The 57671-nt window shown below is 71.4% G+C and carries 48 protein-coding genes and 2 pseudogenes (2 of these 50 cut by a window edge); 21 read left to right on the top strand and 29 right to left on the bottom strand.

The window, feature by feature from the left end; genetic code table 11:
- On the top strand, positions 1–1168 hold the 3' portion of the coding sequence (locus HEP85_RS34565) for a pyridoxal-dependent decarboxylase (protein WP_168531449.1). It extends 233 nt beyond the left edge of the window; 1168 of the gene's 1401 nt are visible here — the last part of the coding sequence; the start codon falls outside the window, past its left edge; its stop codon occupies positions 1166–1168.
- 223 nt (positions 1169–1391) lie between these two features.
- Here HEP85_RS34565 and HEP85_RS34560 read toward each other — a convergent pair whose 3' ends face one another.
- The 12 genes from HEP85_RS34560 to HEP85_RS34505 all read right to left on the bottom strand — a co-directional run bounded on the left by HEP85_RS34560 (position 1392) and on the right by HEP85_RS34505 (position 14828).
- On the bottom strand, positions 1392–2414 hold the full coding sequence (locus HEP85_RS34560; RefSeq protein ID WP_168534339.1) for a sugar kinase: 1023 nt from the start codon (positions 2412–2414) through the stop codon (positions 1392–1394).
- Positions 2411–3307 (bottom strand): SMP-30/gluconolactonase/LRE family protein, encoded by an 897-nt coding sequence (locus HEP85_RS34555; protein ID WP_369657966.1) that lies wholly within the window; start codon positions 3305–3307, stop codon positions 2411–2413. The genes HEP85_RS34560 and HEP85_RS34555 overlap by 4 nt, the downstream gene beginning before the upstream one ends.
- On the bottom strand, positions 3304–3936 hold the full coding sequence (locus HEP85_RS34550; protein ID WP_168531448.1) for a bifunctional 4-hydroxy-2-oxoglutarate aldolase/2-dehydro-3-deoxy-phosphogluconate aldolase: 633 nt from the start codon (positions 3934–3936) through the stop codon (positions 3304–3306). The genes HEP85_RS34555 and HEP85_RS34550 overlap by 4 nt, the downstream gene beginning before the upstream one ends.
- A 31-nt stretch (positions 3937–3967) precedes the next feature.
- Positions 3968–4780: a hypothetical protein gene (locus tag HEP85_RS34545; RefSeq protein ID WP_365769806.1), complete on the bottom strand. Its 813-nt coding sequence runs from the start codon at positions 4778–4780 to the stop codon at positions 3968–3970.
- A gap of 2 nt (positions 4781–4782) precedes the next feature.
- Positions 4783–5928, bottom strand: a complete 1146-nt coding sequence (dgoD, locus tag HEP85_RS34540) for a galactonate dehydratase (RefSeq protein WP_168531446.1) — start codon at positions 5926–5928, stop codon at positions 4783–4785.
- Positions 5925–6662 (bottom strand): FadR/GntR family transcriptional regulator, encoded by a 738-nt coding sequence (locus HEP85_RS34535; protein WP_168531445.1) that lies wholly within the window; start codon positions 6660–6662, stop codon positions 5925–5927. Before HEP85_RS34535 ends, dgoD begins: the two co-directional genes overlap by 4 nt.
- A 31-nt stretch (positions 6663–6693) precedes the next feature.
- Positions 6694–7467, bottom strand: a complete 774-nt coding sequence (locus tag HEP85_RS34530; RefSeq protein ID WP_168531444.1) for an SDR family NAD(P)-dependent oxidoreductase — start codon at positions 7465–7467, stop codon at positions 6694–6696.
- Positions 7468–7531: 64 nt separating this feature from the next.
- Entirely contained in the window at positions 7532–9637 is a 2106-nt protein-coding gene (locus tag HEP85_RS34525; RefSeq protein WP_168531443.1) for an alpha-galactosidase, read from the bottom strand.
- Complete coding sequence (locus HEP85_RS34520) at positions 9634–10491, bottom strand: carbohydrate ABC transporter permease (protein ID WP_168531442.1); 858 nt, start codon at positions 10489–10491, stop codon at positions 9634–9636. Before HEP85_RS34520 ends, HEP85_RS34525 begins: the two co-directional genes overlap by 4 nt.
- On the bottom strand, positions 10491–11429 hold the full coding sequence (locus HEP85_RS34515) for a carbohydrate ABC transporter permease (protein WP_168531441.1): 939 nt from the start codon (positions 11427–11429) through the stop codon (positions 10491–10493). The genes HEP85_RS34520 and HEP85_RS34515 overlap by 1 nt, the downstream gene beginning before the upstream one ends.
- 1 nt (position 11430) lies before the next feature.
- Positions 11431–12714, bottom strand: a complete 1284-nt coding sequence (locus tag HEP85_RS34510) for an ABC transporter substrate-binding protein (RefSeq protein WP_168531440.1) — start codon at positions 12712–12714, stop codon at positions 11431–11433.
- Between the two features lie 35 nt (positions 12715–12749).
- The gene (locus HEP85_RS34505; protein WP_365769831.1) at positions 12750–14828 is read right to left on the bottom strand and encodes a glycoside hydrolase family 27 protein; all 2079 of its coding nucleotides are present in this window, start codon (positions 14826–14828) and stop codon (positions 12750–12752) included.
- 352 nt (positions 14829–15180) lie between these two features.
- On the opposite strand from HEP85_RS34505, the gene HEP85_RS34500 reads away from it, so the two are divergent.
- Together HEP85_RS34500 and HEP85_RS34495 are read left to right on the top strand one after the other, a co-directional pair.
- Positions 15181–19263 (top strand): discoidin domain-containing protein, encoded by a 4083-nt coding sequence (locus HEP85_RS34500; protein WP_168531439.1) that lies wholly within the window; start codon positions 15181–15183, stop codon positions 19261–19263.
- A gap of 157 nt (positions 19264–19420) precedes the next feature.
- Complete coding sequence (locus tag HEP85_RS34495) at positions 19421–19906, top strand: MarR family winged helix-turn-helix transcriptional regulator (protein WP_168531438.1); 486 nt, start codon at positions 19421–19423, stop codon at positions 19904–19906.
- 78 nt (positions 19907–19984) lie between these two features.
- On the opposite strand, the gene HEP85_RS34490 is transcribed toward HEP85_RS34495, so the two are convergent.
- Entirely contained in the window at positions 19985–20224 is a 240-nt protein-coding gene (locus HEP85_RS34490) for a hypothetical protein (RefSeq protein WP_168531437.1), read from the bottom strand.
- 161 nt (positions 20225–20385) lie between these two features.
- Here HEP85_RS34490 and HEP85_RS34485 point away from each other — a divergent pair, with 161 nt between their 5' ends.
- The 3 genes from HEP85_RS34485 (at position 20386) to HEP85_RS34475 (ending at position 25409) form a co-directional block, all read left to right on the top strand.
- Positions 20386–21222, top strand: a complete 837-nt coding sequence (locus HEP85_RS34485; RefSeq protein ID WP_168531436.1) for an SAM-dependent methyltransferase — start codon at positions 20386–20388, stop codon at positions 21220–21222.
- Positions 21223–21585: 363 nt separating this feature from the next.
- A complete protein-coding gene (locus HEP85_RS34480; protein WP_168531435.1) occupies positions 21586–22758 on the top strand; it encodes an alanine--tRNA ligase-related protein in 1173 nt (390 codons plus the stop codon).
- A gap of 563 nt (positions 22759–23321) precedes the next feature.
- Positions 23322–25409, top strand: coding sequence for a SpoIIE family protein phosphatase (locus HEP85_RS34475; RefSeq protein ID WP_168531434.1), 2088 nt, complete (start codon positions 23322–23324; stop codon positions 25407–25409).
- Between the two features lie 148 nt (positions 25410–25557).
- Here the strand turns inward: HEP85_RS34475 and HEP85_RS34470 are convergent, their stop codons facing one another.
- Positions 25558–26472, bottom strand: a complete 915-nt coding sequence (locus tag HEP85_RS34470) for an NmrA family NAD(P)-binding protein (protein WP_168531433.1) — start codon at positions 26470–26472, stop codon at positions 25558–25560.
- Positions 26473–26587: 115 nt separating this feature from the next.
- Between HEP85_RS34470 and HEP85_RS34465 the strand changes: the two genes are divergently transcribed.
- Entirely contained in the window at positions 26588–27220 is a 633-nt protein-coding gene (locus tag HEP85_RS34465; RefSeq protein WP_168531432.1) for a TetR/AcrR family transcriptional regulator, read from the top strand.
- Between the two features lie 566 nt (positions 27221–27786).
- Here HEP85_RS34465 and HEP85_RS34460 read toward each other — a convergent pair.
- Positions 27787–28770: a GlxA family transcriptional regulator gene (locus HEP85_RS34460; RefSeq protein ID WP_248002189.1), complete on the bottom strand. Its 984-nt coding sequence runs from the start codon at positions 28768–28770 to the stop codon at positions 27787–27789.
- A gap of 70 nt (positions 28771–28840) precedes the next feature.
- Between HEP85_RS34460 and HEP85_RS34455 the strand changes: the two genes are divergently transcribed.
- On the top strand, positions 28841–29431 hold the full coding sequence (locus HEP85_RS34455; RefSeq protein ID WP_168531431.1) for an NAD(P)H-dependent oxidoreductase: 591 nt from the start codon (positions 28841–28843) through the stop codon (positions 29429–29431).
- Here the strand turns inward: HEP85_RS34455 and HEP85_RS34450 are convergent.
- The 3 genes from HEP85_RS34450 to HEP85_RS34440 all read right to left on the bottom strand — a co-directional run bounded on the left by HEP85_RS34450 (position 29409) and on the right by HEP85_RS34440 (position 32332).
- Complete coding sequence (locus HEP85_RS34450) at positions 29409–29894, bottom strand: hypothetical protein (protein WP_168531430.1); 486 nt, start codon at positions 29892–29894, stop codon at positions 29409–29411. The two genes, HEP85_RS34455 and HEP85_RS34450, sit on opposite strands and share 23 nt — an antisense overlap.
- Before the next feature lie 159 nt (positions 29895–30053).
- A complete protein-coding gene (locus HEP85_RS34445; protein WP_329292252.1) occupies positions 30054–30767 on the bottom strand; it encodes a hypothetical protein in 714 nt (237 codons plus the stop codon).
- 977 nt (positions 30768–31744) lie between these two features.
- Complete coding sequence (locus tag HEP85_RS34440) at positions 31745–32332, bottom strand: CGNR zinc finger domain-containing protein (RefSeq protein ID WP_248002187.1); 588 nt, start codon at positions 32330–32332, stop codon at positions 31745–31747.
- A gap of 68 nt (positions 32333–32400) precedes the next feature.
- Between HEP85_RS34440 and HEP85_RS34435 the strand changes: the two genes are divergently transcribed.
- Together HEP85_RS34435 and HEP85_RS34430 are read left to right on the top strand one after the other, a co-directional pair.
- Positions 32401–33639, top strand: a complete 1239-nt coding sequence (locus tag HEP85_RS34435; protein WP_369657965.1) for an MFS transporter — start codon at positions 32401–32403, stop codon at positions 33637–33639.
- A gap of 290 nt (positions 33640–33929) precedes the next feature.
- Positions 33930–34979, top strand: coding sequence for a PP2C family protein-serine/threonine phosphatase (locus tag HEP85_RS34430; protein WP_168531428.1), 1050 nt, complete (start codon positions 33930–33932; stop codon positions 34977–34979).
- A 104-nt stretch (positions 34980–35083) separates the two neighbouring features.
- Here HEP85_RS34430 and HEP85_RS34425 read toward each other — a convergent pair whose 3' ends face one another.
- The 3 genes from HEP85_RS34425 to HEP85_RS34415 form a co-directional block, all read right to left on the bottom strand.
- Positions 35084–35725, bottom strand: a complete 642-nt coding sequence (locus tag HEP85_RS34425; protein ID WP_168531427.1) for a hypothetical protein — start codon at positions 35723–35725, stop codon at positions 35084–35086.
- A 1194-nt stretch (positions 35726–36919) separates the two neighbouring features.
- Positions 36920–38497 carry an aldehyde dehydrogenase (NADP(+)) gene (locus tag HEP85_RS34420; RefSeq protein WP_168531426.1) on the bottom strand — a complete coding sequence of 526 codons (1578 nt, stop codon included), beginning with the start codon at positions 38495–38497 and terminating at the stop codon, positions 36920–36922.
- A gap of 1 nt (position 38498) precedes the next feature.
- Positions 38499–39128, bottom strand: coding sequence for an isochorismatase family cysteine hydrolase (locus tag HEP85_RS34415; protein WP_168531425.1), 630 nt, complete (start codon positions 39126–39128; stop codon positions 38499–38501).
- A 217-nt stretch (positions 39129–39345) separates the two neighbouring features.
- On the opposite strand from HEP85_RS34415, the gene HEP85_RS34410 reads away from it, so the two are divergent.
- Both HEP85_RS34410 and HEP85_RS34405 read left to right on the top strand, forming a co-directional pair.
- Positions 39346–39795, top strand: coding sequence for a lipocalin-like domain-containing protein (locus tag HEP85_RS34410; RefSeq protein WP_168531424.1), 450 nt, complete (start codon positions 39346–39348; stop codon positions 39793–39795).
- Positions 39796–39912: 117 nt separating this feature from the next.
- Entirely contained in the window at positions 39913–40494 is a 582-nt protein-coding gene (locus HEP85_RS34405; protein ID WP_168531423.1) for a TetR/AcrR family transcriptional regulator, read from the top strand.
- A gap of 249 nt (positions 40495–40743) precedes the next feature.
- Here HEP85_RS34405 and HEP85_RS34400 read toward each other — a convergent pair whose 3' ends face one another.
- Positions 40744–41568 carry an NPP1 family protein gene (locus tag HEP85_RS34400; protein WP_168531422.1) on the bottom strand — a complete coding sequence of 275 codons (825 nt, stop codon included), beginning with the start codon at positions 41566–41568 and terminating at the stop codon, positions 40744–40746.
- A 440-nt stretch (positions 41569–42008) separates the two neighbouring features.
- Complete coding sequence (locus tag HEP85_RS34395; protein WP_168531421.1) at positions 42009–43166, bottom strand: RNA-guided endonuclease TnpB family protein; 1158 nt, start codon at positions 43164–43166, stop codon at positions 42009–42011.
- 22 nt (positions 43167–43188) lie between these two features.
- On the opposite strand from HEP85_RS34395, the gene tnpA reads away from it, so the two are divergent.
- Entirely contained in the window at positions 43189–43617 is a 429-nt protein-coding gene (gene tnpA, locus HEP85_RS34390; RefSeq protein ID WP_168531420.1) for an IS200/IS605 family transposase, read from the top strand.
- Positions 43618–43877: 260 nt separating this feature from the next.
- Here the strand turns inward: tnpA and HEP85_RS34385 are convergent, their stop codons facing one another.
- Entirely contained in the window at positions 43878–45233 is a 1356-nt protein-coding gene (locus tag HEP85_RS34385; protein ID WP_168531419.1) for an MFS transporter, read from the bottom strand.
- Between the two features lie 79 nt (positions 45234–45312).
- Here HEP85_RS34385 and HEP85_RS34380 point away from each other — a divergent pair, with 79 nt between their 5' ends.
- Positions 45313–45906 (top strand): TetR/AcrR family transcriptional regulator, encoded by a 594-nt coding sequence (locus tag HEP85_RS34380; RefSeq protein ID WP_168531418.1) that lies wholly within the window; start codon positions 45313–45315, stop codon positions 45904–45906.
- 87 nt (positions 45907–45993) lie between these two features.
- Here the strand turns inward: HEP85_RS34380 and HEP85_RS34375 are convergent, their stop codons facing one another.
- Positions 45994–46947 carry an ornithine cyclodeaminase family protein gene (locus tag HEP85_RS34375; RefSeq protein WP_369657964.1) on the bottom strand — a complete coding sequence of 318 codons (954 nt, stop codon included), beginning with the start codon at positions 46945–46947 and terminating at the stop codon, positions 45994–45996.
- Entirely contained in the window at positions 46944–47720 is a 777-nt protein-coding gene (locus tag HEP85_RS34370) for an IclR family transcriptional regulator (protein ID WP_168531416.1), read from the bottom strand. Before HEP85_RS34370 ends, HEP85_RS34375 begins: the two co-directional genes overlap by 4 nt.
- A 160-nt stretch (positions 47721–47880) precedes the next feature.
- Between HEP85_RS34370 and HEP85_RS34365 the strand changes: the two genes are divergently transcribed.
- Together HEP85_RS34365 and HEP85_RS34360 are read left to right on the top strand one after the other, a co-directional pair.
- Positions 47881–49206: an amidohydrolase family protein gene (locus tag HEP85_RS34365; RefSeq protein WP_168531415.1), complete on the top strand. Its 1326-nt coding sequence runs from the start codon at positions 47881–47883 to the stop codon at positions 49204–49206.
- Entirely contained in the window at positions 49203–50279 is a 1077-nt protein-coding gene (locus HEP85_RS34360) for a dipeptidase (protein WP_168531414.1), read from the top strand. The genes HEP85_RS34365 and HEP85_RS34360 overlap by 4 nt, the downstream gene beginning before the upstream one ends.
- A gap of 39 nt (positions 50280–50318) precedes the next feature.
- On the opposite strand, the pseudogene HEP85_RS34355 reads toward HEP85_RS34360, so the two are convergent.
- A pseudogene (locus HEP85_RS34355) lies at positions 50319–50603 on the bottom strand (UTRA domain-containing protein); the annotation flags it as partial.
- Between HEP85_RS34355 and HEP85_RS34350 the strand changes: the two are divergent.
- Positions 50604–51893, top strand: a pseudogene (locus HEP85_RS34350) (cellulose binding domain-containing protein); the annotation flags it as partial.
- Positions 51894–52010: 117 nt separating this feature from the next.
- A complete protein-coding gene (locus HEP85_RS34345; protein ID WP_168531413.1) occupies positions 52011–52751 on the top strand; it encodes a VOC family protein in 741 nt (246 codons plus the stop codon).
- Positions 52752–52908: 157 nt separating this feature from the next.
- Here HEP85_RS34345 and HEP85_RS34340 read toward each other — a convergent pair whose 3' ends face one another.
- Positions 52909–53808 carry a LysR substrate-binding domain-containing protein gene (locus HEP85_RS34340; RefSeq protein ID WP_168531412.1) on the bottom strand — a complete coding sequence of 300 codons (900 nt, stop codon included), beginning with the start codon at positions 53806–53808 and terminating at the stop codon, positions 52909–52911.
- Positions 53809–53949: 141 nt separating this feature from the next.
- On the opposite strand from HEP85_RS34340, the gene HEP85_RS34335 reads away from it, so the two are divergent.
- A complete protein-coding gene (locus HEP85_RS34335; RefSeq protein ID WP_168531411.1) occupies positions 53950–54963 on the top strand; it encodes an aldo/keto reductase in 1014 nt (337 codons plus the stop codon).
- A 67-nt stretch (positions 54964–55030) separates the two neighbouring features.
- Positions 55031–55456 carry an SRPBCC family protein gene (locus HEP85_RS34330; protein WP_168531410.1) on the top strand — a complete coding sequence of 142 codons (426 nt, stop codon included), beginning with the start codon at positions 55031–55033 and terminating at the stop codon, positions 55454–55456.
- A gap of 286 nt (positions 55457–55742) precedes the next feature.
- On the opposite strand, the gene HEP85_RS34325 is transcribed toward HEP85_RS34330, so the two are convergent.
- Complete coding sequence (locus tag HEP85_RS34325; RefSeq protein WP_037652668.1) at positions 55743–55913, bottom strand: hypothetical protein; 171 nt, start codon at positions 55911–55913, stop codon at positions 55743–55745.
- A gap of 400 nt (positions 55914–56313) precedes the next feature.
- Here HEP85_RS34325 and HEP85_RS34320 point away from each other — a divergent pair, with 400 nt between their 5' ends.
- Positions 56314–57671, top strand: partial view of a diacylglycerol kinase family protein gene (locus HEP85_RS34320; RefSeq protein ID WP_248002185.1) — the 5' portion only. It continues 307 nt past the right edge of the window; only the first 1358 of its 1665 coding nucleotides appear in the window; its start codon is at positions 56314–56316; the stop codon falls past the right edge of the window.

Raw genomic sequence — 57671 nt, 5'->3', positions numbered from 1 at the left:
CGGTTTCGTGACCGGTGGCGCGACGCCTGCCGCCCTCACCGCCGACTGGCTCACCGCCGTGTACGACCAGAACGTCGGCAGCGGCATCGGATCGTCCGCCGCCGCACTCGAACGGGAGACGTTGGCCTGGCTGCGCGAGCTGTTCGGGCTGAGCGAGGCGCACAGCGGGGCGTTCGTCACCGGCGCGACCATGTCGAACACGGTGGGCCTGGCCATCGGGCGCGAGTGGCTGGGGGAACAGCGGAACGTGTCCGTCTCCGACGACGGTGTGGCCGCGCTCGGCCCGGTCACGGTGCTGTCCGGGGCACCGCACTCCAGTATCGGGAAGGCCACGTCCGTCCTGGGCCTCGGCCGCGCGAGCCTACGGCGGGTCCCGCTCCTGCCCGGGAACCGTGAGGCAGTCGACGTCGCGGCTCTGGCGGACGCGCTGGAGAGGATGGACGGCCGGCCCGCCATCGTCGTCGCCAACGCCGGAACCGTCGACACGGTCGACTTCGACGACCTGCGCGCCATCGCGGCACTCAAGGAACGGCACAGCTTCTGGCTGCATGTCGACGGCGCCTTCGGGGCCTTCGCCGCGCTGCTCCCCTCCCACTCCCACCTGACCGACGGCCTGGACGCCGCGGACTCCGTCTGCCTGGACCTCCACAAGTGGTTCAACGTCCCCTATGACAGCGCGGTGGTGTTCACCCGGCGACAGGACCTTCAGGTCCGGGTCTTCCACAACTCCTCGCCCTACCTGGGCCCGCCCTCCCTGCCCGACCCCGACTTCCTGCACCTCACTCCGGAGAACTCCCGGCGGCTGCGCGCCCTGACCGCCTGGTTCTCCCTGGTCGCCTACGGCCGGGACGGCCATCGCGAGATCGTCGCCCGCAACACCGGCCTCGCCCGGCGTCTCGGCGATGCCCTGATCGGCGTCCCGCACCTGCGGCTGCTGGCGCCCGTACGGCTCAACACCGTCTGCTTCACCCTCGCCGACGATCCGACACCCGACCGTGTCCAGGCCGCCGCCCATGCCATCGCCGCCACGGGCGACGTCTTCGTCACCCCGACCGTCTACGGTCACGTGCCCGCCCTGCGCGCGGCGTTCAGCAACTGGCGCACGACACAGCCGGACATGGAACGCGCCCTCATGGCGATCACCGACGCGACGGCACCTGTCTCGTAGCCGGCGTCCCGGGGGCCCGGCGTGGATCCTCACGAAGCTGGTGGCTCCGGGTCACTGCGCCGGCCGGCGCGCACAGCTCGCTCTCGCCGCGGCCCTCCGGGACGCCTGGGTACCCAGCGGCAGCGGTACCACGCACCGTCCCGCCGCCGACCGGGCCCGCCGCACCGCACCTCGCCTTCCCCGTCGGCAAGCGGTACTCGGCGCGGGGAGACCCTTCTTCGCCTCACCGGCCCGGCGATCGCTCCTCGCGGTGGGCGTCCTGCGCGCGCGCCACCCGCGCCCACTCCTCGGCGGACAGTGCGAGAAGCCGTCGTACGGCCTCCGGGCCGGGCAGCGGCCCGTGGTCGCCGGTCACCCTGAGGGCGGAGACGGCCGTGATGTGGCCGAGGCGCAGGGCGCGGGTCAGGGTCTCGCCGCGGAGCAGTCCGGCCAGGAATCCCGCCGCGAAGGCGTCGCCCGCGCCGACGGGTTCGACCACCAGCGTGCGCAGCGCCGGGACCGCGACGACGTCTCCGTCCCGTACGGCGGCGGTGGCGGAGTCGGCGCCGTCCTTGACGACGACGATCCGCGGGTGCGGCAGCAACTCCCGTACACCGGCGGCCGTGAGGCCGGCACCCCACAGGTTCTGGGCCTCGTCCAGGCCGACGAAGACGACGTCCGCGCGGTCGGCCAGGTCCCGCAGGACGGTGGCCGCCCTGTCGTCGTGCCACAGGGCGGGGCGGTGGTTGACGTCGAAGCTGACGGCGTACGGCCGTTCGTCGGGCGCGGCGGCGAGCGCGCGGCTCACCAGGTCCCGGCAGGACGGGGACAGCGCCGGGGTGATCCCGCTGACGTGCAGGAGGGAGGCGGCGCGTACGGGCCGGGTGTCCAGCAGGGCGGGCCCGAGGGCGGAGGCGGCCGACCCCGAACGGTAGTAGTGGACGTGGGTTCCGTCCCGGTGGGGGGACTTGAGGAGCAGGCCGGTGGGGCGGTCGGGGTCGGTGCGGACGTGGGTGACGTCGACGCCGGCGGCGGCCACGGCGGCCCGGACACGCCGGCCGGGCGCGTCGTCGCCGAGGGCGGAGAGCCAGGCCACCGGTACGCCGTGGTCGGCCAGGTACATCGCGACGTTGGACTCGGCCCCTGCCACCGTCAGGCGCAGGTGCTCGGCCTCCTCCAGCGGGCCGACCGGGTCGGGGGCCAGGGCCGCCATCGTCTCCCCGACGCACACGACGGGTCCGGGGGCGGGCCGCCACGACGCGGTCACGCGGGCCCCCCGGCCGGGAACGGCGGTACGGGCGCGGTGTCGTGGAGGCGGAACGCGGGCGTCGGCCGGCCGGGCACGTCCACGCGGACGGAGAACACGGCGCCGTCCTCGGGACGCGGATCGGCGAGGCCCAGCCGGGCGGTGGTGATGTGCAGGACGTCGTGCTCCAGGCACACTCCCGCGGGCAGGCTCGCGGGCAGCGGCACGACGCGGTCGGGGGTCCCGTCCGCGAGGAAGCGGCGTACGGTGCCGGTCCCCCACACGGCGACCCACAGGGCGCCCTCGGCGTCGACGGTCATGCCGTCCGGGCTGCCGTCGTCCACCGTGGCGAAGACCTCGGGTGTGCCGAGGGCGCCGGTGTCCGGGTCGACCGGGTGGCGCCGGATCACTCCCCGGGCGCTGTCGGCGAGGTACATGGCCTTGCCGTCGGGGGTGAAGGCGGGCCCGTTCGGGACGGTGACGCCGTCCAGGACCCGGACCACGGTGCCGTCGTGGTCGACCCGGTACAGCGAACCGGCGTTCTCGTCGGCGTCGTAGCCCATGCTGCCCGCCCAGAAGCGGCCGGAGGGGTCGGCGACCGCGTCGTTCATGCGCGTACGGACTGCCGCGCCGTCCTCGGGCCGGGCCAGCCAGGTGGTCGCGCCGTCGGGCGTCAGCAGACAGACGCCGGTGTCCGCGGCGGCGATCCAGGTGCCGGGACGCCCGGCCACCGGGGCCACCGCGCCGATCGGGAAAGGAAGTCGGGCCAGCGGTTCCAGGGGGCCGGCCGGGTCCGCCGGAGCCTTGAGGAGACGGCCGGCGAGGAGGTCGACGAGGACGACCTCCTCGCCCGTCCAGCGGATGCCCTCGCCGAGTTCCAGGCGGTCGGGGCGGGTGACGCGCGCGGTGCTCATCGTCCGGACTCCTCCGCGATGGCACGAAAGGCGCGGGCCCGGTCGCGGAGCGCGGCGAGGCTGCCTCCGTCGGCGGCGTCGCCGACCAGGGGTGAGCCGACTCCGACCGCTGTCGCGCCGGCTGTGAGGCAGGCGTGGGCGGCGGCCTCGTCGATCCCGCCGACGGGGACGAACGGCACGTCGGGGAAGGGGCCGCGCAGGGCCTTGAGGTAGTCCGCTCCACCGAAGGGTGCGGCGGGGAAGAGTTTCAGGGCCTCGGCTCCGAGCGCGCGGGCGGCTATGACGTCGGTCGGGGTCAGCACCCCCGCGAGGACCGGCAGGCCCAGGTCGCGGGCCGCGCGGACGCCGTCGCCGAGTCCGGGTGTCACCACGAAGGTGGCTCCCGCACGGTGTGCGGCGTGGGCGTCGTCGGCGCTCAGCACCGTCCCGGCGCCCAGGAGCGCGTCGGGCCCGAGCGCGTGCCGGGCCCGCTCGATGACGGTGAGGGCGTCCGTTCCGCTCAGGGAGACCTCGACGAGGTCGACGCCCTCCTCGGCGAGGGCCAGCACCGTGCGCAGCGCGGCGTCCGCGTCGCCTCCGCGCACGATGGCCAGCAACCGGCGCGCGGCCAGGGCGGCTTGCAGATCCACGGTAGGGAACTCCTTGTCTCGACTGCGGTGTTCAGGGGCAGGCGCAGGCGGTGCTGAGGGTGAGGCGCCAGCGCACCTCGCCGGAGGCGGGGACGCGGGCGGCGTCGTCGGGTCCCGCCTCGGCGAGGTCGAAGACCCGGCCGAGCATGGGTTCGACGCCGGTGCTGCGGTAGGGGGCGTGCCGGGGGAAGCCGCCGAGGTTGCGCCACAGGGCGACCGACACCGGCTGTTCCTCGGCGGTCAGGGCCAGGTGGAGACGGTCGGGCCCGTCGTGGACGCAGACCTGCCGGGCGTCGACGACGGCTCCCACGGCGGTGCCGTCGTCGGGGCCGAGCCGGTCCAGCGGCACTCCGTGCGGGGCCGGCCAGGCGCCGGTGATCCAGGGGGCGCCGTCCGGCCAGGGGCCGTCGACGAGCGCGGCGGCCTCCGGGAACAACCGGGTGGGCGCCCCGTGGGGCAGGTGCAGGGTGGCCGCGGCCGACAGGTCGAGGAGGGCGTGCGCGGCCCAGACGAAGCGGTAGCCCGGCTCGGCGGTGAGGACGTAGTCGGCCTCGGCTCCCCCGGCCGTGGCACGGAACGTACGGCGGAGGGTGAAGTCCGCGCAGCGTACGGACTCGGCGGCGCCGTCCCGGGTCCAGGGCCGGGACCAGACGTCCCCGTGGTCCGGGGTGCCGCGAACGGTGGGCACGCACTCCTCCAGGCCGCCCGCGTCCACGAACGCCGAGCCGGGAACGGCCTGTTGGCGCCCGGGGTCGGGGCGATGCCAGAGCCACTCGCGGCCGGGTGCCGCGAGTGAGGTCCACCGGCCGCCGTGCGGAGGGTCGGTGACGATGTCCAGCGGCATGCTCACCACTCCGCGAAGGAACCGTCGGGGTGCCGCCACACGGGGTTGCGCCAGGCGTGGCCCGCGCGGTCGGCGGCGCGGACGGCGGCCTCGTCGACGGTGACGCCGAGGCCCGGCGCGGTACCGCGTGGCGCGTGCCCGTCGACGAAACGGAAGGGCTCGGGGTCGACGACGTACGAGAGCAGGTCGGCGTCCTTGTTGTAGTGGATGCCCCTGCTCTGTTCCTGGATGAGGAAGTTGGGTGTGGCGAAGGCGACTTGGAGGCTGGCGGCGAGGGCGATCGGGCCGAGGGGGCAGTGCGGGGCGAGGTGGGCGCCGTAGGTCTCGGCGAGGGAGGCGATGCGGTGGACCTCGGAGATGCCCCCGGCGTGGGAGAGGTCGGGCTGGGCGACGGCGATGCCGGCGGTGAGCGGGGCGAGGAACTCGGCGCGGGAGTAGAGGCGTTCGCCGGTGGCCAGCGGCACCGGGCTCGCGCCGACGAGTCCGGCCAGCAGGTGGTTCTGCTCGGGGAGGACCGGTTCCTCGACGAACAGCGGGTGCAGGGGGGCGAGTTCGTTCAGGACGCGGCGGGCGTTGGCGGCGCTGAAACGGCCGTGGAAGTCGACGGCGACGTCCCGGTCGGGTCCGAGGATGTCGCGGGCCGCCGCCACGCGGGCGACGACCGCCGCGGTCTCGGCCATCGTGGCGGCCGGCCCGACGCGTCCGGCACCGTTCATCTTCACGGCGGTGAATCCGGCCTCCACCTGCGCGCTGATCTGCTCGGTGAGTTCGGCGGGTTCGTCACCGCCGACCCAGGCGTAGACCCGGACCCGGTCGCGCACGGGGCCGCCGAGCAGGGCGTGCACGGGGGCGCCGTAGGTCTTGCCCGCGATGTCCCACAGCGCCTGGTCGAGTCCGGCGACGGCGCTGGACAGGACCGGGCCGCCCCGGTAGAAGCCGCCCTTGGTGAGGACCTGCCAGTGGTCCTGGATACGGAGCGGGTCCTGGCCCAGGAGGTATTCGGAGAGGACCTCGACGGCGGTCCGCACCAGTTCGGCGCGGCCCTCGACGACGGGTTCACCCCAGCCGGTCACGCCCTCGTCGGTCTCCACGCGGCAGAACAGCCAGCGCGGCGGTACAAGAAAGGTTTCGACGCGTGTGATCTTCACCGGCCACCGGTGCCTTTCGGGTCGTCGGGTCCGCCGATCCGGTCCAGGTCGCGTCCGGCCTGGTCGAGCAGGGCGCGCATGGCCGCCTCGGCGGCCCGCGGGTCCCGGTCGCGTACGGCGTCCAGGACGGCGCGGTGGGCGGGTACGGGGTCCTCGCTGTGCGGGGCGCTGTGCACGATGCGGTCGCGGTGGGCGAGTCCCGACTCGATCACCACCTCCATGCGTTCCAGGAGTTCGTTGTGGGTCGCGGCGAGCAGGGCGCGGTGGAAGGCGAGGTCGGACTCGACGGCGTGGGCGGCACCGGTGCCGTCCTCCCCCATCGCCGTCAGGGCGTCCTCCAGGGCCGCGAGGTCGGCGTCGCTGCGGCGCTCGGCGGCCAGCCGGACCGCGGCCGGTTCGACGATGGCGCGTACTTCGGCGAGGTTGCGCAGCAGGTCGAGGTCGGCCTCGGCGGAACCGGCGCCCTGGATCTGCCAGCGCAGCACGTCGGCGTCGAGCAGGTTCCAGTCGGAGCGGGAGCGCACGAACGTGCCGCGTTTCTGCCGGGCGTCGACCATGCCCTTGGCGGCGAGGACCTTGAGGGACTCGCGCAGGGCGGTGAGGCTGACGTCCAGCTCGCGCTGCAACGCCACGAGGTCGAGCGTGGCCCCCTCGGGGATCTCGCCGCCGAGGATGCGGCGTGCGAGGAACTCCACGGTCTGACCGTGCACGCCGCGGCGGGCGTAGGGCGTCATGTAGTACAGCCTTTCAGTGGTCGGGGCTCGGTCATGCGGAGGCCTTCAGGACGCTCCAGCCGCCGTCGACGAGCAGGTGCGACCCGGTGATGTAGGAGGCCTCGTCGGAGCCGAGGAACGCGATGGCCGCGGCCACTTCCGCGGGGGTGCCGAAGCGGCGGGCCGCCGTCTCGGCGACGCTGCGTTCCCGGTCCTCGGGCGGTACGCGGTCCCAGGCGGCCGTGAGGATCGGTCCCGGCAGGACGGCGTTGACGCGGACCTCGGGCCCGTACTCCACGGCGAGCTGGCCGCACAGGGACAGCAGGGCGCCCTTGGACGCGGCGTAGGCGGGATGTCCGGGGATGCCCTTGTGGGCGTGGACGGACGAGGTGAGGACGATCGCGCCGCCCCGGTCGCGCAGGTCGGGAAGGACGGCGCGGACCCCGAGGAAGCCCGCGGTGAGGTTGACGTCGAGCTGGCGCCGCCAGGAGGCGAGGGTGAGTTCATGGGCGGGGTGGACGTCGACGGTGTAGGCGTTGCTGACCAGGACGTCGACCGGTCCGAAGGAGTGGGCGGCGGTGATGACGCGGTGCCAGTCGTCCTCGGCGGCGACGTCCGCGGTGACGAAGCGGGCCCGGCCGCCGTCCTCGGTGATCCGTTCCGCCTCGCCACGGCCCCGGTCCTCGTCGATGTCGACGAGGACGACGGCGGCTCCCTCCTGGGCGAGGCGTGCGGCGGTGGCGGCTCCGATGCCGGAGGCGGCCCCGGTGACCACGGCCGTGCGGCCGGTGAAACGGGCACCGCCGCCTCGTACGGGCTGGTCCATCGTGGGTTACGGCTCCTTCGGGTCGGGCACGGAGTACGTGCCCATGGGGCGGGGTGGGTCGAACCTACGCCGGTCGCCGGCCCGGATGGCGGGTCAGCACGACCAGTTCGGCGTCGTGATCGGCGGTCCAGGCGAACGGCAGCCCGTAGTGCAGGAGGTGGGCGCCGCCGTAGGTGGCGCCGGAGGCCTCGTCGCGGTAGCGGGCGTCCGGATCGAGGCCGCGCGGGCGCAGCCGGGCGGGACGGCCGGGCACCAGGGGGGCGCCGTCCAGACGGCCGGTGTTCAGGGCGGCGACGACGGTCCGGCCGTCCGGGCCGTCGTACTGGACTCCGCAGGTGGCGTCGTCCGGGCTGCCGAGAAGGTGGGTCTCGCCGTGGTGGATCACGTCGCGTACCTCCTTGTAGCGGGCGATCCACCCGGCGGCCTCGGCACGTTGCCGCGGGGACCAGGTGCGCAGGTCGGCGCCGATGCCGAGGACGCCGCACATCGCGGTGACGAAGCGGAAGGCGAGGCTGCGCGGGCGGGGGTCGAAGACTCCGGGGGCGTCGGTGACCCAGGAGCTCATCACGTGCGGGGCGTGGGCGTGCAGGAAGCCGTACTGGATGGCGAGCCGGTCCAGGGGCGCGGTGTTGTCGCTGGGCCAGACGACGTCGGTGCGGGCGAGGGTCGTGTGGTCGATCCGGCCTCCGCCGCCCGCGCAGCCCTCGACGGTCACATGGGGGTGGGCGGTGCGCAGGTGGTCGAGGACACGCAGGTATCCGTGGACGTGGGCGGCGTCCAGGTCGAGGCGTTCCGCGGGGGTGGCGCCGGGCCGGCCGCGTTCGGTGGGCGGCCGGTTCATGTCCCACTTGAGGTAGTCGATCCGGTGCTCGCCGAGCAGTCGGTCCAGGGTGGCGACGACGAAGTCCTGCACGTCCGCGCGGCCGAGGTCCAGGAGCAGTTGGTTGCGGACCAGGCGGGCGGGACGGCCGTCGATCCGGTAGGCCCAGTCGGGGTGTTCGGCCAGCAGCCGGCTGCCGGGGCTGACGGCCTCGGGTTCGATCCACAGGCCGAAGTCCATGCCGAGCGCGCGGACGTCCTCGACGAACCGGTCGAAGCCTCCCGGGAAGGCGGTGGGATCGGGATACCAGTCGCCGAGGCCGGCCGTGTCGTCCGCGCGGCCGGTGAACCAGCCGTCGTCCACGACGAACAGTTCCACGCCCATGTCGGCCGCGGACTTGGCGAGTTCGAGCTGTCCGGCCGCCTCGACGTCGAAGCCGGTCGCCTCCCACGAGTTGTAGAGGACCTTGCGGGGGCGGTGCAGCCGCTCTCCGCCGAGGTGGCGCTCGTAGCGGTGCCAGACGCGGGAGAGGCCGTCGAGTCCGTCCGCGCTGAACGCGCAGGCGAGGCGAGGCGTGGTGAGGGTCGCGCCGGGGGCGAGGAGTACGGCGCCCTCGTGCGGCACGCGTCCGGCGCGGACCCGGACGGCGCCGCCGGGTTCGGCCTCCGCGGTGATGTGCCAGTTGCCGGCCCACTCCAGGGCGAGGCCGTAGGCCGGCGCGTCGTCCGTGGCGAGGTCCTGGACGGCGAGCCAGGGCGCGTAGGCGTGCCCGGGGGTGCCCTGGGTGCTGCCCATGGTGAAGGTGCCCCGGGTGAGGGCGAGTTCGGTGTGCTGGAACTCCTGCGACCACTGTCCGGTGAGGTAGGTGAGCCGGGCGCCGGAGGTCACCGGCACGTTGACGGCGCCGGAGTCGAAGCGCTCAAGGCGCAGCTCCTCCGCGCCGGTGCAGGTGAGTTCGGTCCAGCGGTGCAGGACGTCGGTGCCCGGCACGACGGCGTAGCACAGCGTGGTGCGCAGGCCGAGGAGATCGTCGGTGAAGGTCAGCCGGAGGGTGCCGGTGTCCTCCTCCGCTCCGGTGAACTCCCACCAGACGCCGCGTTCCCGTCCGGGGCGGCCGGCGATCAGGTCGGCACCGGTGAAGGGCCTTTGTCCGTACGGCAGGTACTCGGCGGGGGCGGCGTCGGCCGGGGTGATGAAGTGGGTGCGGTGCGACCAGTCGAGGGCCGAGGGCCCGTCCTCGGCCCCGTGCGGGCCCCAGGCGTCCAGTTCGGCCCAGGGTCCGTCGGGCGACAGCCGCACGGTGTAACTGGTGTTCTCGGTGCGCAGGGTCCAGCGCTCGTACGGCGTCACTTCACTGCTCCGAGGTTGAGTCCGGCCACGAAGTGGCGCTGGAAACGGAGGAAGACGGCCACCGTCGGTGCGGCGGCGATGACGGAGCCGGCAGCGATCACGTTCCACATGGACACGTACTGCCCCTGGAGTCCGATGAGGGCCGCGGTGATGGGCATCCGGGTGTCGGTGCGCAGGACGGTGATCGCCCACAGCAGGTCGTTGAAGATCCAGGTGAAGGACAGGGCACTGAGCGCGGCGAGGGCGGGGCGGGTGAGGGGGAGGATGATCCGCCAGAAGATCTGCCAGGGGCTTGCGCCGTCGACGACCGCCGCCTGCTGGATCTCGGCGGGGATGGACCGCATGAAGCCGTGCAGCACGAAGACGTAGAAGCCGACGCCGAAGCCGATCTGCACGCCGATCAGCGCGGGCAGGGTGTCGTACAGGCCCATGAGTTCGCTGAGTTTGGAGACCGGGATCAGCAGGATCTGCGGGGGCAGCAGGTTGCCGCCGAGCATGAGCAGGAGCAGCGAGCGGCGGAAGGGCATCTCGTAGCGGCTGAGTCCGAACGCGGCCATCGCGGCCAGCGCGAGGGTCACCAGGACACAGGGGACCGTCACGAGCAGGCTGTTGATGAGGGCACGCTGCTGGCCGCCGTCGACCCAGGCCTGCCGGAAGTTGCCGAGGGTGAAGGACTGGGGCCAACTGCCCAGCCCGTGCGCGGCGATGTCGTCGAAGGACCGCAGACTGGTGACCAGGACCAGGGCGATCGGCAGCAGCCACAGCAGGGACAGGGCCCCGGCGCCGGCGTGGAATCCGGCGGTGGACAGGCGGCGTCGGCGCAGGGCGGCGTCGGAGGTGTGCGAGGTCGTCATCAGTCCGCCTCCCGGAAGGCGCGCACGAGGTAGGAGGCGATCACTCCGAAGGCCAGCACGAAGATGACGACGGCCAGGGCGGAGCCGTAGCCGAGCCGCAGGGACTGGAAGGCGGTGGAGTACATGTAGGTGCTCAGCAGTTCCGAGGAGTGGTACGGGCCGCCGCGGGTGAGGGACCACACCACGTCGAAGGAGCGCAGCGAGTCGATGACGATGACGGACAGGACGACCGCGTTGACGCTGCGGAGCTGAGGGAGCGTCACATGGCGGAAGGCCTGCCAGCGTCCGGCGCCGTCGACCTTGGCCGCTTCGTACAGGGCGGGGTCGATGCCCTTGAGGCCGGCCAGGTAGAGCACCATGACGTAGCCGATCTGGCGCCACAGGGCGGGCACGATGACGGCGTACAGGGCCGTGTCCTGGTCGGCGAGCCAGGCGTGGCGCAGGCTGCCGAGACCGACGGCCTGGAGGAGCTGGTTGAGGACGCCGTCGGGCTGGTAGATCGCCTGCCAGACGAGGGCGGTGGCGACCAGGGAGAACACCACGGGCAGGAACAGGGCGGCGCGGTAGAAGCCCACGCCGCGGCGCTCCTGCTGGAGCAGCAGGGCGGTGCCGAGGCCGAGCAGCGCGGACAGACCGCCGAAGAGCAGCAGCCACAGCACGGTGTCGAGGGCCGCGGTGCGGAAGACGTCGTCGTGCAGCATCTCCCGGAAGTTGGCGAGGCCCACGAATCGCGGTGCGGAGACCCCGTCCCAGCTGGTGAGCGCCAGGTAGAAGCCCTGCAGGGCCGGCCAGAAGACCCAGACCGCCTCGGCGAGCAGCGGGACGAGGACGAACGCGAGGACCATCGGAGGGGTGCGGCGCGGGCCCCCGGCCCTTCGGCCGCGGGGCGGCGTCGGGACCGGGGTCGTCTTGCGGGCGGCCGTGGTGAGGACGGCCACGTCACGCTCCCCAGATCTTCTGGGCGTCGCGCTGCCAGTCCGTCAGGATGCTGTTGATCTCCTTCGGCTTGGCGATGAACTTGGTCAGGGCGGTGTCGGCGGTGGGCTGGAGGGCGTCGCTGGAGTCGCGGTTGAAGAACTGGGTGATCTCGGCGGCCTCGGCGACGTGCTTGCGGCCCTTGGTCACCAGCGGGGTGCCGGTGTCCTTGGCGTCGGGGTGGCACGGCAGCGCGGTGCCGGAGGAGCCCTTGAGGTAGATCTCCTGGGCCTCGGCGCCGGCCAGGAAGCGCAGCAGGTCGAAGACCTGGTCGCGGTGGCCGGAGCGGGCGCTGGCGAAGTACCCGTCGGTGGGCGCCTCTTCGGCGAGCGGGACCTTGGGGTCGATGACGGGGAAGCGGAAGAAGTCGATGTCGTCCAGCGCGTCCTTCGGTGCCGCGTCGGCGAAGAACGTGCCGATCAGCATCATTCCCGAACGGCCGTTGAGCAGTGCGGTGGTGGCGTCCTGGAAGGCGACGGCGGTGCCGCTGGGGTCGAAGTACGGGAGGACCTCCTTCCAGCGGTCGAAGACCTTGTGGACCTCGGGGTCGTCGAAGCGGTGCTTGCCCGCCAGGAGTTCGCGGTGGTACTGGGCACCGTTGATACGGATGTCGAGGTAGTCGAACCAGGCGGAGGCGACCCAGGCGGTGTTGCCGCCCGCGCCGAGGCCGATCGGGGCGACGCCCTTGGACTTGAGCTTGTCGCACAGGTCGAGGAAGCCGTCCCAGTCGGTGGGCGGACTCACGCCCCACTTCGCGAAGTTGGACTTGCGGTAGAACATGCCCCACCAGTAGTAGGTGGTCGGCACGAAGACCTTCTTGCCGCTGCTGGAGGTGCACAGCGTGTGCAGGGCCTTGGAGTAGCGCTGCAGGTCGGGCGAGGTCCACACCTCGTCGAGACCGAGCAGGAGGTTCTTGCGGGCGTAGGCGTCCGCGACCGAGCCGGGGTACCAGGTGTAGACGTCCGGCGGGTTGGCGGAGGTGAGGTACGTCGGCAGCTGGGTCCGGAACGTCTCGGCGGCGACGGTGTTGAGGTCGACGCCGCCCTTCTTCTTGTAGGCGGCGACCAGGTCCTGCATCGCGGCCTTGGCCTGCGGTGCGGAGAGGTTGGACTGCAGGGAGACTGGACCCTTGGACGAGGTCTTGGACGAGGACGAGGTGGAGGTCACGCAACCGCTGAGCAACGCGGCGGTTCCGGCCGCGCCGGCTCCGGCGAGGAAGCGCCGGCGGCTGGTCTGTGAGTGGGTCATGGAAGACTCCTGCGAGGTCAGGACGGTTGGCTGATCTACTTGAACGCGGTGCGGTGCACGGTGCCGTCGACTCCGCGGTAGACCGCGTCGACCGTCCCGTTCGCACCCGCGACGGCTCCGAGCGCTCCGTCGAACGCGGCGCTGGGGAACTCCTGCCGCTTCGACCAGCCCTGCCAGGAGCCGGCCTCGTACCGCTGCTGCCAGAGGGTGTAGTCACCGGCCCGCGCGTACAGGAGCACCTGGCCGCCGACGGTGACGAGGGTGGGGCTGCCGCTGACGGTGCCGCCGAGTGCGCTCCAGTCCGACCACTGGCCCGAGGCGTCCCGGGAGAGGGTCCAGATGTCGTCCGACGCGGTCCGTACGGCGACGTGCACCCGGCCGGTGGAGTCGACCGCCGCGGACGGCCTGCCGTACGTCACACGGCCGTCGGGGGTGCCGAGCGAGGTCCAGCCGGTGGACGGGCCGCGCTGGACGATCCGGCCTTCGCCGTCACGGGCGACGAGCGTCCAGTGGCCGGGGTCGGTGAACGCCACCGAGGGCGCGTCGCCGAGCCGTCCGCCGAGGCTCTGCCAGTCGCCCCAGTGACCGCCCGCGTAGATCCGCCGGTAGGCGCGGGAGTCGGCGCCGCGCACGAAGACGTCGACACGGCCGTCCGCGGAGGCGTGCACGGCGGGCTGGCCGAGGATGCCGCCCTTCACCGGACCGCCGAGGTCCCGGGTGCGCGGTGCGCCGCGGCCGGTGTCCGTGTGCTGGACCAGCGTGCCGTGGGGGCCGCGCAGGAAGGTGTGCACGGTGTCGCCGGAGCGCGCGATCGCGGGGTCGGAGGTGGTCCGCTCCCCCAGGCCGGCGCCGGGCAGCGCGTCCGCGCCGGTGAGCTTGAGGAACGCGGTTCCGTGGGCGGGGACTTCGACCGTGTAGGAGTCGGTGTGGACGCCGCGGTCGGCGCGGGCGCGCAGGTCGCGCACGGCGACGGGTCCGCCGAGGGCGGTGTCGGCGAAGCGCACGGTGCGCTGGGCCGGGTTGTCGGACCGGTTGAGCAGGACGACCGCCCGCTCGCCACGGCCCGAGAGGACCTTGCTGTACACGTCGCCGGTGTCGTCGGAGGCGACCCGGACGCCCTGGACGCCGAGGCGGTCCTGGTCGACGGCGATGATCTCCGGATTGCGGAGGGTGGCCAGCATCGAGGTGTTCAGGGTGCGTGGGTCGGAGCCGAGGACGAGCGGGGAGGCCATCTCGGCCCACATCACGAACTGGGTGGTGGACTCCTCCTCGGTCAGCTCCGGTGTGCCGTCGGACATCGGGCGCATGGGGATGAGGTAGTCGGGGTCGTTCCAGTGGCCGGGGCCCTGGGCTTCCGGGTGCCAGGCGTTGGCGTCCATGTTGCGCAGGATGTTGGGCCACTCGCCCGGGGTCGGCGTGCCCCAGGCGATGTCGGTGCCGGTGCGCCAGGAGTCGGCGATGGCCGGGGCGTAGACGAACGTGTTGTGGGCGTCCTGCTCGGGGGTGTGCGGCAGTCCCCAGTCGTCCGTGAGCGGGTTGCACAGGTTCAGCAGCATACGGCGGCCGGACTTGGCGACCGCGTCGCTGAGTTCCTTGTACGCGGGGCCCGGGTCGAGCTTCGCGCCGATGCCGCAGAGGAAGTCGACCTTGATGGCGTCGATCTTCCAGCCGGCGAACTGCCGTGCGTCGTCGTCGTAGTGGCCGCGGCTGCCCAGTCCGCAGCTCTTCCCGCCGTCGTAGGTGCCGGCGTCGGTGTAGATGCCCGCGCGCAGGCCGCGCTGGTGCAGGTACGAGACGAGGGCGGGTATGCCGGAGGGGAAACGCTCGGGGTTGGCCACCAACCGGCCCCGCTCGTCACGCGGGTTGTCGGCCTGCCAGCCGCCGTCGAGCCAGACGATGTCGTAGCCGCTGTCGCGCAGACCGCTGCTGACCAGCTTGTCGGCGACGGAGCGGACCTCCTTCTCGGTGGGCGCGCCCAGACCGTAGTAGGTGTTCCAGCCCATGTAGGGGGTCGGGGCGAGTCCGCTGTCGTACGAGGCGGGCGCGCCCACGTCCCGCGGGGCGGAGGAGGTCGCGGAGGCGGTGGAGGCCGTGGTCGCCGCGGCGACCACCATGGCGGCGGTGGCGACACTACGGCGGGTGAGGCGCCGGAGTCCGGGCCTCGGTGCGGGTGCTTGCGAAGTCACGTGCCACTCCCGGGGGTTGGGAAGCAGTAGGGGCGAGACGCGGGCCGCACTGGGCGTGGGCCTCGGCGTCACGGCGACGACTCTGGCCCGCGGCCGAAACCTTGTCAATATTAATTCCTAATTTACTAGAAGCCGTGGTCCGTCATCTACCGGAAACCTTGACAGGGCGTGGGCGTCGGGGCAGTGTTCGGCAACGTTGTCATGGGCGTTGGCAACGTTGTCATCCTTCATCGAGTCGAGCGCCCGGTTTTTTCGACATCCCTGATCGGAGTCAAGGTTCATGTCGAATCAGTCCTCCCCTCCCTCCCGGCGTGCCGTTCTCTCGGCCGGTTCCACCCTGCTCGCCGGATTCGGCGCCGGCATGGCCCTGCCCGCGGCAGCCGCGGCGGCCGCCACCGGCCGGCCGGGCACTGTTTCCAGCCGGGGTGAACTCGCCGCGAACCGGCCGGTGCTGGTGTCCTCCACCGACTACGCCCCCACTCCGGCCGAGTTCGCCGTCGACGGCCTGACCGGTGTCGGTGTGAGGAACTCGGGCTGGCGTGCCGCGGTCGGCGACCCGCAGTGGATCTCCGTCGACCTTCAGGCGCTGTGCGAGGTGGAGTCCTTGCGGCTCACCTTCGAGGCCACGCTCGACGATCCCCCGTACGTGGACTCGTCCAGTGGCAACCCCCGGCTGGACACCACCGGCCAGGAGATCCTGTCCAGTTGCGCGACCGACTTCGTCGTCGAGACCTCCCGTGACAACCACACCTGGGCCACCGCGTTCCGCACCGACGCGGGCAAGGGCGGGGTGATGGAGATCCCGTTCCAGAAGGCGGCCACCGCCCGCTGGGTACGCATGACCGTCAACAAGCGGTCCAACGCGAACCCTGTCGGGCTCAACGGCCTTCAGGTGTACGGGACCTGCCGCAGCGTACGGCCGTCGGTGACCGGCTGGACCGACTGGGGCACCCACCACCGCACGCCCCCGGCGCTGCGGGCCGGCGCGGACGGCACCGTGCCGCTGGAGTCCGGCTGGGACCTGACGATGGACGACTGGGCGGGCAAGGGCGGCGCCGAACTGTCCAAGCCCTCAGTGGACACCAGCGGTTGGCTGCCCGCGACGGTCCCCGGCACGGTCCTGACCTCCCTCGTGGACCGCGGTCACCTCCCCGACCCGGTCGCCGGGATGAACAACCTGCACATCCCCGAGGCCCTCTCCCGCCACTCCTGGTGGTACCGCCGCGCGTTCAAGCTGCCCAAGGGCCTGCGCACGGGGACCGGCCGGCACGTCTGGCTGGAGTTCGACGGCGTCAACCACGAGGCCGAGGTGTGGCTCAACGGCTCCCGCGTGGGTACGGTCACGAGCCCGTTCGCCCGGGGCGCCTTCGACGTGACGAAGCTGCTCGGGGACGGCGAGCACGCCGTCGCCGTGAAGATCAGCCCGATGCCGGTTCCCGGCAGCCCGGGTGACAAGGGCCCGCAGGGTCTCGCCTTCGTCGACGCCGGCGCGAACACCATGAACCGCAACTCGCCTACCTATCTGGCCTCTTCCGGCTGGGACTGGATGCCCGCGGTGCGCGACCGGGCGGCCGGTATCTGGAACCACGTGCGCCTGCGCTCCACCGGCGCGGCCGTCATCGGCGACCCGCGCGTGGACTCGCGGCTGCCGGACCTTCCGGACACGCGGACGGCCGAGCTGACGATCACCGTGCCGGTGCGCAACGCCGACACGGTCGGCAGACGCGTCACCGTCTCGGCCGCCTTCGACGACGTACGCGTGACACGGACGGTCACCGTCCCCGGCGGCCAGAGCACCGACGTCGTCTTCAGCCCGGCGGACTTCTCCCGGCTCCGGCTGCGCGACCCGAAGCTGTGGTGGCCCAACGGCTACGGCGAGGCCGCGCTGCACAGGCTGACGCTGGCCGCCTCGGTCGACGGGCAGGAGAGCGACCGGCGCACCACACGGTTCGGCATCCGCCAGTTCGGCTACGAATACCAGGTGCCGCTGGTCTTCCAGACCGGCAGCGACTCGTACGCGCAGACGGTGGACCTCGCCCGGCAGAAGGCCCGGTACGTGCGTATCGCGTGCCACACCCGGGCCACGGACTGGGGTTCGTCCCTGTGGAGTCTGAGCGTCGCCGACAGCGCGGCGCCCGACACCGACCTCGCGCTGCGCAGACCGGCCACCGCCTCCACGGTCGACACCGACTCCAACGGCGCCGACAACGTCACGGACGGTGACCCCGGCACCCGTTGGTCCTCCGCGTTCCAGGACGAGCAGTGGGTGCAGGTCGACCTCGGTTCCTCCCTCTCGTTCGACCGTGTGGTCCTCACCTGGGAGCAGGCGTACGCGAAGACGTACACGGTCCAGGTGTCCGACGACGGCGACAAGTGGACCGACGCGAAGGCCGTGGACAACACGGCGGTTCCGCTGCCGTTCCACACTTCCGGTTCGGCGAGCCTGCAGAACGTGGACTTCGCGGCGCGGACCGCGCGCTACCTGCGGGTCCTCTGCCATACCCGGGCCAGTAGTTGGGGTTCGTCGATCTGGGGCCTGTCGGTCGTGGACAGCACCGCCGCCGGCACCGACCTCGCGCTGCGCAAGACGGCCACCGCGTCGTCCGTGGAGCAGGACTCCAACGGGCCCTCGAACGCCGTGGACGGCAACCCCGACACCCGCTGGGCCTCGGCGTACGAGGACGAGCAGTGGATCCAGGTCGACCTCGGTTCAGCTGTCCGGTTCGACCGGGTCGCGATCACCTGGGAGCAGGCGTACGCGAAGACGTACACCATCCAGGTGTCGGACGACGGCGACAAGTGGACGGACGTCACCTCCGTCGACAACTCCATCGACCCGCTCAAGATCAGCGTCAACGGCGTCCGGGTCTTCTGCCGCGGCGGCAACTGGGGCTGGGACGAACTGCTGCGCCGGATGCCCGCCGAGCGGATGGACGCGGCCGTCCGGATGCACCGTGACATGAACTTCACCATGATCCGCAACTGGGTCGGGTGCAGCAACCGCGAGGAGTTCTTCGCCAGTTGCGACGAACACGGGCTGCTCGTGTGGAACGACTTCCCCAACGCGTGGGGCATGGACCCGCCGAACCACCAGCTGTTCCTCGACGCCGCGCAGGACACCGTGCGGCGCTACCGCGTACACCCCTGTGTCGTGGTGTGGTGCGGCGCCAACGAGGGCAATCCTCCGGGGGCGGTCGACGACGGCATGCGCAAGGCGGTGCTGGCGGAGGCGCCGGACGTGCTGTACCAGAACAACTCGGCCGGCGGCATCGTGACGGGCGGCGGCCCCTACGGCTGGGTGGAGCCCGAGCGTTACTACACGCCGACGACCTACGGCAGTGGCAACTTCGGCTTCCACACCGAGATCGGCATGCCCGTACTGCCGACGGCGGAGACCATGCGCCGGCTCGTCGGCGACGAGCCCGAGTGGCCGGTGGGCGGCGCCTGGTACCTCCACGACTGGAGCACACGGGGCAACCAGGCCCCGCAGAACTACATGGCGGCCGTCGAGGAACGGCTCGGCACGGCCAAGGACCTCGACGACTTCTGCCGCAAGGCGCAGTTCGTCAACTACGAGAACTTCCGGGCCATGTTCGAGGCCTGGAACGCGAAGTTGTGGGACGACGCGACCGGTCTGATGCTGTGGATGTCGCACCCCGCCTGGTACAGCACCGTCTGGCAGACCTACGACTACGACTTCGATGTCAACGGCGCCTACTACGGCGCCCGCAAGGCCAACGAGGCCCTGCACGTGCAGGCCGATCCGCGGGACGGCCGGGTGATCGCGGTCAACCACACCCCGGACTCGGTCCGTCGCGCCACGGTCACCGCCAGGTTCCTCGACCTGTCGGGGCGCGAAGTGGCCGCCCAGCGGCGGAAGTCCGTCGACATCGCTCCGTCGGCCACGGCGGACGCGTTCACCGCCGGCTGGACGGACGACCTGCCCGATCTCCATCTGCTGCGGCTGCGTCTGGAGGACTCGAGCGGCCGGCTGCTGGCCGAGAACACCTACTGGCGCCACCGCACCGCCCAGGCCATGCAGGCGCTGAACCGTGCCGACCGGACCAGGCTGTCCGCCGAGGTCACCGGCACGGACCGCTCGGGCGACCGCGGCGAACTCACCGCGCGGCTGCGCAACAAGGGCGGTTCGGTCGCGGCGATGGTCCGTGTCTCGCTCGTCGACTCCGCGACCGGTGAGCGGGTACTGCCGACCCTGTACAGCGACAACTATCTGTGGCTGCTGCCCGGCGAGTCCCGCACCCTCACCCTGTCCTGGCCGGCCGGGGCGCTCCGCTCGGGCAGGCCGAAACTGCGGGTGGAGGCGTACAACGCGCCGGCGGTGACGGCGCTCGCACCGCACTGATCCAGTCGGCCCGCCCGCGGCCCTGCGGGGCCGTGGACGAGCCGGGTATGCCGGCGGTTGCGGCCCTCGTGAGTTTCTCGCGAGCCCCTCGTGGCAGGCTATTTGATTTCAAACGATACGGTATCGATTGATTCGACTGTCTGGTAATGTCCGTCTCATGACCGTCGACACCCCGTCCGAGAAGACGTCCGCGCGAGCCACGGACCGCCCCGGGGACGCCTCGCCGTTCGCACTCGGGCTGCTGCTGCGCCGGGCGCACCGGCGGGCGGCCTCGGTGATGACGGAGGCGCTGCGGCCGCTCGGGATCGAGCTGCGGCACTTCGGGGTGCTGATCGTGCTGGCCGACCGCGGCCCGACCGTGCAGCGGGATCTGGTCCAGGCGGCGGGGTCGGACAAGGCGGGGATCATGCGCGTCGTGGACGACCTGGAGGGCAAGGGGCTGGCCGTGCGCAAGGCGGTCCCAGGGGACCGTCGGGTACGGGTGGTGGAGATCACGCAGAAGGGCCTGGAGCTCTTCGACCAGGCCCATGCCGCGGCCGAGCCGCTGGCCGAGCGCCTGGTCACGCATCTGGGGGCAGGCGAGGCCGAGCAGCTGAAGGACCTGCTCAACCGGTTCACCCACCCGGACGACGGCGAGGAGTGAGCCCGTCCGCACGGTCTGTCGACCGAGCGGACAGGCGCCGTACGAACAGGCGTCGTCCCACTCTTCCACTTCGCTGTTTCACTTCGCTTTTGCGGCGAAGCCGGCCTTCAGCGCGGCCGCCGTCTCCGCCACACGCCGGCCCTGGGCGCGGGCGGCGGTCAGGGATTCCTCGCCGACGGCGATGGAGCCGTCCTCGCCGGTGACATGGCCGGTCCCGTACGGGTTGCCGAGGCCGTCGATCACGTGATTCTTGTAGCCGGGCGGGACGATGACGCCGCCGAAGTGATAGGCGGAGTTGTACAGCGCCGGTCCCGGCATGAGTCTCACCTTCCCGGCAGTGCGCGGGGCGCGTCAGCAGTAGGCGTATCTAGCGAGACGGTATTGAATGATACCGTCTCTAGCGTAACAGAAGGTTGGCGCTGCGGAACGGGGCGGCCACGCCGTGCTCCCGCCGCGCCTCGGATCCCGAGGTGGTTCACATGGAACGGGACGTCTCCGGCATCGACGCGATCGGCCGTACCGCGTTCGCGGTCGCCACTCTGCGCGCTGCCGAACACCGCATCCCGGAGGGCCTGTTCACCGATCCGTACGCCGAGCGCTTCCTGCGGGCGGCCGGGGACGTCCTGGGTCCGCGGCATCGGGCCCAGGCCTTCGTCACGCTCATGCGGACGCAGGCCGTCGTAAGGACCCGATTCTTCGACGACCATCTCCGCGCGGCGGCCGAACGGGGATGCCGTCAGGTCGTCCTGGTGGCGTCCGGCATGGACAGCCGCCCCTGGCGGCTGGAATGGCCCGCGGGCACCACCGTCTTCGACGTCGACCAGGAACCGGTGCTGCGGTTCAAGAGCGCGGTGATGGAGGACCACGCCGGGCTGGACACAGCCACCCGCCGCGCAGTACCCGCCGATCTGCGCGAGGACTGGGCCGCCCGCTTACGCTCCGAGGGGTTTCGCGACGACCTGCCCACGGCCTGGCTCATCGAGGGCCTCCTGTACTCGCTCGACGAGCAGGCCTCCGACCGACTGCTGGCCACCGTGAGCGGGCTGAGCTCGCCAGGCAGCACCCTCGCCTTCGACCACTTCGAGGTCGGACCGTCCCTGCGCGCCGCCACCGACCGCATCAGCCCCGGCCTGACCCGGTTGTGGCAGACCGGCCCCACCGATCCCGCGGCCTGGCTGCACCGCCACGGATGGCAGCCCGACCTGCACGAACTCGCCGATGTGGCCGCCCGCTTCGGTCGCACACCCCATCCCGCCTACAACCCCGGCCCGCAGACCGAGGGCCGCTCCTGGCTGGCCGCGGCAACGCTCGCGTGACACCGGCACCGGCTGAACCGGCGGCCGGAGCAAACCCCCAAGGGCTCGTTCTCCTTCGACGGACACGGTCCGGGGCCGCAGCCCCCGCGCGAGGCCAGGACGTTCCGGCGGAAAATTCGTGTGCCTCAAAGGACTGGGCGCGTTATTGTCGCCCGCATGAACGTCACCGGCCGAAGCATCATCGCGACCGCGCGAGCGACCAGCTCGCCGGTTGCCGCCGTCTGACCTTTCCCTTTTCCCACCGGCGACCGGAAACGGCCCGTCGGTGGTCCCGTGGCGTTCTTGGCTTCTTGCCTCGGTGCGATGACCAGGTGGTCCCGTTATCCGGTGCCTTCCCCGCTGTGACGCGAAGGAGCCACCCTCATGAACACGGAGAAACTGGTCCGCACGTTCGTCGAGTACTTCGAGGAGCGTGATCACCGCCGGATCACCGGCTCGACGCTGCTGCCACCCCCTGGCGACTCGGTGCTGTTCACCACCTCCGGCATGCATCCGCTCACCCCGTACCTGGAGGGGCGCCCCCATCCGCTGGGCCGGCGACTGGTCAATGTGCAGCGCTGTCTGCGCACCACGGATCTGGAGGAGGTCGGCGATGCCACCCATCTGACCGTCTTCGAGATGCTCGGCACCTGGTCGCTCGGCGACTACGAGGGTTCGCTGAGCCTCGACTGGGGATACGGGCTGCTCACCGATGGACTGGGTGTCGATCCGGGCTTGCTGCATGCCACCGTCCACGGCGGCGGCGGCGACGACCGGACCGGGCCAGACACCGCTTCCCTGCAGTTGTGGCAGGACCGCGGCGTTCCCGTCGAGCTCACGGTGGAGGACAACTGGTGGTCCAACGGACCGGTCGGCCCGTGCGGCCCCGACTCGGAGATCTTCCTGTGGAGCGGTGACACCCCACCCCAGTCGACACCCACACGCGACGACCGCTGGGTAGAGGTCTGGAACCACGTGATGATGCGCCATCGTCGGCTCGAGGACGGTTCCCTCGTACCGCTCCCCCAACGCAACGTCGACACTGGGCTCGGCCTGGAGCGGCTGGCCTCTCTGCTGGGGGGCAAGTCGTCAGTGTTCGAGTGTGACGTCTTCGACCCCTGGCGCCGTATCGTGCCGGTTCTGTGGCCACTTGACGAACCGTCGCTGCGCCTGGTCTACGACCACCTGCGCTCAGCCATCGTGGTACTCGGCGACGGAGTGCGCCCGGCCAACAGTGAACGGGGCTATGTGCTCCGCCGCCTGCTGCGACGCGTACTCACCGTTCTGTGGCGGGACGATCCGTCGCGCGGTCTCGGAGACCTGCCGGACGAGTTGGTCTCCCACACCCTGGACCACTTCCGCCAGGAAGTGGATCCCGGCGACGTGCGCCGACTGCTGCTCGAGGAGGAGAGCCGGTTCAGTCGGCTCCTTGAACGAGGTCGGCTGGTGCTTGCCCGATCCCGGTTCCGAGGCTCGCTGAACGATGAGGACTACCAGTACCTCCACGACACCCACGGTCTACCTCGCGAACTGGTCACAAGCCTGCGGCAAGAGTGACGGCGGCAATGAGAGCGGGTGCGGACCGAAATGAAGGAACCGGCCTTACGGCGCGACCTCATGGACTGCGACGCGCTTCCTGAGCTGAGCGCTCCACCTCGATCCCGTGGACGTGGCGGACGGCGCCGCCGCGCTCGGGTACCGGATCGCGGAGCGTGCCGCGGGTCAGGGTCCGGCCACCCGGACCGTGCGGGAGCTGTGCGACCCCGCCGCCCGCGGCTACCCGCGGCTACGGGCTGACCGTCCTGCGTGCCGCGGCCACGCTCGACAACGCGGCGTCACGGACCGTGCCGGCCCGCTCGGGGTTCGCCGTCGTCGGCGGGACACGTATCTGCGCACCTTCGCGACCTGCGCGTGAGGGGGCGGGGGCTTCGGGTCCGCATCACCGTTCTCCCCCGGGATCTGCGCCGCGACAGAGGCCGTGACCTGGCCCGGGTGTCCTGACGTCGCGCCGTGCGGTGCCGGCCGGAGCGCGCCGCAGCCCGAGACGAGCGGCGTTCTCGGTGGCGGCGCCGGCGCAGACATGGGTTTACTGGGCTTGTCGGTGAGAGATGAGGTTGATCATGTCTCGTGGACAACGACACGATCACGCGAAGGCCGACACCGCCGCGTCGAACGGAGCGAGAGGCTTCGAGAAGGCCTTGTTCGAGCAGGCCAGGGCCGGGCTGGAGGTCTACGACACGGACCTTCGCGTTCTCCGGGCCAACCCGGCGGTTCTGGCCATGCGAGGCCTGCCCGCGAGCCAGGTGATCGGGGTCGGCCTTCAGGACCTGGACCCCCAGCTCCCGCTGTCGCCGATCATCCGCGAGGTGATGGCGGAAGCCTCCCCGGTGTTCGACCGCCCGGTGTCGACGTACCCGGCGGCCGATCCGGGCAATCGGCACGACTATGCCGTCACCGGCTACCCGTTGCGGGAGCACGGCCGGTCCATCGGGGCCGCCTCCATGATCCACGAAGTCACGGACCAGGTCCGCCGGCAGGAGGAACTGGATCTGCTGAGCATCGCGCGCGCCAGGATCGGATCGTCCCTGGACGCGGCGCGCACCGCGCAGGAACTCACCGAGATCGGGGTGCCCGACTTCGCCGACGCCATCGCCGTCGATCTGCTGGAGTCGGTGTTCGCGGGCGACGCGCCCGTGGGCCCGGTCACCGACCAGCCGCCGATGAAGCGCGCCGGATTCAAGGCCCGCGAAGGGCAGTACGGCGCCTACCCGATCGGCAGCACCAGCCACTTCGCGATCCCCACGCCGTACACCCAGGCGCTGGCCGATCTCCGCCCGCGGCTGGTCGAATCGGTCGTCTCGGCCCGCCGGTGGCTGGCCAACGACCGGCTGCGCGCCGAGTTCATCCGCCGGACCGGCGTGCACTCACTCATCGTGACCCCGCTGACGGTGCACGGGCTCGTGCTCGGGCTGGCCAGTTTCTACCGGGCCGGTTCGCACCCCGAACCCTTCGACGAGGAGGATCTGTCGCTGGCGACACAGCTCGCCGCCCGCACCGCCCTCTGTATCGACAACGCCCGCCGCTTCACCCGTGAGCACACGGTCGCGACCACGCTTCAGCGCAGCCTGCTGCCGCGGACGGCGCCGATGACGGCGGCGGTGGAGTCGTCGCACTGCTACATGCCGGGGCGGTACGGCGCGCACTGGTTCGACGTCCTCCGCCTCTCCAGCTGCCGGATCGGCCTGGTCATCGGATACGTGCCGGGAGAGGATCTGCTGGCCTCCGTCGTGATGGGACGCCTGCGCACCGCGGTCTCCACGCTGGCCGCCATGGATCTGCCGCCCGACGAGCTGCTGGTCCATCTCGACGACGTCGCCCAGCGGCTCGCCCGCGAACAGGACTCCGACCCGCTGACCCTGCTGCACGCGCGGCCGCCCTTCACCGCCTCGTGCGTGTATCTCACGTACGACCCGGTCACCCGCCGGTGCACGGCGGCCTCGGCGGGCCATGAGAGCCCCCTGGTCACCAGCCCCCAGGGCGTGGTCAGCGAACTCGACGTACCGCGCGGCGAGCCACTCGGCCGTGGTGTGCCCTACGAACTCCGCACCACGCAGCTGACGGCCGGAAGCCTGCTGTCCCTCTTCTCGGACGGCAGCGCGGACCGCTATCCGGCCGATGCCGACGAGCGGGTCAGCCGGCTGCGCGAGACGGTCGCCGACGCCTCGGCGGACCCCGCGGAGATCTGCGACGCGGCAGCGTACAAGGTGCTGCGGGGAACGGCACCGGAGGACGGGGCCGCGCTGCTGGTGGCCCGGACCCGGTCCCTCGCGCCGGACCACGTCGCGACCTGGACCTTCCCGTCCGAGCCGGTCTCGGTCCGCGAGGCCCGGCGGGCGACACGCGACCGACTGGCGCAGTGGGGTCTTGAGGACCATGTGTTCGTCACCGACCTGGTCGTGAGCGAACTCGCCACCAACGTGATCCGCCACGCGGAAGGAGCCATCCGGCTGCGTCTGATCCTCGACCGCACACTGACCGTGGAGGTCAGCGACGACGCCGACACCGCGCCGCACCTGCGCCACGCCCGCCTCCAGGACGAGGGAGGGCGGGGTCTGTTCCTGGTCGCCTCCATGACCCGGCACTGGGGCACCCGGTACGAGGACGGCGGCAAGACCATCTGGGCCGAACAGTCGCTGACGGCCGCCTGACGACCCCGCGGCGATGCCCTGGCCGGGGACCGCTTCTCCGCTTCCGGACCGACCGGCGGCCAGTGCGACGTCAGGCCGGCGCGACGTCGGTCGGCACGAAGTCAGGTCGGCGCGACGTCGGTCGGCGCAAGGGACCGGAACGCGGCTGTCAGCGCAGCTGGTCGAGGAGTTCCTGACGGTGGGCGGCGACCCACGAGCCGAAGTGGACGGGTTCGCGGCCGAGCAGGTCCTGGACCGTGCCGGTGGTGTGCGCGGAGTAGTCCATACGTCCCTCGAAGGTCTGCCGCAGCCAGACCAGCGTGCTGGCCGCGTACGCGGCGTCCATGCCGGCGGGCGTGGTGTCCAGACCCGCGTCGATCATGCGCTGCAGATCGTCCGGGGTCAGCACCAGCGCGGGGATCTCCCGCCCGAGGGCGGCGGAGAGGATCTCGGCCACCTCGGCGCCGTTGAGCAGGTCGGCGGACAGGTAGTAGTCCTTGCCCGCGTGGCTTTCGGGGCCTTCGGCCAGCACCTTGGCCACGACCGCCGCAATGTCCTCACCGGCGACCCAGCCGACCCGCTTGTCGCCCATCGGCCACACCATCCGGCCGTCGCGCAGCCGGTTGATGCCCAACAGGTTCTCCATGAAGACATGCGGGTGCACATGCGCCCAGGCCAGCCGGGAGCCCGCGATGTAGCGCTCCACCAGTTCGTGCCATGCGAAGTGCGGGTCGGTGGAGCGTCCGTCGCCGAAGACGCCCAGGTGCACCACGAAGCCGACGCCGGCGTCCTCGGCGGCGTCCACCAGGGACTTGGTCTGGTGGTTCATCGCCGAGGTGTAGCCGGTCATGAGGAAGGCCCGGTCGATGCCCTCCAGCGCGCGGGGAAAGGTGCCGGGGTCATCGAGATCGATGCGGACCGCCTCCTTTCCCTCCTTGATCCACTGCTCGACGGTCGCCTTGCTGCGCGAAGCGCGCACCGGGACCACTTGGCCGGGCGTCGCCTCCAGCGTCCTGACGACCGCCGTTCCGATGCGGCCGGTGGCCCCGAGGACCAGTACGCGCGGGGCGCCTGTGGTGGGCATATGTCTCTCCTTGACCTCATGCGTCGCGTCATACGAAAGCAATCACTTTCGCATGACGCGATAGTGAGTGCTGTCGTATGCTCTGTCAAGTCGTCATGAGACCGGAGGAGGAGCCGTGCGCACCTGGGCGGAGAACGACCCCAAGGCACGTCTGATGGCGCGCAAGCGCGAGGCGATCATCAGTGCCGCCCTCGCCGCCTTCCTGGACGAGGGGTACGGCGGAAGTTCGGTCAACCGCATCGCCGCGAGCGCGGGTGTGTCCATCACGACCCTGTACCGACACTTCGACAGCAAGGGCGATCTCTTCGTCGCCGTCATCCAGGAGGCCTGTGACACCGCCGCGCAGACCGCGGACCCGTCCTGGATGGAGCTGGCGCCTTCGGAAGGCCTCGCGGAGGCGGGTCGCGAACTCCTCGAACACATCCTGTCCGAGCAGCAGTTGGCGCTGTTCAGGGTGGTGGCCCGGGACGCGGGACGCTTCCCCGAGCTCGGCCTCCGCTACCAGCAGGAGATCGTCGGAAACCGCGTCGGCCTGTTCACGCGGTACCTGTCCCAGTGGCCGGCGGAGCTGCGCTCAAGGGTCGGCGACCCCGTACGGGCCGCGCACGTCTTCTCGGCCCTGCTCCAGGCGGAGATCGTGGACGCGGCCCTGCTCGGCGGCCCGGTCCCCGACGCGGACGCCATCCGCGGCCGCGCTCTGGAGGCCGGCGGTGACCTGCTGGCCCTCGTCGAGGCCGGACGGCTGTGAGGGCGCTCGCGCCGGGCGCGGGCGGCGGGAGCGCGGTCGGTTCCCGCCCGTCGGGGTGAAGCGACGCGGGTAGCCGACGGGCACGGTGGTGATCCGACCGTCCGTCAGACCGGCCTGCCACGGGGCGGGCGGAACCGCCTCGTCGACGTACGGGTGATGCCGGTTCGGCACGATCTGCCCAGCGCACACCCGGGGGACCGGAACCAGGCGCGCCATGTGTGAGCGGCACATTCCTTTCCACCCAGAGTGCCGGGCTACCGGGCTGCCGGGACCGGGGAACGACGGCGCCCCGGGCCGAATGTGTGGTGCTCCTGGCAGAAAGATCCATTCACCCGGGGGCGGGCGGCGGGCAGGCTCGGATGTGTCGCCGGATCACGCGGATCGAGACGGATCTGGTGCATCCGGTTGATCCGACGGATCCGACGGATCCGACGGATCAGGACAGCGGGCCAGGGAGATGTGTCATGCCGTACGTCACCGAGAACCTCGTCGCCGAGGGCCTCGCCGAGGGAGAAGCGGCGGGAACCGCGCCCTGGCGGCCGGCGCGCCGGTGGCCCCGGCGCCGGTCAGGGCACGCCGAGGTGATCGCGGTAGGCGGCGGGGGAAATGCCGAGGCGGCTGGTGAACACCCGGCGGAGGGTCTCGGCACTGCCGAATCCGCTCCGGGCCGCGGCCACCGCGACGGTGTGGCCGGCCTGGAGCTGGGCCTGCGCGGTTTCCAGACGGACCATCTCGACGTAGCGGGCCGGGGTGGTTCCGATCTCGTCATGGAACAGGCGGGTCAGCTGCCGCACACTGACCGCCGCCATGGCCGCCATGGCCGGGACGCTGTGGTCGCGGCCGGGATCGGCCGCGATCGCGTCCAGCAGTGCCCGCAGCGGGTGGTCGCGGGCGACGTGGCGGCGGGACGGTGCGGAGAACTGCGACAGCCCGCCGGGGCGCTGCATGAACACCACCATGGCCTCGGCCACCTCCCGTGCCACCCGCGGACCGTGGTCGTCCTCCACCATCGCGAGGGCCAGGTCGATGCCGGAGCTGACTCCCGCCGAGGTCAGGATGGTGCCGTCACGCACATAGAGGGCGTCCGCCTCCACCGCGACCCGCTCGTAGCGGCGGGCGAACTCCTTCGCCTGCCGCCAGTGCGTCGTGGCCCTGCGTCCGTCGAGCAGTCCCACCTCGGCCAGCAGGAACGCCCCCGTGCACACCGACGCGATCCGCTCCGCCCCGGCCGTCAGCCGCCGGACCGCTTCCACCAGGGCGGGGTCGAAAGGGTGGTCCACCATGCCGTACGCCCCGGGCACCAGCACGGTGTGCGCGGGACCGATGTCCGCCGCGGCGGACTCGACGTGCAGCGTGAGCCCGGTCGAGGTCCGTACGTCCGTGCCGTCCGGCGACACCACGCTCACCTCGTAGCCCGGCCCGTACCGGCCCGCATGGCTGAAGACGTCCGCGGGGCCCGCCACGTCGATCAACGTGACGCCCTCGAAGGCCAGGATCGCGACCCGGCGTTCGGCGTCCTGCTGCTGCGGCATCGGCTCCAGCCTCTCCACGACGACCCCACCTCAGGCTAAGCGCCCCGGGCAGTGAATCCGACGAAGCACCGAACCGAGAGAGAACACCATGACCGACCTGTCCCCCCGTACCCTCGTCCTGCTCGGCCACCCGGACCTCGCCCGGTCGCGGATCAACCAGGCCATGGCCGGTGCCGCCCGCGGCCTGGACCATGTCACCCTGCACGACCCGCACGCCGTCTATCCCGACCGGCGCCTCGACATCGCGGCCGAACAGCGTCTGGTCAGCGACAACGAGGTGATCGTGCTGCAGTTCCCCCTGCACTGGTACTCCGTGCCCGGCTTTCTCAAGCAGTGGCTGGACGAGGTCATGACCCGCGGCTTCGCCTACGACACCCGCGGACTGCTCACCGGCAAGACGCTGCTGGTCGTCACGTCGACGGGCGGGGTCGCCGACGCCTACCGGCCCGGCGCCTTCCACCGCTTCACCATGACCGAACTGCTGCGGCCGCTGGAACAGACCGCTCACCGCATGGGCATGACCTTCGGCCGGCCGCTCGTCCTCCACGACGCACGCGGCGTCAGCGACGACGAACTGGCCGAGCACACCGAGCGGTACCGAAGGCTGCTCATCACCGGCCCCCTCCCCCACCAGGGCCTGGCCGCATGGCCTCCGGTCAGCCCTGCCGTGCGCGGGTGAGGGTGTCGCTCACCCACGCCGGGAAGACGAGCCGCGGGAAGAGCCGGCCTTCGGTCTCGAAAGGGAGCGAGAAGGTGGGGCTGATGCGCAGTTCCCGATGGACGGTGCGGACGTCGACGCGGGTGTCCGGAAGGTGCCAGGCCGAGCCGAAGGGACCGATCCGGTTGATCCTCGCGTGGATACGGTCCCCGTACACCAGTGCGGCACACCCGTGGTCCTCGGCCCGTGCCGCCGGGACGGACGCGGACCAGCGGCTGAACTCGTCGAGGTAGCCGTGCCGGGACATCTCCCTGAAAGTGATCCTCTCCACTCGCACGTCCGCCGGGCCGTCGAGGAACACCATCAGCCGAGGCACCCCCTTGCGGCGCCGCCAGTGGGCGGGCAGGTCCCGGACCACCCGGTCCAGGACACGCAGGACGTCCGCGCGCACCGCGGGATCCAGTGCCCGGAGCTGTCTCAGCATGAATGCGCTCGCCTCGTCCACCTCGCCAGCATCCACGAGCGCGCCCGTCGCCTCAACGGCGAGGGCGTGAACGGATTCGGCGCTCGCGCCACCCATGCCGGAGGACCCGGCACTATTGCAGCGGGCCGGGTCCTCCGTGATGTGCGGGCGTTGCTGTTGTTACCAGCCGTGACGGTCCCGGACCACCCGGAAGCTGCCCACGACGCCGTCGCGGACCTTCACGCCACCGTGGACGAAGTGGGACACGACGCCGTTGGTGGTGCTCCAGGGGCCGACCGTGGCGACGGGCGAACCGTTGTCGCAGGTGGCGCCGCGGAAGACCTCGACGGTCCGGTGGCTGTCGTTGCGGACGTTGAAGCTACGCGAACCGAGACCGCTCACCACGGTGATGCAGCCCCAGCTCTGGGCGGAGTACGACCGCTCGTTGAAGTCGATCCGCCCTTCGTACCCACGGCCACCGCGGCCGCCGCCGTCACGGCCGCCACCGTCGTCGTCGCCACCACGGCCACCGTCGTCGTCGCCGCCACGGCCGCCACCGTCGTCGCCGCCACGGCCGCCACCGCCACCGTTGTCGCCACCACGGCCGCCACCGCCACCATTGTCGCCACCACGGCCGCCACCGCCGCCGTTGTCGCCGCCACGGCCGCTGTCTCCTCCGTTGCCGGCCACAGCTCCGCCGGCCCCGTTGCCCGCGGTGGCTCCGTTGCCCTTCGCCTGCCCGCTGTCACCGCCCGTGGGGGCGGCCTGGTTGACGGTGGGGGTGGCCGCGGCAGCCGAGGGGACCTCGGGGGCCGAGGCGTAGGTGACGCCCGTGGCGACGAGCGCCGCGGCTGCTGCCGCGCCTGCTGTCATGGCAATTTTGCGCGTGATCATGAGGCTCTTCCCAATCTCTGAGATCTCTGAGTCGTCGACCAATCAGCCAATATCTGACTGAATGAACCGATAATCTCTTTATATGTAATATCAGGCACGCCGGAGACGCAGCAGAAGTCGGCCAATTGGGGGTACGACACCCGTTTCCGCAGCTCAGAGCACACTGGCCGAGTATCCAAAGCCGCCTCGAACGGACGCACTTGACGCTTCGTCGGACCGCGTACGAGGAACCTCCGGCGCCCGCCGCCGTCCCGACGCCGACAGGGTCGACACGCCACGAACCGGTGGGTCGCCGCCTGGTCACCCGACGTCAGGGGGTTCGGCGGCGGACGGCACCGCCCGAGGAGGAGAGCTGACGCGGCGCCAAGCGAGGCGAACGGGCGACGGGACGCCACGCGAGGAGGAGAGGAGCTGACGGGGCGCCAAGCGAAGAGGAGAGGTGACGGTCCGGCGGCGACGGCGGCCCCGGGGCGGAGGGCACGTGACGCCCGACCCCGTCTCCTGTCGACCGTCCCCGGCCGCCGGAACCGCCGTACGCGGCGCGTCGCCGTCCCGCGAGGAGTCCCCGTCCACGGCAAACGAAAAGGCAGGGGAGATGTACGTCCCTTGCCACTCTCAAGATAAAGCGCACCGTCGGGGGCTCGCGGCAAGGTCCCCTTCAGGCCGCAGAATCACCGGCCGAAGTCGGAAGCCACGGAAAGGGGAGATTAACGAAGCGCATCGGCCTTTTCGGATTATGGGTCTCTCACAGGGGCGCCGAGCGCCTGTACATCGGACGGCTGGGTCTCACCGACAGCACGGGGCGTCGGCTGCTGGTGGACTGTCGCCGGCCTCGGCGCCAACCGGTCACCCCGGATACGGGACGTGCTCGCCACCGTCCAGGCCGACCAGGACACCGTCCTCCGGGCGGGATCCCGTGGCGCCCTCGCGGCGACGCGGACCCGCTCGACCACGAACGGCCGCCCGCGCGTCAGGCCTCAGTCCTGCGCGGCCCGGCGGGAGCGGAAGGCCGCCGCCTTGACGCGGCCGCGGCACGCGTCCGAACAGAAGTGGCGCACCGCGTTACGGGAGTTGTCGACGTAGACGCGGTCACATCGCGGTGCCGCGCAGACCCCGAGGCGTCCGGCGAGGTCGCTGCCGATGGCCAGGGCGAGGGCGGTGGCGCATCCGGCGCTCCATCCCACGGAGAGGCTGTCGTCGGCACCGTGGAAGTGAACCTGCCAGGGCTCACCGTCGACGCGGTCGAGTTGAGGACGGGCCCCGGTGGTGCGCAGCAGGGCGTTCACGAGCTCGGCGGCCCGGTCGGTGCGGCCGGCGTCGACGGCGTCGAACACCTCTCGCATCCGTTCGGCCGTCTGCGCGAGGTAGGTCGCGTGCTCCGGCTCGACCGCGGCGCGGCCGGGGGCCGGCGGCAGCGCGTCGTGAACGGCCCCGGGGAGCCGGTCACCCCGCGGGGCGGTGTAGGGACGGCCTTGCCGGGCGCCGTCGGTCAGCACGTTCACGAGCGAGACAGCCACATCGAGCAGCGTCACTACGTGACCATCGAACATCACTTGACTGGTCACTCCTTCCTCTTCTAACGTCCATGCCGGTTCATGCATCACCGACGATAGCCGATTCGTCGGTTACGAGAGTGAGGTGGGATCTGGTGCGGGGCGGGACACGGTTGCCGCGAGCGGTGCGGCTGCTGGTCGTGGCGCGAGCGGTGAACCGGCTGGGAGCGTTCTCCCTCTCGTTCCTCACCGTGCTCATCACGACGGGGTTCGGGGCCAGCGCCGCCGTCGCCGGATGCGTGAGTGCCGCCTTCGGCGTCGCCACGATCCCCTCCCGCCTGGCCGGCGGACGACTGGCCGACCGGATCGGCCGGCGCCGCACGATCGTGCTGGGCCTGACCGGGTGCGCGGTGGCACAACTGGGGCTCGCCGCCGCCGACAGCCTGGCGACCGCTGTCTGCTGCGCCGTGCTGCTGGGCCTCGTCTTCGAGATCTACGAACCACCGAGCCAGGCGATGATCGCCGACGTCGTGGCGCCGGACGAACAGGTCCGCGCCTACGGCCTGCTGAACGCGGCGCTGGCCGCGGCCGGCATGGGCGCGGGACTTCTGGCGGCGGGGGTGGGCCACTGGGACTTGCGCCGGCTGTTCGTCGTCGACGCCTTCACGTGCCTGCTCTGCGCCCTCGCCGTGCGCCTGTTCCTCCCCGCGGACCGTCGCGTCGCGGCAGCGGCCACCGATCAGAGGTCCTCCATCGCCCCGTGGCGCGACCGCGCGCTGCTCCGCATGCTCGCGGCCGGGACGTCGTTCGCCGTGGTCTACCTCCAGATCATGATCACGCTCCCGCTCGCCTTGGACCACGAAGGACTGCGCCCCGCCGACGCCGGCCTGTTGTTCACCGCCTCCGCACTCACCATCACCGCGGGACAGCCGCTGATGAGGTGGAGGCGGCTCGCCGCCCTCTCCGCGCCCGTCGCCTTGACCGTCGGTCACCTGTTGCTGGCGCTGGGACTGGCCGGGTACGCGTTCGCGCACAGCCTGCTCGCCCACCTGACGTCCACCGTGGTGTGGAGCGTGGGAGACCTGCTCCTCGTCGGCCGCGCCCACGCGGTCGTGGCGAGCCTGGCCCCGCCCGGCGGCACCGGGCGCTACCTGGCGGTCTACGGCACCAGCTGGGGCATCGCGGGTGTCGCCGCCCCCCTGGCGGGGACGCAACTGCTCGAACACGCCGGACCAGCGGGCCTGTGGAGTGCGACGGCGTTCGTCTGCCTGCTGCTCGCGGCCCTGCAACCCGTCTTGGTCCGGGCCGCCGCCCTCCCCGGTACGCACGATGAACTTCGTTCGGCGGCGACCGAGTTGACGCACGGGTCGGCTCACTGACCCGTGCGGGCGTACGGACACCGGCGGCCGCCTTCCCGCGTCCCTCGGACGGGTGGGCCGCCAGCACCACAGCCTCCTCCGGCCAGGCCGATCCCGAGTGCGCGGGCGGTGCGCCCGCCACCCGTCCTGTCGCGTACCGCCGCGGCTACGCGGGGTCGGCCCGACGGGAGACGCGGGCCGAGGTGCCGAAGGGGCCGTCCGGAAGACGATCAAGGATCACTTACCATCCAGCCATGGGTGCCCTGAGTAGATATCAGACGGTATGGCTTGCCGTGCGGCGTCGGGATCCCGTGCTGTTGTCCCCCCTCGCGCTGACAGCCGTGATCGGCTTCCTGGCCGTCCTCACGCCGCAGGACGTCCCCTTCAGCCGCCTGCTCCCGGCAGCACCGGCACTGGCCGCATCGGTCTGGTCGGTCCGAGCGACCCTCGCCCTGGGGGTGATCTGCCTGCTCCCGGTCGTCGGCTACGCCGTGGCCGTCTCCGACATGACGACCCTGTACACCGCGGGCGCGATCGGCGCCGTCACCCTGGCCGCCGTCTACGCCAGCCATCTGCGCCTCCAACGCGAACGCACCCTCGCCCAGGTCCGCGCGGTGGCCGACGCCACCCAGGAGGTCCTCCTCAGACCGGTTCCCGACCGGGTCAGGAACCTGGAGATCGCGACCCTCTATCTCGCCGCGGCGCCGCAGGCCCGTGTCGGCGGCGACTTCTACGCCGCCGCCGACACCCCTCATGGCCTGCGCCTCGTCCTCGGAGACGTCCGCGGCAAGGGTCTGCGCGCCGTCGGCGTCTCCGCCGCCATCCTCGGTTCCTTCTACGAAGCCGCCTACGAGTCCACCGACCTGTCGCAGCTCGCACACCGCCTGGACACCACACTCACCCGGTACAACATCGCCGTCCCCGCCGAGGACACCCCGGAGCGCTTCGCCACGGTCGTCATCGTCGAGTTCCCGCCGACCGGCGCGCACGTCTCGGTCCTCAGCTGCGGGCACCCGCCGCCCCTCCTCATCCGCGACGGCGCCACCCTGGCCATCGAGCCCGCGGCGCCCTCGCCGCCGGTCAACCTCGCCGCGCTCATCGGCTGCGAGTACCACGTCGACCGGATCCCCTTCACCCGCGGCGACCTGCTGCTGCTCTACACCGACGGCGTCACCGAAACCCGCGACGCCGACGGCGACTTCTTCCCCCTCACCACGTGGACGGCGCACACCGCAGCCGACTCCCCCTCCGCGCTCCTGCGGACCCTTCACCAAGCCCTCGTGCGCCACAGCGACGGCCACCTCGACGACGACATCGCCTGCGTGGCCATCCTCAACGCCCCACGTCACCACGGTCCCTGATCCGTCCTCCGGCGGTCACCGGTGTCCCGGTGGACATGCCGGAGAACCCGGCCCGATTGCAGCGGGCCGGGTTCTCCATGCGGTGCGGACGTCGCCCGTGAGGATTAGTCGCGGTCGCCGCCGAAGCCGCCACCGTCGCCGCCGAAGCCGCCACCGTCGCCGCCACCGAAGCCGCCACCGTCGCCGCCGCGGTCGCCACCACGGTCGCCGCCGCCGAAGCCGCCGCCGTAGCCACCGTGGTGGTCCTCGACGACGCGGAAGCTGCCCACGACGCCGTCCCTGACCTTCACGCCACCGTGGACGCGGAAGGGCACGATGCCGTTGCTGGTGCTCCACGGGCCGACCGTGGCAAGCGGCGAACCGTTGTCACAGGTCGCGCCACGGAAGACCTCGACGGTCTTGTGGCTGTCGTTGCGGACGTTGAAGCTACGCGAACCGAGACCGCTCACCACGGTGATGCAGCCCCAGGAGCGAGCGGAGTAGGAACGCTCGTTGAAGTCGATCCGACCCTCGTAGTGGCGACGGCCACCGCGGTTGCCGCCTCCTCCTCCTTCGTTACCCTTCGACTGGCCGATGTTCCCTTCCTTGCCCTTCGACTGCCCGTTGTCGCCGCCCGAGGGGGCGATCTGGTTGACGGTGGGCGTAGCCGTGGGGGCTGCAGTGGCCGAGGCGTAGGTGACGCCCGTGGCGACGAGGGCCGTAGCGGCCGCAACGGCGGCAGTCACGGCAATGTTGCGCGTGGTCATGTCACTCTTCCCTATCTCTGAGACGTCGGCCAAGCAGCCGATCTGTGGTTGAAAATACCGATAATCCCTTTATCCGCCGTATTAGACACGCGGAAGATCTGGGGTCAGCAATCCGATTGGGCGTACGGGACAGCGGCCCGGCGCGCTCGGAACGCCGCTCAGAAAAGGTCCGGACACGCGTAAAAGTGGCCTGTGACCTGCGCATTGGGCACTTCGTCGGCGTAGAAGCCGTTGTCCTGCCCCCTTCGGACCGGCCCGGCAGGACCCGGGCCGTGCCGCAAAACCCACGGCCGAGGCCGGAGCCCGTGACAAAGGGAGTCGCGAAGTGCGCGTGCCGCTGTCGACCTACGCATCGCGCGGGGACGTCGTACCACTGGTGGGACTCGCGATGCGATGACACGCACTCGACCCGGAGGTACGCCCGCGCGCCCACCGGACGAACAGTCCACGCGAACACCGGCGCGCGCCGACGTACGACTGATGCCGATCGGTGAGCCGGTGCGCCCGCTCCCGCACGGGGGGTTCCACCATCGGCGGCGGATCTGTTGCGGCAGCGCGTCGAGTCGCTCGCCGCGCAGTTCCACACGGTCGTCGCGGGGGCCGGGGAGGCGTGACGCGCTGGTGGCGGCCGGCCTGATGCAGGTCGGCGGCCGGGAGGCTGGGCATCCGCCACCCGCGCGTGGGGGCGCCGCGCGGTCGTCTCCCCTGGCTGGGCCGGCCTTGACCCCGGCCGGCGACCGGGACGGCCCCGGCCCGCCGTCGGCCCGGCCGGCCAGGTCGACCAGCAGGCGTTGTTCGGCCGGGTGGCCGCCGTCGTGCGTCACGGTGGCGCGGGCACGACCACGGCGGGCGCCCGGCCGGCGGACCCCACGTGGTGGCACCCCACGTGGTGGACCAGCCGTACTGGGCCCGGCGGGTGGCCGGGTGCGCATCGGCGCGGCACCGGCGGTCCGACCGCGGCCACCGCGTCCCTGTCGGCCGCGGTCGGGACGGCCCTGGTCTCCGGGATCCGCGCGCCCGCGAGGGCCGTGGCCGTCACCATCCGCACCGACGGAGCGTCGGTGCGCTGCGGCCATGCCGCTCGAAGCGGTCCGCCGGGACAGCCCGCCCGTGTCCGCGCGAACCGGACCCTGTCCTCAAGTGACGCCGTTTTCCGGCCGGTTGCTCGTGGAGCAACCGGCGCGACGGGGTGCGTCAGTCCCGGGTGAGGTGGCCGTCGACCAGGCGCGGCAGCCCCAGGGGGTTGTCCGCGGCGAGGGTGTCCGGCAGCAACGCGTCGGGGAAACCCTGGTACGTGACGGGTCGCAGGAATCGGTCGATGGACGTCATACCGACCGAGGTGAAGCGGCTGTCGGTGGTGGCCGGGAAGGGTCCGCCGTGGATGGTCGCGTCACCGACCTCCTGTGGGTGGGCGAACGCGTTCACCACGATCCGGCCGGTACGCCGTTCCAGGATCGGCAGCAGGAGGGCCGCGTCACCGTGGTCGGCCTCGTCGAGGTGCATCGTCGCCGACAGCTGACCGCGGAACGTCCTGGCCACCTCGAGGAGTTGGGCCATGTCCGTCAGGCGTACCAGCAGCGCCGCCGGTCCGAAGACCTCCTCGGCCAGTCCGGGATCCGCCAGGAACCGCTCCCCGTCGACCTCCAGCAGCCGCGAGCGGCCCTCCCAGGGGCCCTGGGGCTCCGGGCCCTCGGTGAGGGTGTCGGCGCCGGACTCGCGCAGTCGCCGCGCGCCCTGGTCGTACGCGTCGTGGATGCCCGGGGTCAGCATGGTGCGCGCGTCCATGGCGTTCACCCGTGCCGCGGCCGCCTCGCGCATCCCGGCGTAACCCGGGCCGTCGACAGCGAGCAGTACGGCGGGCTTCAGGCAGGCCTGACCGACGTTGACGAGCATGCGCTCGGCGAACCCGTCGCCGGTCTCGGCGCCACGCGCCGCGAGCGCCGCGGGCAGGACGAAGGTGGGATTGACGCTGGTCATCTCGGCGAAGACCGGGATCGGGTCGGGACGCAGCTGAGCCCGCCGGTACAGCGCCATGCCACCGCGCTCGGAACCGGTGAAGGTCACCGCCTTGATCAGCGGATGGTCCACCAGTGCCTCACCGATCTCGTTGCCCGCACCTCGCACCATGGAGAACACCCCCTCGTGCAGCCCTGAGCCGATGACCGCGTCGCGGATGGCGCGCGCCTGGAGCTCCGAGGCGCCCGGGTGGGCGTTGTGGGCCTTGAGGACGACCGGGGCGCCCGCTGCCAGCGCGGAGGCGGTGTCGCCGCCGGCGACGGAGTAGGAGATGGGGAAGTTGCTCGCGCCGAAGATGGCGACCGGCCCGATGGCGATCTTCTGCAGGCGGTGGTCCATCCGCGGCCGCGGCTGCCGCTCGGGCTGCGCCGGGTCGATGGCGGCGTCGCGGAAGCGGCCCGCGCGGACCACGTCGGCGAACTGCCGGAACTGGGAGGCGGCCTTGGCCGCCTCGCCCTGGAGCTGCGCCACGGGCAGGCCGGTCTCCAGCGCGGCCCGCTCGGCCAGCTCCTGGTTGATCCCGTCCAGCCGGTCCGCGATCAGGTCGAGGAACGCGGCGCGTTCCTTCGGTCCGGTGCGGTTGTAGCTGTCGAAGGCGTCGTCGGCCAGGCGCGCGGCACGGTCGACCTCGGCGGGGCCGCCGAACGCGAACTCCGGTCCGATGTACTCCCCCGTCGCGGGGTCGAGTGCCTTCATCGTGCCGGCGGATGCCGGGACGTTCGACGAACCGATCAGCAGGTGTCCGGTCAGTGTCATCTCAGTGGTCTCCGTTCTCCAGCGTCCGCAGGAGTTCCGTGGTGGTGGTGATGGTGTGGGCGTAGGTGGGGCCGTTGAGTTCGTGGGCGGCGTGCATCATCTCGGGCATGAACGCGGCGGTGGCGTCGCGAACGAGGGTCACGTGGTAGCCGAGCTCCATCGCGTAGCGGCTGGTGGACTCGATGCACGTGTTGGCGAGCAGGCCGATGACGATCACGTGGGTGATGCCGTGCTGCTTGAGCCGGAAGTCCAGATCGGTGTTGGCGAAACCGCTCTGCGCCCAGTGCTCCTGCACGATCACGTCTCCGTCGGCGGGCTGGAGATCCTGGTGGAACTCGCCGCCCCAGGTGCCGCGCGCGAAGCTGTGGCGCTCCTGCACCAGCCGCTGGGTGGGGTTGGGGTGGTCCCAGTCCTCGTAGTCGCCCTCCTGCCAGCGGCGGTGCGGGACGAAGGCGATCCGCAGCTCCGCCCGGCGGCCCGCGGCGACGACGGCGCGCAGGTTGTCCAGCAGACCGACGTCGGTGGCCACATGGCGGACGGCGGGCCAGATCTTGCCGCCCTCCGACAGGAAGTCGTTGTAGGGATCGACCAGCAGAACCGCGGTGCGGGTGGGGTCGTAGGTGTCCGTCATGGTGCGTCCTTCTCGATGTTTCCCGTTCCTGTTTGGATGACTGTCATCATCCACATTCAGGATGTTGCTCATCATCCTCAGTGTCAAGGTGAGGTACCCCGCACGCACTACGCACAGCTTCGTCTGTATGATTCCTATCATCCACACTTTGACGCCGGCCCTCCGCCGCTCCCCGGTACGGGGGGCGCCGGAGCATCGAAGACCAGTGAGGAACCCCATGAATCCCGATGAACTGCGCAAGAACCTGGTCGGCGCCTGGCGCCTGGTGTCGTACCGGGCCACCGCCGTCGACGACGGCGAGGTCGTCGAGCCCTACGGCCCGCGGCCCCAGGGCCTGATCACGTACACACCCGGTGGTCACATGTCGGCCCAGATCATGCGTCCGCTGCGGCCCCGCTTCCGCCACGGGCGTCTTGAGGAGGGGCTGCCCGAGGAACTGGCCGCGGCGGCCACCGGCTACCTGGCCTACGCCGGGACCTACGAGGTCCCCGAGGACGACTTCGTGGTCCACCACGTCGAGCTCAGCCTGTTTCCCAACTGGGTGGGCACGACCCTGGCCAGGGTCGCCGACCAGGACGGTGACCGACTCCGGCTCTCCCTGCCGGAGCCCGCCCTGATCTGGGGCGCCCGCCGTACGGGTGTCCTCGTCTGGGAGCGCGCGCGGTGACACCCGCTCCGCCATGGCCGACCCGGCGGCCCGGAGGCCGATCCGAACAGGGGATATGATGTCCGTCATCCACATTTGATCGGTGCGGCTTGTCGTCGCAGATCGGGAGGTCTTGCCATGGGTCACTCCCAGGCGGCCAAGGCGGAGTCGCGTGACCGGGTCCTGCGGATCACCGCCCGCCGCATCCGCGAGGAAGGGCTGACCCGCCCGGGCGTCGCCGAGCTGATGAACGAGGCCGGTCTGACGCACGGCGGGTTCTACAAGCACTTCTCCTCGCGCGACGACCTGATGCGTCAGGCCGCCGCCCTCGCTCTGGTCGACGGGGAGACCAAGATGGCGCGGGCCGCCCGTCGCAACCGCGAGGAGCCCCGCACAGGACTGATCGACTCCTACCTCAGCGCCCGCCACCGTGACGCTCCGGGAACGGGCTGCGCCGTGGTGTCGCTCGGCGCCGCGGCGGGACGCGGCGAGGCCGAGATGAAGGAGGCGTACGAGAAGCAGGTGCGCAGCTATCTCGAGCTCATCAGCGGGACGACGGACGACGACGACTCCGACGAGGCGCGGGCGGACGCCATGCTCACCCTGAGCGCGATGGTCGGCGCGCTGCTGATGTCACGGGCGGTCGCCGACCCCGAGCTCTCCGATCAGCTTCTGCGGACGGTCGCCGCACGGCTCAAGGGCGCGCCCGTGGAGTCCTGACCCCACGCGTCCGTTGCCGGGGAACCGACGCCAGGACCGACCCGGGCGCCCGTCACCCAGCACGTACGGCGCGTACGACACGTACGGCATCCGGCAACGCGCTCGCCGGACAGCGCTACGCCGTGGAGCCCGACCGAGTTCCGGTCCGGTTCCACGGCGTCCGGGGCGACGTGGGCGTCCGCGTCAGCGGACATGGTCAGTGCCGGGCCGGTCCGTCACCCTGCCGCTGCCCCACGGGGGCCTCGTGTGTCAGTTCCACGGGTCGAACGGGATCCCGGCGGGCTTGGAGGCGTTCAGGAGATTACGGAAGCGGTCGTCCTTGTCCGTGGTCTTGATGGTGGCCGACCCGAAGTCGGCGTTCATCAGCCGGTCCCGCAGCGAGATGCTCGGCCAGCCGTTCCAGTCCACGATGGGGGGGTAGCGCCAGTCGTGGTAGTGGTTCTCCGGAGGCTCGTCGTTGTTGTTGGCGAGCCGGAAGAAGTGCGTGCCCAGGCCGTCCTTGTGGTACACGATCTTGGGGTGCGAGCCGTCGAACCGGACCTCTGACCGTGCGTAGGTCTTCTGGCTGGAGTGCTGCGTGGTCGAGACGTACTCCACCTGGTTGGACGCCTGGTTGATCCAGGAGATCACGTGCTCGAAGTCGTGGCGGTGTCCTCCGAGACCGCTGCCGGCCACGGCCTGGTCCTTCTCGAAGTAGCTGGCGTACACGACGGCACACCACCCGTTGTTGCACTTCGAGCGGGCGTAGGTCTGCGTCCGGTCGAGGTCGGACTGGTCACGGCAACTGCCATTGACGGCGCCCGTGGTGTTCAGGCCGGGATTGAGCGTTCCGTCGGGGGCGATGGCGGCGACGGGGTAGCAGCCGTCACCGTCGTAGTCGTACGCGGGCGAGAACGACGCCTCGTAGCCTCCGGCGTTCTGAGGCAGGTTCGGCAGGTTGTCCGCCTGGGCCACCGCCGAAGGGAGCGCGACGGTCAGGACGGTGGCGCCGAACAGCACCCCGAACCAGGAGGCCTTGCGCTTCAGACGTCCTGGAGCCGGCTGACGTGCTCCGGGTGATGACAGGATTCTCATTTCCGCCCTCTCGAAGAACTCGGTAACCGTTCGCTGCGGCGTCACTTCACAGCAAGATCACTCCTGCCCCCATAAGACGTGATCTCCATGTCCCGCAGACGAGTAATCTGTAATGTACAGGCCAAATTTTCAAGAGCATTCGGAAACAACGACTTTGCGGCAGGCCCTCTCGGCGAAACACCGAGGGAAACCTGCCGCATGCGCCGCCGGGGCGCAACCACCTTACGAGCACGGGGAGTTCGCGGAGCCGGGCGGTGGGTCCGCCAACTGGACGGCACTGTCCGGGTACAGGGACGTGCGCGCCCAGGTCCGCCCGAAGGCCGCTTATCGGTACGGGTTCCGGCAGCCTCCAGTCCGTCAACTTGACCCGGCCCTGACGGACCGGGCTTGGAGGTAGTGCCCAGCTGGCTGCTGGGGTGGACTCCTCCGTCCAGACACCCCTATGGGGTGGCAGGGACGCGTGACTCACGCCCCGCGTTCCACACGCTCTCGCCACGGGTGGCGATGTTGTGGGAAGCATTCCGGTCGGCGTGGGCAACGACCCCACACCCCCGGCAGATGAAAAGCCCCTGGTCGACCCGGTTTCGCTTGTCGATGTGGCCGCACTCGGCGCACGTCTGCGACGTGTATGCGGGATCAACGAAGACCAGGGGCACCCCGGCCCGCTTGGCCTTGTAGACGATGAAGTCTCCGAGCTGGGCGAATGCCCAGGAGTGGAGTGCGACCCGTTGGGGCTTGCGGAGCCGTACCCGGTTGCGGATGCCCTTGAGTTCTTCGAGGGACACGCCGCGTCCGGTGCGTTCAGCCTCGGTCACGATCGTCTTGGAGATGATGTGATTCTGGTTGGCGGCGTGCCGCGCCTCTGTGCGGGCACGGGCCTTGAGCCGCCGCTTGGCGCTCTTGGTGCGCTTCTTCTGGAGCTTGGCCCGCAGGGCAAGCTGTCGCTTGCGGTACCGGTTGAGTCCCCGCCCGGCGGCGAGGTAGCCGGTGGAGGCGGTGGCGATGTTCTCGATGCCGAGGTCCACGCCGATGAAGCCGTCCGGCTCGTACTGCTGCGCCTCGGGCACGTCACAGGTGGCGACGAGGTAGAACACGCCGTCGCGCTCGATCAGGTCGGATTCGCCCTGCCGGTGCGCCTGGAGCATCTTGAGCGTGTCCGGGGAGCACACGAATGAGACGTTCTTGACCCGGCCGTCCACGGTCCAGATGGACACGGTCCGCTGATCGTGCTGCCGGCTCAAACACCGGTCGTCATACGGCTGCGCGGCCTGGGGCCGGAACGCGATCGGCTTGGACTCGGCCTTGCGGCGACGCCTGGAGCCTTCCTTGCCGAGGTTCCCGGCACGGATGCTGGCCTTGAGCGTGGTGTACGAGTCGCGCACCTTCTTGGTGACGTGCTGCGCGGCCTGCGCTCCCAGCCCACGGGCTTTGAGTTCGGCGTAGGTGTGCTTGCGCAGCTCGTACTCACGCGGCACGCCGTGCTCGAACGCCACCTCCGACACCCAGTTCGCGGCGTCATTGACCGTGCTCAGGGTGCGCTCAAGCGCGGATGCCTGCACGGCATCCGGCATGAGTTTGACCTGCGTCACGATCTTCATGGGCGTACCGTGACATTGATCTATGTCACCACGCTGGGAGCCAAACCCCGATATCCGCAGGGGTCGTAGCGTCGTCCACACCCTCCAGGCGCATTTGGTCTTCACCCCCAAATATCGGCGCGGACCATTCACCGACGAGATCCTTCGGCGCTGCGAAGAGGTCATGCGCGACGTGTGCACCGACTTCGGCGCGGAGCTGCGGGAGTTCAACGGCGAATGCGATCACGTCCACCTGCTCGTGCACTACCCGCCCAAGGTCGCCATCTCCCGGCTCGTAGGCTCCCTCAAGGGTGTCTCCGCCCGTCGCCTGCGGCAGGAGTTCCCCGGCCACATCCGCACGTATCTGTGGGGTGAGCACTTCTGGTCGCCGTCCTACTTCGCCGCCTCGTGCGGGGACGCCCCGCTCGCCGCCATCAAGGAATACATCGAAAACCAGAAACATCCCGGCTGAGGCCAATACCGCAGACCCGTGCACCCGCGCGGGTCAGAGCAGCGTTAAGAAGCGCTTCCTCCCGAGCGTGAACGCCCGGGGTTCCGCGCTAGATCATGCTGAAATCCGTTGCGAAGGTACTGCTTTCATAAACGTCACCGTCATCCGACACCTCGCCATATCGGGCAATTCACTGGGCGAGCCCGTCCCGGTCGGCCGCGGCGGACGTATACGGTCCCGCACCGGCCGCGAGGAATCCGGGGGTCGGCGCGGGACCGTTGTCACCAGTCCTGGACGCCGGCGATCCGGTCGCGGCGGTCGGCGTTCCTGGCGCGTGCGGTGCGCAGCCACTGGGCGGCGAGCGCGAGGGCGCTGAAGGCGATGACGGCCGCGCTGTAGACGACCGAGGTCTCGTGCAGGCCCACGTTCGTGGCGGCGAATCCGGCGACCACCGCGGGGATGCTGAACGCCAGGTAGGAGATGACGAACGCGACCGCGAACAGCTCGCCCCGCTCGGCCGGTTCGGCGATCCGGGCCAGTGTGCCGAAGCTGGCCAGGGCCGACCCGCCGAAGCCGACTCCGGCGATCGCGGTGCCGACGGCGGCCATCGTGAGCGAGTGCTCCTGCACCCCGGCCAGCCCGACCGCCGTCCCGCCGAGCAGCAGGCCGGCCGCGAGGGCGAGGGTGCGTTCGGTGGGCCAGCCGCGCAGCAGGAAGACGGTGACCGAGGCGGGTCCGCAGAGCAGGGTGACCACGAGGCCGCCGATGACGTGGCTGGACAGACCGAACAGGTTGGCGGCCACGGACGGACCGAGCGAGAGGTACAGCCCGCCGAGGGCCCAGCTCGCCACCAGGATCGGTACGAGGGCGATCAGGTCCGAGCGCAGCCGGGGAGCAACCCCCAGCCGCGGTCGCAGCGACCGTGCGGCACCCGGCCGGCGCTGTGCCGTCTCGGGCAGCAGGGCGACGAGCAGACCGGCGAGGACCACGCCCGCGAGCAACAGCACGTAGACCAACCGGGTCGGGTGCGGCCCGTACTGTGCCAGGACGCCGCAGCCGAGTGCGCCCAGACCGAGCCCGAACGTCGGGGCGGCGCCGGTGATGACGCCGGCACGGTGCGGTGCGTGGGGAGGGTTCAGATCGACGAGGGTCGCACCGAGGGTCGTCATGGCCGCACCGGTGGCGATGCCCTGCACGAAGCGGGCGGTCAGAAGTATCGAGACGTCGCCGGCGACGATGAAGAGGACCATCGCGACCGCTTCGAGGGCGATGGCCGTGGCCAGGACGGGCCGCCGGCCGATGTGGTCGGACAGTGCCCCGAGCACGAGGAGCGCGGCGATCATGCCGGCCACGTACACCGCGAACACGGAGGTGAGCGTGGTGGCCGAGAAGCTCCATTCCTGCTGGTAGATGACGTAGAGCGGCGACGGCGCGCTCGAGGCGGCCATGAACAGGATGAAGACGGCCGCGATGGAGGCGAAGGCCACCGGCCGGCTCAGCCCGCGTCGCGCACGGCCGGTCGGCGACGCGGCCGGGACCGGGGCCGCCGGGTCTGTCGCGGCGGTCGGTGTCACCGGGGTCACCGGGGTCACCGGGGTCACCGGGGTGTTCTTGTCACGCGTGGGTGCGTCGGACATGCGGCGCCCTCTCCGAATGCAGTGATCATTGCGTTAACTACGGTAGCCCTAACGCAGCGATGAGTGCGATAATTTCCGTATGGCCGAAACAACAGCTCAAACCCGTCCCGGCGGCCGCTCCGCGAAGGTGCGGGCGGCCGTTCACCGCGCGGTCGAGGAACTGGTCGCCGAGGGGCCGGCCGAGGCGCTGACCATTCCCGTCGTCGCGGCCCGTGCCGGTGTGCACGCGACCACCGTGTACCGACGCTGGGGTTCGGTGGCGCAGCTCCTGAACGACGTCGCCACCAGCCGGTTCAGCGGCGACGTGGTGGTTCCGGACACCGGTTCCCTCGCGGGTGACCTGCAGCGATGGGTGGGCGACGTGGCCACCGACCTCGCCGACCCCGACGTCCTCGCCCTGATGCGGGCGACCATCGGCTCGGGTCCGGGCGGCGGGAGCGCCTGCACGGGTGACCGGCACGCGCAGCTCGGCGCGATCATCGAGCGGGAGCAGGCTCGCGGCGGTGAGGTGCCGAGCGTGGGCACGGCCGTCGACACGCTGCTCGGCCCGCTGTACTACCGCGCGATCTTCAGCGCGGAGCCCGCGTCCGGCGAGTGGGCGCGGGGCCTGGTGGCGACCCTGCTCGCGGCGATCCAGTGCCGGGTTCCCCCTGGTGGTCCCACGTCCCGGTGACGTGGTCGCCGGGGACGTGCGGACCCTCGGGGCGCCGAGCCCCGGTATCCGTGTCCGGACGCTCCCGGAGGTCGCTCTTCGCCGTCGTCAGAGGTCGACCCTCGTCCCCCAGCCGGCGGCCGAGGCGACGGCGTGGACGACATGAGCGGCGGCCACGTCCAGGGCGGCATGCCCGGTGGACTTGAACACGGTCAGTTCGTCCGCGCTCCGCCGTCCGGGGCGGTCCCCGCAGAGCACGTGACCGAGCAGGGTGACCGTCCGAGCGGCGGGCAGATCCTGCAACTCGTGCGCCCCGGCCGGGGGTTCGGCGGTGGCCGCGCCCGCCCACTCGGCGAAGAGCGCCGCGTCCCGCAGGGTTGCGGTGTCCAGTTCGGGACCGTGCGAACCGCCGACCGAGCTGACGTGGGTGCCGGCCGCGAGCCAGTCACGGCGCACCACCGGCCGGGTCGCACCGGTGCAGCAGAAGACGACGCCCGCCGTGCGGACCGCCGCCTCGACACCCGAGGCCACCCTTCCCTGAGGATGCAGGTCGGCGGTGAGCCGGGCGCGCCGCGGGTCGCGGCCGGCCACGACGACGGGTGCGCCGGGATCGAGCGCCGCGAGCAGGGCGACCTGGGCGCGGGCCTGGGCCCCGGTGCCGATCACGGTCGCGGGGCCGGCCGGTTCCGCGGGTGCCAGGGCGCGGGCGCTCCACGTGGCGGCGGCGGCCGTCCGGATGCCCGTGAGGGACTCGGCGTCCATGAGGGCGAGCGGCCGGCCGTCGTCGGCGTCGAAGAGGGCGACCATCCCGCGGTGCGCGCTGCGGCCGGGGCGGCCGGGATCGCCGAACACGGAGACGAGCTTGGCCGCGAGGCCGAGGCCCGGAACGTATCCGGGCATGGCTCCCAGCAGTCCGCTCGCCGTGCGCGCGGCGATCCTCGGTGGGGCCGACACCTCCTCCCGGCCGATGGCGACGAGTGCGGTCGCGACCGCCTCCATGATGCGAGGGGGGTCGAGGGCGGCGCGCGTCCGTGCCCGGTCGAGGACGAGAACCCCGGTCATGCCGGTGCCGCCGTCGCGGCGGTCACGGGGCCGGTCGAGGAGAGCAGGCGTCCCAGCTCCTCGGTGGCCTCGCGCAGTCGCTGTTTCAGGAGGAGGAGGCGCGCCGTGTCGATCTCCGCGTCGAGGCCGACCACGGTGAGGGCGCAGAGGGGGGCTCCCCGGTCCACGACCACCGCGCGGCTCAGCGAGGCGACGGGCTTCTCGTTGCGGCCGTGCTCGACGGCGAACCCGGACCGCCGGGTGTGTTCGATCTCCGCCGCCAGTCCTTCGGGACCGTCGAGCGGGTGCCCCGCCGCCTCGGCCGGGCGGAGATAGGGCGCGCGCGCCTCCGGTTCGAGCGCGGCGACCAGGGCCAGGGGGCCGGCGAACCGGTGGACGGGCAGTGCCTCGCCGAGCAGGCGCGTGATCATGCCGAGGCGTTCGGGCCGCACGACGTCGATCACTCGGGAGCGGTCCTCCTCGAGCACCTGGAGGTTGACCATCATCTCCGTGGCCTCGGACAGGCCGAGCAGCACCGGCCGGGCCAGGGCCACGAGGGAGTGGCGCGTGGCGGCGGCGGACAGCTGCAGGACCGCCGTGCCGGGCAGATAGCGGTCACCGGCGCGCAGCACCCAGCCGCGGCGGACGAGATCCAGCAGGATCCGGTACGCGGTCGCCCGGTGCAGGTCCACGGCCTCGGCCAGGTCGGTGAGGCGCGGCGGCTGGGGCGAGCGGGCCACGGCCTCGACCAGGTCCAGCGCCTTGTCCACCGCCGTGCGGGGAGCTTCGGGCATGGGGAGCGCTCCTTGTGGCATCGGGCCCCGGCGTGGCACCGGATCTCCCCCGGCCCCGGGGACCTTGCGGAAGCGGAGCGGGACGGGGGTACAGTGCCGAATGTTTCCAGTGACGATACGACTGTTGCGCTGAGCGTAACAGTCCTGCTGAGAGGTGAAGATGGTGGACGAAAGCCCGGGCGCGCCGACCCCCTACGCCCCCGCGGCGCCGGGCACGGTCGCGGTCTACCGCGGCGCCACCCTGTTCGACGGCACCGGCGGCCCCCTCCGGCCCTCGACGACGATCGTCACCGACGGCCCGGTCGTCCGTGCCGTCGGCGAGGACCGCGTGATCGCCGCCGATCTGCCCGCCGACGCCGAGGTCTTCGATCTCGACGGACGCTTCGTCGTGCCGGGACTGATCGACTCCCACCAGCACCTCGCCACCCCGCCCGACCGGCCTGCCGCCGAGGCGGTGCTGCGCCGGCTCGCGTTCGGCGGCGTCACCGCCGTCCGTGACATGGCCGACGACCTGCGCCAGGTGGGCGACCTCGCCCGAGCCACCCTCGTCGGCGAGATCCCGGGTCCCGACATCCGGTACGCGGCCCTGATGGCGGGGCCGGGCTTCTTCGACGATCCGCGCACCCACCAGGTCACCCGCGGCGGGACGCCGGGCGAGGTGCCGTGGATGCAGGCCATCACCACGGACACGGACCTTCCGCTGGCGGTGGCGATGGCGCGCGGTACCCATGCCACCGCCATCAAGATCTACGCGGACCTGGACCGTGACACCGTCGCCGCCATCACCGCCGAGGCGCACCGCCAGGGCATCCACGTCTGGGCCCACGCCACGGTCTTCCCGGCGACGCCGGGTGACCTCGTCGCGGCCGGTGCCGACAGCCTCTCGCACGTCACCCTGCTTCCGTTCGAGGCGATCGAGGACCGGTTGATCAGCTACCGCGACAAACCGGCCGTCGACCACGCCCGGTTCACCGCGGGGGACGAACCACGGCTGGCCGCGCTCTTCGCGCGGATGAAGGAGCGCGGTACGGTCCTGGACGCGACCGCCGGAATGTGGCTGAGCGATCTCCTGGCCGGTGACACTCCCGAGTCCGCGGCCCGCGCGCGGGCCAACGTGGAACTCGCCGCGGCCCTCACCGCCCAGGCCCACCGGTCGGGCGTCGCGATCTCCACCGGCACGGACTACGAGACCGACCCCGGCGACCCCTTTCCCGCCCTTTACGAGGAACTCGACTTCCTCGTCCGCCGCTGCGGCATCCCCGCCGACCAGGTGCTCCACTCGGCGACGCTGGTGGGTGCCCGGAGCGCGGGCGCCGAGGACGTCATGGGCAGCGTCGAGGCGGGCAAACTCGCCAACTTCGCGGTCCTGGACGAGGATCCCCTCCGCGACATCGGAAATCTGCGGACCATCGCGCTCACCGTCAAGCGTGGACGCCGCTTCGAGCGCGCCGAGTTCGGGCGCACCGACCCCGAGGGACCCCGATGACCGACACCCCCATGATCATCAACGCGCTCGGACAGCTGGACAACCCCAACGCCCCCGGCTCGGCGGACGCCGCCGCTCAGCTGAACCCGTCCAGCGAGCAACTCACCATCGACCGGAGGACCTTGGCCGACGCCCACGCCTCGGGTCTGACCGCGGTCAACATCACCCTCGGCTACACGATGGGCGATCTGCCTCCGTACGAGCACACCCTCCACGAGATCGCCGTGTGGGACACGCTCGTCCGCGACCACGCCGCCGACCTCACCAAGGTCCGTACGGCCGCGGACATCCGCCGTGCCCGCGCCGAGGGGAGGATCGGCATCATCTACGGCTTCCAGAACGCCGTGGCCGTGGGCGACGACACCGGGCGGATCGCGACCTTCGCCGATCTCGGTGTGCGCGTCGTCCAACTCACGTACAACCAGGCCAATCACATCGGCGACGGCTCGATGGCGCCGGAGAACCGCGGCCTGAGCGACTTCGGGCACCGGGTCGTCGACGCGCTGAACGAGCAGCACGTCATGGTCGACCTCTCCCACAGCGGGGAGCGCACCTGCCTGGACGCCGCCGCGTACTCACGCCGGCCCGTCTCCGTCAACCACACCGGCTGCCGTGCCCTCGCCGACCTGCCCCGCAACAAGACCGACGAGGAACTGCGTCTGGTCGCCTCCCGCGGCGGATTCGTGGGCATCTACTTCATGCCCTTCCTCTCGCTGTCCGGCCACGCCCGCGCCGAGGACGTCGTCGACCACATCGCGCACGCCGTGAACGTGTGCGGGGAGGACCACGTGGGCATCGGCACCGACGGAACGGTCACCTCCATCGACGACCTCGACACCTACCGTGCCCGCCTCGCGGAGCACGTGGCCCTGCGCCGGGAGGCCGGCGTCGGCGCGGCGGGCGAGCGCGACGACACCCTGCCCTTCGTCATCGACCTGCGGGGCGTGAACCAGTTCCGGGAGCTGATCCGTCTGCTGGAGGCCCGCGGGTACGGTTCGCGGCGCATCGAGAAGATTCTCGGCACGAACTTCCTCGACCACGCCGAGCGGGTCTGGACCCCCTCGGGTACCTGACCCGGGTCACCTCACTCCGCGGTCCCCCGCCACCGACCGTCACGGGTCGCTCTGCACCACACCCCGAGTGGAGAAGGTGACGGGTTCACCCGCCATGAGGTCCCCCGGCGGGATTCCGGGGTGATGACCGTCGGGGGGCGCGGGGTGTTCGGCGAGTGGACCGAGCGCCAGCCGGGAGACTATGCGGTAGCGGTCGCCTCGGTAGATCGAGTGCACGTACTCCACCGGCCGGTTGTGGGCGTCGGAGGTGAGACGCTCGAAGAGGAGAGCCGGTGACAACTCCGGCACGTCGAGCAGGTCCGCCTCGCCGCGGGTCACCACAGTCAGAGCGAGCCCTGGTTCAAGGTACGCAACACCGGTTCCACCACGGTCCAGTTGAGCCAGGTGAAGATCCGCTACTACTTCAAGGCGGACTCGGCGAGCGCCTCGTACCGCTTCGCCTGTTCCTGGGCGGTGAAGGGGTGTGCCAACATCACGGGCACGTTCGGCGCACTCGGCCACCCCACCGCCACCGCGGACCGCTACCTGGAGGTCGGCTTCACCTCGGCGGCCGGATCGCTGGCGGCGGGCGCCGACACCGGCGACATGCAACTCCGCTTCTACCAGTCCACCTGGCAGACCCTGAACCAGGCGGACGACTACTCCTTCAACGGCTCCCAGACCTCGTACGCGGACTGGAACAAGGTCACCGCACAGCTCGCCGGCACCACCGTGTGGGGCACCGCGCCCGAGGGCAACGCCCCCACGGATCCCACCGACCCGACCGACCCCACCGACCCCACCGACCCCACCGACCCGCCCGGTGGAGGCCAGAGTCTGTTCGACGACTTCAACTACGCGTCGTACACCGACCCCGCCATCGCCGCCCACGGCTGGAACGTCCGCTCCAACTCCGGCGGTCCCGGGGTTCCCGGCGCCACCTGGGACCCTTCCAAGGTCACCTTCCCCACCGTGTCCGGCAACACGGTGATGAACCTGGAGACCTCCACCGCGGGCACCGCGGAGTCCACCAGGCAGACCGAAGTCGTCTCCCGGAGCACGAAGTTCAAGAACGGCACCTACGCGGCCCGCGTGAAGTTCTCCGACACCCCCAAGTCGGGACCGGACGGCGATCACCTCGTGCAGACCTTCTTCACCATCAACGACCTCAAGGCCCCGATGGCCGACGACTACTCGGAGTACGACTTCGAGTACCTCCCCAACGGCGGCTGGGGCGAGAGCGGCAACATCCTCTACACCACGTCCTGGGAGACGTACGACCCGGACCCCTGGCAAGCCGTCAACCAGCACACCGAGGGCCGCCAGAGTTACGACGGATGGCACGACCTGGTGCTCACCATCGACAACAGCAGCATCACGTACTACATCGACGGACAGCTCCTCGGCACCCACGACGCCCAGTACCTGCCCGAGCGTCCGATGTCGATCAACTTCAACCAGTGGCTGATCGACCTCGCCGGACAGACCGCGACCACGGCCCGCGCCTACGACGAGCAGGTCGACTACGTACTGCATGTCAAGGACCAGGTCCTCACCCCGGCCCAGGTGGCCGCGAAGGTGGCCGCGTACCGCACCGCCGGAACGAGGTTCGTGGACGAGGTCCCGGCCTCCTGACCAGACGTGCCCCGGCGCCGGCTTCCCCGACGTGACGGTTCACCGGATCGTCACCGAGGCGAGGTCGGCGTCGCGCGTGCGGCCCCGTGACAGGAGCCGGTGCATAGGATCGCCGGCATGTCACTGCGACCTGTCCTCGTGAACATGAAGGCTCTCGACGACTCGGCGGTCGGCCGCTTCTGGGCGGAGGCGCTCGGCTGGCGTGTCACCGGCGAGGAGCCCGGCGCGACCGCCGTCCAACCCCTCGGCTTCGACTGGCTGGACCCGGTCACCGTCTGCGTCGACGTCATCGCCGTCCCGGAACCCAGGACGACGACGAAGAACCGTGTGCACCTCGACCTCGCCACCACCTCCACGGCCCATCAGGCGGAGTTGGTCGCGCGCCTGCGGGCTCTCGGTGCGACGCCCGCCCAGGTGGGCCAGGGCGATGTGCCGTGGACGGTCCTCGCCGACCCGGAAGGCAACGAGTTCTGCGTGCTGGAGCCCCGGGAGGTCTACCGGGACACCGGGCCGATCGCCGCGGTGGTGGTCGACTGCGTGGATCCGCGGGCCATGGCGCGGTTCTGGGACGAGGCGGTGGACTGGACCCTGCACGAAGTGACCGACGATCAAGCGGTGTTGCGCTCCGCCAAGGGGGTCGGCCCCTATCTCGAGTTCCTCCGCACACCCGGCGTGAAGACCGTGCCGGACCGCGTCCATCTCGACCTGGTGCCGGCCCCCGGCGACGACAAGGCGGCGGAGGTGGCCCGGCTGCGGGCCCTCGGCGCCACCGACCTCGATCTCGGCCAGGGCGACGTCCCGTGGACGTGTCTGACCGACCCGGAGGGCCACGAGTTCTGCGTCCTCGCCCGGTCCTGACACGGAGACTTGACGACACTCCGGCACGTGAGCCTTGTGCGCTCATGCGTCGTGACCCCGCCACCGGGCGCCCCGTACCCCGTACCCCGCACCCCGCACCCCGCACCGAAGGAACCGCGCACCCCTCACGCGTTCCCGCGTTCACGCCTTCCCCGGCTCACGCCTCCCCCCGTCCGATCAGGACGGTTTCGCGGAACTCGGCCACCACGGGCCGGAGATCGACCCGGTGCCACGCCGCCCACAGCTGGACAGAGCCTCCGTACCAGGGCAGTTCGCGTACCGCGACGCCGTCGGACGTGCCGCGCACCATGCTCTTCTGGATGAGCGCGAGGCCGAGGCCGGAGGCGACCAGGCCCAGTGCGGTAAGGGGGTCGGCCGCGTCCAGGCGGATGTCCGGTGTGAAGCCGGAGGCGACGCACGACGCGACGAACGTGTCGCGCCAGGCCGGGTCCGGGGCATCGCCCACCGCGATCCACGGTTGCCCGTCGAGGGCGTCCGGCGTCAACTCCTCCCGCTCCGAGAGCGGATGTCCGGCGGGCAGCACGAGCAGCAGCGGATCCCGCAGCAACGCCGCCGAGTTCAAGTCAGGGTCGTCCTCGGGCGGCGGGGTGCGCACCAGCGCGATGTCCAGGCTGCGCTGCCGCAGACCCTCGAACTGCTCGGCCGACTCCTGGTCGTACAGCGCGACGTGAATGCCCGGACGCCGGTCACGCAGGGTGCGCAGGGCGGCGGGCAGGATGCCCGTGTGCATCGCGTCGGCCACGTAGCCGATGCACAGGCCGCCCTCCTCCCCGCGGCCGAGCCGCCGGCCGAGGTTCTCCAGCCGGTCGGCGTGGCGCAGCAGGGCCTGCGCCTCGGTCAGGAAGACCCGGCCGTCGGAGGTCAGCCGGATGCGCTGCTGGCTCCGTTCGAAGAGGGTGAGTCCCAGGTTCTTCTCCAGCTGGGCGATCTGCCGGCTGAGGGGCGACTGGGACATGTGCAGCCGCTCGGCGGCGCGACCGACGTGTTCGGCCTCGGCGACGGCGACGAAATAGCGGAGTTGTCGCAGGTCAAGCATGTAGGACCTCAGGGGACTCAACTCTGTCCAAGCAAGTCTTGGACAGTCTCATCTGGAGATCCTAACCTCGAACACGTAAGGCCGACGGATCGCCCTTTACAGGACGAATCCCCTTCTGATCTCTATCCGTGAGGATCTTCCATGAGCATCAAGCCCCTTTTGCCCGGCTCACTCGGCTTCGGCACCGCGCCGCTCGGCAACATGTTCCGCGCCATCCCGGAAGAGGAGGCGGCGGCCACCGTCGAGGCCGCGTGGGACCAGGGCATCCGCTACTTCGACACCGCGCCCTTCTACGGCGCCGGCCTCTCCGAGATCCGGCTCGGCGACGTACTGGCCCGGCACCCCCGCGACGAGTTCGTGCTGAGCACCAAGGTCGGCCGCGTCATCCTGGACGAGGTCGAGGACCCGTCCGCCCGCGACCTCGGCGAGAAGGGCGGCCTGTTCGAACACGGCCGTCCGAACAAGATGGTCAACGACTACTCCGCCGACGCCACCCTCCGCTCCATCGAGGACAGTCTGGGGCGCCTGCGGACGGACCGTCTCGACATCGTGTGGGTGCACGACGTCGCGCAGGACTTCTACGGCGACGAGTGGCTGGCCGCCTACGAGAGCGCGCGCACCGGTGCCTTCCGCGTCCTGCAGAGGCTTCGCGACGAAGGCGTCATCAAGGCATGGGGGCTGGGCGTCAACCGGGTGGAGCCCCTGGAGCTCACCCTCGACCTGGACGAGCCGAAGCCCGACGCCTTCCTCCTCGCGGGCCGGTACACCCTTCTCGACCACGAGCGGGCCCTGCAGCGCCTGCTGCCGGCCGCCGCGGCCCAGGACGTCGACATCGTGGTCGGCGGACCGTACAGCTCGGGGATCCTCGCCGGAGGTACGCACTTCGAGTACCAGAAGGCGCCCGCGCACATCGTCGACAAGGTGGAGCGCATCAAGGCGCTGGCCGAGCGGCACGGGGTGGGTGTGAAGGCCGCCGCGCTGCAGTTCTCCCTCGCCCATCCGGCGACGGCGGCCGCGATCCCCGGAGCCACCAAGCCCGGTCGCATCGCGGAGGACGTCGCCGCGCTCACCGAGAGGATCCCCGCCGCGTTCTGGGCGGATCTGCGCGCGGAGCGGCTGGTGGCGGAGGACGCTCCCGTACCCGCCGCGGCCTGACCCCGTCACCCCCGCCGACGCCCTCACCCCCACCCCCACCCCCACCCCCACCCCGACGGAGAATCCCGTGGCCACGACCACCGCATCCCTCGACGTCCCCGCCTCTCCCGACCGTGTCTGGCGGCTCATCGGCGGCTTCGACTCACTGCCCGACTGGCTGCCGTACATCCCCACCAGCGAACTCGGCGACGGCGGACGTGTCCGGAGTCTCACGAACGAGGAGGGCGGCGTGATCGTCGAGCGCCTCGAAGCCTTCGACCACAAGGCCCGGACCTACAGCTACTCCATCCTCCAGGCGCCCTTCCCCGTCACCGGCTACCTCTCCACCCTCGTGGTGCACGAGACCGGCCGGCAGGACAGGGCCCGCGTGGAGTGGTCCGGCAGCTTCACCCCGGACGGCATCAGCGACGACGAGGCCGTCGCCCTGTTCCACGGCATCTACGCGGACGGTCTGGCCGCGCTGAGGCGGACCCTGGCGTCCGACGCGAGCTGACACGAGGGCGGGGTCCACCGGTACCGGTCCTGCGGCGAAGGCCGTCGAGGGCCGAGGCGGTGCGCACCGCACGGGAAGACGTGGCCGGGAAACCCGCCGTGTTGGAGGTGCGCGGTTCCCTGCGCGCACGGCGGACCCCCCGGCCACGCGGTTCTCCTGCCCCGCTGCGGGGCACCCGCGCACCGATGCCGGCATCTTCACGCAAGAGGCACACGAACACGGGGCGGCCCCGGACCTGATCGTCCGGGGCCGCCCCGCACCACCACCGGGTGGGACTTGGTGATCTCTACCAGCGGTACCAGCGGCCACGACCGCCACCGGTTCCGGCGGAGCGCATCACGAAACCGAGCAGCCATACGGCGAGCACGATCACGGCGACGATCCACAGGGCCTTCAGGGCGAAGCCGGCACCGAAGAGGACCAGGGCGAGGAGAAGAACGAGCAGCAGGGGAACCATGGTTATCAACCTCCGCAGCACCGAGTGCCCTGCCGATACCCGCCCATGCGCCCGATTTTTATTTGTTTCTTATCCCCCGGACCGGCAATACGGGACGGCTCCCGACCGCGAGCGCCCCTCCGCTTCCCGGACGACGGGCTTCGGCGACCTGGACACCACAGGCGTGCGCCGGTGTCACGGCAGACACCCAGCGTGACGATCGGCCGGACGATTCTCCGCCCGGGAGGTCTGCGCGGCGGCTCCCGGGGCAGACGGCGTTGGTCGGGGGAGACGCCCCCGGCCGAACGCCGCCGCAAGGCGCCGATCCGTGGGAGCCCCGATGCCGACCGCCGTGCCGGAAAGACCTGCCGGACTGCCACGTACCTCATCGGAGGGGGCCGGCTCCGGAAGGTCGGCGGCCATGCCCCGGGGCATCGGGCGGACCACCGCACGCATCGCCGCCCTGACGGCGTGCCAGGCCGCGCTGATGGTGGGATGCGGACTCCTGATCACCGGCCCCGCGCGTGATCTGTGGCCGCTGACGGTCGAGGACCGCGTCGACGAAGCCTTCGAACGGGGCCGCACCGGCTCACTCACCACTCTGTCTTTCCTCGGCTCCGAGGCCGGCAACACCCTGACGGTCATCACGCTCACCCTGGCGGCCTGTCTGGTGCTGGTTCTGCTGCCCCGTCTGCCGATGTGGCGGCAGGCGGTCTTCCTCGCCGTCGCCGTCTCCCTCCAGTCGCTGGTCTTCCTGGTCATCACCTTGTCCGTGGACCGCAACCGTCCGGACGTGGACCGCCTGGACGCGTCCCCGCCCACCTCCAGTTACACGTCCGGCCACACCGGCGCCGCCACCGCCCTGTACGCGGGCCTCGCCGTGGTGGTGCTGTCACGCGGCCGCGGTCCCTGGCGCAGGGCCGTGGGAGTGCTGCTGCTCCTCATACCGTTGCTGGTGGGCGTCGCCCGCCTCTACCGCGGCATGCACCACCCCACGGACGTGGTGGGCGGACTCGTCAACGGCGGCCTGTCCCTGCTGATCGCCGGACGCGCCCTGCTGGCGGACAGCTCCGTGACCGCGCCGCCCTCGACCGGCTCGCTGCCCACCGCCGACGGCACCCGCGCCGAGCGCCACCACGGCACCACCGCCGTGATCCTCAATCCCACGGTGACCGACGAAGCCACCCGGGTCTCCCTGCGACGGGTCCTGGACCACAACGGCCACCGTGCGCCGGTGTTCATCGAGACCACCCGCGACGACCCGGGCGGCGGGCAGACGGCCCGCGCGATCCGTGACGGTGCGACGCTGGTCGTGGTCTGCGGCGGGGACGGAACCGTCCGGGCGGTGGCCGACGCCCTGGCCGGCAGCGGGGTCCCGCTCGCCGTCGTACCCTGCGGCACCGGCAATCTGCTGGCCCGCAACCTCGGCCTGCCGCTCTCCCCCGCCGAGGCCCTGGAGGCCGCGCTGCGCGGTACGTCGCATCCTCTGGACCTCGGGCACATCGAGGGCGACGACCTCCCCGCCACCCACTTCGCCGCGATGTCCGGCGCCGGACTGGACGCCGCGATGATCGAGCACACGGACGAACGCGCCAAGTCGGCGATGGGGTGGCCCGCGTACCTCCTTGCGGGCATCAGCACGCTGCGCACCCCCCGCATGAGCCTGACCATCCGGCTCGACGACGCGCCCGCCGTCCGCCGTACCGCCCGCATGGTCCTCGTCGCCAATGTCGGCACCGTCCAGGGCGGGTTGACGCTCCTGCCGTCCGCCCGTCCCGA

Source organism: Streptomyces sp. RPA4-2 (genome assembly GCF_012273515.2).
GTDB classification, from domain to species: Bacteria; Actinomycetota; Actinomycetes; order Streptomycetales; family Streptomycetaceae; genus Streptomyces; species Streptomyces kaempferi.
Note: the sequence above shows the minus strand (reverse complement) of the source record. Positions and strands in the feature narration are given on the sequence as shown.

Bases quoted from the DNA above. Each gene is read 5' to 3' on its own strand.
- HEP85_RS34555 (WP_369657966.1), bottom strand. From the start codon at position 3,307: ATGAGCACCGCGCGCGTCACCCGCCCCGACCGCCTGGAACTCGGCGAG.
- HEP85_RS34545 (WP_365769806.1), bottom strand. From the start codon at position 4,780: ATGCCGCTGGACATCGTCACCGACCCTCCGCACGGCGGCCGGTGGACC.
- HEP85_RS34535 (WP_168531445.1), bottom strand. From the start codon at position 6,662: ATGACGCCCTACGCCCGCCGCGGCGTGCACGGTCAGACCGTGGAGTTC.
- HEP85_RS34530 (WP_168531444.1), bottom strand. From the start codon at position 7,467: ATGGACCAGCCCGTACGAGGCGGCGGTGCCCGTTTCACCGGCCGCACG.
- HEP85_RS34520 (WP_168531442.1), bottom strand. From the start codon at position 10,491: ATGACGACCTCGCACACCTCCGACGCCGCCCTGCGCCGACGCCGCCTG.
- HEP85_RS34510 (WP_168531440.1), bottom strand. From the start codon at position 12,714: ATGACCCACTCACAGACCAGCCGCCGGCGCTTCCTCGCCGGAGCCGGC.
- HEP85_RS34505 (WP_365769831.1), bottom strand. From the start codon at position 14,828: ATGGTGGTCGCCGCGGCGACCACGGCCTCCACCGCCTCCGCGACCTCC.
- HEP85_RS34500 (WP_168531439.1), top strand. From the start codon at position 15,181: ATGTCGAATCAGTCCTCCCCTCCCTCCCGGCGTGCCGTTCTCTCGGCC.
- HEP85_RS34495 (WP_168531438.1), top strand. From the start codon at position 19,421: ATGACCGTCGACACCCCGTCCGAGAAGACGTCCGCGCGAGCCACGGAC.
- HEP85_RS34490 (WP_168531437.1), bottom strand. From the start codon at position 20,224: ATGCCGGGACCGGCGCTGTACAACTCCGCCTATCACTTCGGCGGCGTC.
- HEP85_RS34485 (WP_168531436.1), top strand. From the start codon at position 20,386: ATGGAACGGGACGTCTCCGGCATCGACGCGATCGGCCGTACCGCGTTC.
- HEP85_RS34480 (WP_168531435.1), top strand. From the start codon at position 21,586: ATGAACACGGAGAAACTGGTCCGCACGTTCGTCGAGTACTTCGAGGAG.
- HEP85_RS34475 (WP_168531434.1), top strand. From the start codon at position 23,322: ATGTCTCGTGGACAACGACACGATCACGCGAAGGCCGACACCGCCGCG.
- HEP85_RS34470 (WP_168531433.1), bottom strand. From the start codon at position 26,472: ATGCCCACCACAGGCGCCCCGCGCGTACTGGTCCTCGGGGCCACCGGC.
- HEP85_RS34455 (WP_168531431.1), top strand. From the start codon at position 28,841: ATGACCGACCTGTCCCCCCGTACCCTCGTCCTGCTCGGCCACCCGGAC.
- HEP85_RS34450 (WP_168531430.1), bottom strand. From the start codon at position 29,894: ATGCTGAGACAGCTCCGGGCACTGGATCCCGCGGTGCGCGCGGACGTC.
- HEP85_RS34445 (WP_329292252.1), bottom strand. From the start codon at position 30,767: ATGATCACGCGCAAAATTGCCATGACAGCAGGCGCGGCAGCAGCCGCG.
- HEP85_RS34425 (WP_168531427.1), bottom strand. From the start codon at position 35,725: ATGACCACGCGCAACATTGCCGTGACTGCCGCCGTTGCGGCCGCTACG.
- HEP85_RS34420 (WP_168531426.1), bottom strand. From the start codon at position 38,497: ATGACACTGACCGGACACCTGCTGATCGGTTCGTCGAACGTCCCGGCA.
- HEP85_RS34415 (WP_168531425.1), bottom strand. From the start codon at position 39,128: ATGACGGACACCTACGACCCCACCCGCACCGCGGTTCTGCTGGTCGAT.
- HEP85_RS34410 (WP_168531424.1), top strand. From the start codon at position 39,346: ATGAATCCCGATGAACTGCGCAAGAACCTGGTCGGCGCCTGGCGCCTG.
- HEP85_RS34405 (WP_168531423.1), top strand. From the start codon at position 39,913: ATGGGTCACTCCCAGGCGGCCAAGGCGGAGTCGCGTGACCGGGTCCTG.
- HEP85_RS34400 (WP_168531422.1), bottom strand. From the start codon at position 41,568: ATGAGAATCCTGTCATCACCCGGAGCACGTCAGCCGGCTCCAGGACGT.
- HEP85_RS34395 (WP_168531421.1), bottom strand. From the start codon at position 43,166: ATGAAGATCGTGACGCAGGTCAAACTCATGCCGGATGCCGTGCAGGCA.
- tnpA (WP_168531420.1), top strand. From the start codon at position 43,189: ATGTCACCACGCTGGGAGCCAAACCCCGATATCCGCAGGGGTCGTAGC.
- HEP85_RS34385 (WP_168531419.1), bottom strand. From the start codon at position 45,233: ATGTCCGACGCACCCACGCGTGACAAGAACACCCCGGTGACCCCGGTG.
- HEP85_RS34380 (WP_168531418.1), top strand. From the start codon at position 45,313: ATGGCCGAAACAACAGCTCAAACCCGTCCCGGCGGCCGCTCCGCGAAG.
- HEP85_RS34375 (WP_369657964.1), bottom strand. From the start codon at position 46,947: ATGACCGGGGTTCTCGTCCTCGACCGGGCACGGACGCGCGCCGCCCTC.
- HEP85_RS34370 (WP_168531416.1), bottom strand. From the start codon at position 47,720: ATGCCCGAAGCTCCCCGCACGGCGGTGGACAAGGCGCTGGACCTGGTC.
- HEP85_RS34365 (WP_168531415.1), top strand. From the start codon at position 47,881: ATGGTGGACGAAAGCCCGGGCGCGCCGACCCCCTACGCCCCCGCGGCG.
- HEP85_RS34360 (WP_168531414.1), top strand. From the start codon at position 49,203: ATGACCGACACCCCCATGATCATCAACGCGCTCGGACAGCTGGACAAC.
- HEP85_RS34345 (WP_168531413.1), top strand. From the start codon at position 52,011: ATGTCACTGCGACCTGTCCTCGTGAACATGAAGGCTCTCGACGACTCG.
- HEP85_RS34340 (WP_168531412.1), bottom strand. From the start codon at position 53,808: ATGCTTGACCTGCGACAACTCCGCTATTTCGTCGCCGTCGCCGAGGCC.
- HEP85_RS34335 (WP_168531411.1), top strand. From the start codon at position 53,950: ATGAGCATCAAGCCCCTTTTGCCCGGCTCACTCGGCTTCGGCACCGCG.
- HEP85_RS34325 (WP_037652668.1), bottom strand. From the start codon at position 55,913: ATGGTTCCCCTGCTGCTCGTTCTTCTCCTCGCCCTGGTCCTCTTCGGT.